This window comes from Caulobacter sp. 05T431 (assembly GCF_056665975.1).
This window is the reverse complement of sequence record NZ_JBFTKU010000031.1, coordinates 1-45,337: the sequence shown is the minus strand read 5'-3', so window position 1 is coordinate 45,337 and position 45,337 is coordinate 1. Positions and strand designations below refer to the sequence as shown.

The following is a 45,337-nucleotide window of genomic DNA, read 5'->3' as shown; positions in this document are numbered from 1 at the left end:
GTCGAGCACTGGAACGAGGAGCCCGGGGCTATCTGGATGAGCCGGGTCACCGATATCTACCAGAGCGCCGTCTGGCTGAACCCCACGCCCGAGCGGCACTGGGACTACACCCAGTCGATCGGCGTGATGAAGCAGCTGATGAACGACCGGATGTTCCCCCTGACGCTGGAGGGCCTGGACAAGGCCATGCGGGAGCTGGTGCGCGGCTAGATTGCCGCCGGCTTGACCCTTTCAGCGGACTGACGCGTTCTCCTGCCGCCGCAACCAGGATTCCGCCGTGTCCGACACCCCCGATCTGTCCGACCTCGAGGCGGCGATGGCGAAGGCCGTGGCGGCCGAGGATTTCGAGACCGCGGCCGCCTTGCGCGATCGCATCGCCGAGCTCAGAGGCGCAGGCCGAACGACAGCCGAGTCGTATCTCAGGCGCCAGGAGCCCGGGAAGATGGGCTTGGGCACGGATCAATCCAGCTATACGCCGCCCAAGGGTTGGGTTCCGCCGCCGAAGCCGAGTCCGATGACCAAGGGCCACTCGAAAGGCGGCCGTCGGACGAAGGGATAGTCGCCTAGTGCCCTGGACGCGGCTCGAACGAGCGCTTCTCGGGCACCTTCAGGCACTCAACGTCCGGCTTCTGGCCGTGCTGGGGCTTGGGTTCGGGATGCGGCAGGTGGCCGCCGCCCATCGGGGCTTGCTGCTGGAACGGTTTCATCATGGCTCTATCCTCCCGATTTTTCTTGTCATTTTTATCACGCCGCCGCTTCGAGGGCGTCCAGCGGACGCACCTCCACCCGGACGCTCAGATGGGCCTCGCCCGGCTCGCCGATGATCGTGCCCGACACCGGCCGCGCCTCGCCCGGCGTGCGGGTGGCCGCGACGCGGATCAGGTCCGGCGACTCAACGAGGCCGTTGGTGGGGTCGAACTCGGTCCAGCCCAGGTCGGGCAGGAACACCTCGCACCAGGCGTGTGTCGCCCCCGCCCCGCGTATGCCCCCGCCGGGACTGTGGACATAGCCGGTTGCGAACACCGCCGCATAGCCCAGCCGCCGCAGGGCCTCGACCATCAGCCAGGCGAAGTCGCGGCAGGTGCCGCTGCCGATGGCGACGGTCTCGGCGGGCGACTGCACTCCGGCCTCGTCGCGGGCCAGGTAGTCGAACTGGTCATGGATCGTGCGGTTCATCCGCAGCAGGAAGTCCAGCGCCGGCTCGTCCGGCCGCTCCATCTGGCCGCGCAGCCAGCGCAGCAGCGTGCGGTCCTGGTCCTCGGTGGCCGGGGTGATGAACGGGTTGAGCACCGCGCGGTCCTCGCGGGCGTAGACGATCGGCGAGACGGTGTGGGGATCGTCGATGCGCAGGCTGGTCAGGGGCGCGGGGAAGCGGTCGATGACCAGGCGGCTGGTGATGGTCAGGCTGTCGGCCTGCCCCTTCGGCGTGAACCAGCACACGCAGTTGCCCACGGCGTCGTAGGTCCAGCGCGTCTCACCCGGCAGCGAGGTCTGCAGCGAGGCGTCGCTGATGCGGATGGCGTGGCTGTCGCGCGGCCGGATCAGCAGCCGATGCGCCCCGAAGCCGACCGGCCGGGCGTAACTGTACCGGGTCTCGTGAAGGATGCTGAGCCGAGCCATAGGCTCAGCATAACCCCGCCCAACCTGCTTCGTTCCGTCACAGGCGGGTGATCGGCATGGACAGAACAAAATAGGAACAATAGGTTGGGCGGATGGCCGTCCTCGATCTGAAACGCAAGCTCGCCATCCTCTCCGACGCCGCCAAGTACGACGCCTCGTGCGCCTCCTCGGGCGCCGAGAAGCGCGTCTCCCTGGGCGGCAAGGGCGTCGGTTCGACCGAGGGCATGGGCATCTGCCACGCCTATGCGCCGGACGGCCGCTGCATCAGCCTGCTGAAGATCCTGCTGACCAACTTCTGCATCTACGACTGCGCCTATTGCGTGAACCGCGTGTCGTCCAACGTCCAGCGGGCCCGGTTCAGCGTGAAGGAGGTCGTCGACCTCACCCTGAACTTCTACAAGCGCAACTATATCGAGGGCCTGTTCCTGTCGTCGGGCGTGATCCGCACCGGCGACTACACGATGGAGGAGATGGTCCGGGTGGCCCGGAGCCTGCGGCTGGACCACGATTTCCGCGGATACATCCATCTGAAGCTGATCCCCGAAGCCTCGCCCGAACTGGCCGCCGAAGCCGGGCTCTATGCCGACCGGGTTTCGATCAATGTCGAGCTGCCGGCCGACGAGAGCCTGGCGGTGCTGGCCCCGGAAAAGGACGCGGCCGGGATCAAGAAGGCCATGGGCCGGATGCGCCTGCGGATCGAGGACCACGCCGAGCCCGCCCGCAAGGCCGGACGCCGCAAGTTCGCCACCGGCCAGTCGACCCAGCTGATCGTCGGGGCCGACGCGGCCCGGGACGGCGATATCCTGGCCCGCAGCGCCGCGTTGTACGGGTCCTACCATCTCAAGCGGGTCTACTACTCGGCCTTCAGCCCGATCCCCGACGGCAGCGCCCGCCTGCCCCTGAGCCGCCCGCCCCTGGTTCGCGAGCACCGCCTGTACCAGGCCGACTGGCTGATGCGGTTCTACGGTTTCGGCCAGGGCGAGATCGTCGCGCCCGGCGAGGACCTGGACCTGGCCGTCGATCCCAAGACCGCCTGGGCCCTTCGCCATCGCGGCGACTTCCCCGTCGACGTCAACACGGCCGATCGCGAGACCCTGCTGCGCACGCCGGGACTGGGCGCGCGGGGCGTCGACCGCATCCTGCGGGCCCGCTCCCAGACCCGCCTGACCCTGGACGACGTCAAGCGCGTCTGCGGCTCGGTCAAGCGCGCCAAGCCGTTCATCGTCACCGCCGACTGGAGGCCGGGCGCGGCCGTCGACGGCGACGACCTGCGCGCCTCGCTGGTCGCGCCGCAGCAGTTGAGCCTGTTCTGATGCGGGTGGCGCGGCTGGAGTCCGAGATCGACTTCGACGGCTGGCGCGTCGCCGCCCGGGCGCTGCGCGCGGAGGGCGTGCCGCCGGAGGCGGTGGTCTGGACGGTGGACCGGGAGCTGTTTTCGGAGCCCGTCCCTCCCCCTTGTGGGGAGGGAAAGACGTTTAGTGTCCCCAAGGCTTTCGTGGACCTCGCCGAGGCCGTGATCCTGCACCGCTCGCCCGAGCGCCTGGCCCTGCTCTACCGCATCCTCCATCGCCTCGAACGCCAGCCGCGCCTGCTCGACAACCCCGCCGACGCCGACATCGCCAAGGCCCGCGACATGGCCAAGGGCGTGGGCCGAGCGATCCACAAGATGCACGCCTTCGTGCGGTTCCGGCTGGTCGAGGACGCGGCGTCCGAGACCTATGCCGCGTGGTTCGAGCCGGCCCATCGGGTGACGGAGGCCGCGGCGCCGTTCTTCGCCCGCCGGTTCGCCAACATGACCTGGTCGATCCTGACGCCCGACGCCTGCGTCCATTGGGACCGCCGCACGCTGACGGTGTCGCCCGGCGCCGACCCCGCCGACGCGCCCTCGGAGGACGCCCAGGAGGAGATGTGGCGCACCTACTACGCCTCGATCTTCAACCCGGCCCGGCTGAACCCGGCGATGATGAAACAGGAGATGCCCAAGCGCTACTGGCGGAACCTGCCGGAGGCGGCGCTCATTCCGGAACTGATCGAGAAAGCCCGGAGCCGGACCGAGACCATGGTCGCCGCCCAGCCCACCAAGCCGTCGGAGCGCGTGCTCAAGGCCGCCCTGAAACACGCGCGGGACGGGTCGTTCGGCGAGAGCAACCTGGTCAATCTGGAAGAGGTGGCCGCCGGGGTGCTTGTCTGCCGCCGTTGCGACCTGTGGCGCGACGCCACCCAAGGCGTGCCGGGGCTGGGCCCCGACCGGGCGGCGCTGATGATCGTCGGCGAGCAGCCCGGCGACCAGGAAGACCTTCAGGGCGTCCCCTTCGTCGGCCCGGCCGGCCAGCTGCTGGACCGCGCGATGGCGCAGGCCGGCGTGCCGCGCGACCGTGTGTTCGTGACCAACGCGGTCAAGCACTTCAAGCACGAGCCGCGCGGCAAGCGGCGGATCCACAAGACGCCGGACCGCGGCGAGGTCCAGGCCTGTCGCTGGTGGCTGGACGCCGAGCGGCGGCTGGTGCGGCCCAAGGTCATTCTGGCCCTCGGCGCGACGGCGACGCAGGCGGTGTTCGGCAAGGCCCTGCCGATCGGCAAGACGCGGGGCCGGCGTCAGGCGCTGGACGGCGGCGAGACGGGGCTGGTCAGCTGGCACCCGTCGTTCATGCTGCGCATCCCCGACCCCGACGCCAAGGATCGCGCCTACGCGGAGCTGGTCGAGGATCTGAAGCAGGCGTGGAAGCTGGCGGGCTAGCGCCGGGGACACGCCGCAAGGGCATGCCCCCTGTCCATCAGGCCGAGAACCCCGCCTCGGCGAAGTTCAGCATCCGCCCCAGCAGCGCCTCGACGTCGGCCTCGCTGGTCGTGCCTTCCGACAGGACGTTCAGGCGGTCGAACTCGGCGAAGCGGTTGTTGTGCAGCATGCCCAGGGTGAAGTGCAGTCGCCAGTAGATCTCCTCGGCCGGCAGGTCAGGGCGCGCCTTGAGCAGGGCGTCGGAGAAGCGGCGCAGGTGGGTGACGTCGGTCTGCAGCACCTTGCGGATCTCGTCGGTGCCTTCGCTGCGGGCCCGGATCAGGAACTGCAGCGAGATGCGGCGCTCGTGGTCGGGGGCCAGCCACTTCAGCGGCGGGGTCAGCAGGGCGGCCAGGATCTCGCGCACGGGCGGGGCGCCTGCGTGGCGGTCGATCGCCTCGTGCAGCTTCTTGGCCCGCTCGCGGTTCAGCTCCACCGTGCGCCGACGGAAGATCTCGTACAGCAGGGCGTCCTTGGAGCCGAAGTGATAGTTCACCGAGGCCAGGTTGACGCCGGCCGCGGCGGTGATGTCGCGCACCGAGACGTTCTGGAATCCGTGCAGCGCGAACAGACGCTCGGCGGCGACGAACACCAGGTTCTTGGTGACGGCTTCGTTGTCGACGCCTTCGACGTCGGCTTCAGGCGCGGTGGTGACGGCAGCGCCGTCGCTCTTCGGACTCACTACGGTATCCCCTTTACCTGCGGGGAAGTCTTACGGCCGTTCGAAATTGGCGCAAGCGTCAAGATGGAACGCGGACGGAGGAATTCTGAAAGCGGCGCCAGCGAGGCGCCTTTCGCCGAGGTTTCGACGGCGGCGGCGTGTCACCACGTTTGGCGCTCCCCTCGATTCCACGTATCTAGCCTGGGTTCGAGGGGATGGGACACCCATCGGGGAGTAATCGAGTTTGGCGCCTGATCTGTCGACCGAGGCCGTTCCGCGGGGCCGGGGCGTTCGCCTTAGCCTTGTCATAGGCTTCCTGCTGCTGGTCTGCGCCGCGGTGGCGGCCATCGTCGTGGCCGTGACCAGCGCGGGCGCCGAGCGCTGGGCGGCGCACTCGGTGGAGGTCCGGCGCATCCAGGCGGTGATGTTCAGCGCGGTGCAGGACGCCGAAACCGCCCAGCGTGGCTACCTGCTGACCCAGGACCCGGTCTATCTGCAACCCTACAACGCGACCCACGATCGGTTGCCGGTGTTGAGGCGCGAACTGCACGCGGCGGTCGCCGACAACGCCGCCCAGCAACGGCGGCTGACGGCGCTGGACCAGGCGATCGACATCAAGCTGGCCGAGTTGGACCGCACAGTGGCCCAGGCCCGCGCCGGTCGCGCCGACCTGGYGATCGCCCGCCTGAAGACCAACCAGGGCAAGGCGATGATGGATCGCGTGCGCGCCCTTAGCCATGACTTCGAGACCGCCGAGGCGAACCTGCTGGCCCAGCGCCAGGTCGCCGTCGCCGACCAGCGGTCGCTGTTGATCGGGGTGATCGTCCTGGCCCTGGTCGGCGCCGGGGTCCTGGCCTATGCGGTCGCCCGCGAGACCCGGGACCACGCCCGCGAACTGACCGGCCACAACCTGGCCCTCAGGACCGAGATCGCCCAGCGCGAACGCGCCGAGGCCCAGCTCCGCCAGGCCCAGAAGATGGAAGCGCTGGGCCAGCTGACCGGCGGCGTCGCCCACGACTTCAACAACATGCTGGCGATCATCGTCGGCAATCTGGACATGCTGATCCGCCGGCTGTCGGGGCAGGAGAAGCTGCTCAGCCTGGCCGAGAACGCCCTGTCCGGCGCCAACCGCGCGGCGGCCCTGACCAAGGGCCTGCTGGCCTTCTCGCGCCAGCAGCCGCTGGACCCCAAGCCCACCGACGTCAACAAGTGCGTGGCCGACATGTCGGAGCTGCTGCGCCGGGCGCTGGGCGAGCACATCGCGGTCGAGACCGTGCTGGCCGGCGGCCTGTGGCGCGCCTTCGTCGATCCGCCGCAGCTGGAAAGCGCCATCCTGAACCTGGCGGTCAACGCCCGCGACGCCATGAGCGAGGCCAATCTGGGCGGCGGCCGCCTGACGATCGAGACCTCGAACGCCTTCCTCGACAAGGTCTATGCCGACGCCCATGACGAGGTCGAGGCTGGCCAGTTCGTGCTGGTGGCGATCACCGACACCGGCGGCGGCATGACGCCCGAGGTGATGGAGCGGGCCTTCGACCCGTTCTTCACCACCAAGCGGCTGGGCGAAGGCACGGGCCTGGGCCTCTCCCAGGTGCACGGCTTCCTCAAGCAGTCGCGCGGCCACATCAAGCTCTACAGCGAGTTGGGCGTGGGCACGACGGTCAAGCTGTACCTGCCGCGCGACACCCAGGGCCTGCCGTTCGAGGAGCCGCTGGCTCCCGCCCCGGTCGTGGCCCGCGGCGAGGCCTTCACCGTGCTGGTGGCCGAGGACGATCCGGGCGTGCGCAGCTTCACGGTCAGCGCCGCCCGCGAGCTGGGCTACAAGGTGATCGAGGCCGACGGCGCGGCGGTGGCCCTGGAGCGGTTGGCCCAGCGTCCGGAGATCAACCTCCTGCTGACCGACGTGGTCATGCCCGGGTCCAACGGCCGCCAGCTGGTKGACGCGGCCCTGGCCCTGCGACCGGACCTGAAGGTGGTCTACATGACCGGCTACACCCGCAACGCCATCGTCCACAACGGCACGCTGGACGCGGGCACCCGTCTGCTGACCAAGCCGTTCACCCTGGAACAGCTGGACCGCGAACTGCGCGACGCCCTGATCGAGCCATAGGCCTATTGCAGGCGGAAGCCGGCCTTGCCGGTCTCGCGGTTCTTGAAATAAGCGGCCTGGGGACCGTCCGCGCCGGGTTGTTCCAGCACGCGCTGGTCGCGGCGGATCTGGTCGATCTGGCCGCGCAGCAGGGTGGCGGTCTCGAAATCCTCGGAGGCGACGGCCTGGGCCATCTCCTCCTCCAGTTCCGACAGATGGGTCTCCTGGGTCATGGCGGGCTCCCGGCGTGTGCACGGAGGATAACGCGCGAAACGCCGGATCGGCCGGCCCACCCACTTTGGATCAGGCGACTTGAGATCGCGCCCCGGCAGGCGTAAGCCGCCCGTCGTGTCGACCGATCAGCTTTCCCCTTCGCCGGACAATTCGGTTCTCGGAACCCGGCTGATCTCGCTGGCCGTGGCCAGCGCCCTGCTGATGGAGTTCATCGACTCCACCGCCCTGTCGACCGCCCTGCCCACCCTGGCCCGGGCCTTCAGCGTCGATCCCATCCACCTGAAGCTGGCCCTGACCTCCTACATCCTGGCCCTGGCGGTGTTCACGCCGGCCAGCGGCTGGGCGGCCGAAAGGTTCGGCGCGCGGCGGGTGTTCATGACGGCCATGGTCGTGTTCCTGGCCGGCTCGGCCCTGTGCGGCCTGTCGCGGAACCTGGAGGCCCTGGTGGCCTCGCGCATCCTGCAGGGGATCGGCGGGGCGATGATGACGCCGGTGGCCCGGCTGATCGTCGTGGGCTCCACGCCCAAGGACAAGCTGATCCGGGCCATGGGCTGGTTCACCATGCCCGCCCTGGTCGGCCCACTGATCGGCCCTCCCCTCGCCGGCCTTGTGTTGGCCGTGGCCGACTGGCCGTGGATCTTCTACCTGAACCTGCCGATCGGCCTGCTGGGCATGACCGCGGTGATGCGCTTCGTGCCCAAGAGCCAGCCGAACAAGGAGATGGGCCGGTTCGACACCCCGGGCTTCCTGCTGTCGGCCCTGGCGATCAGCGGCCTGGTGGTGGTGGCAGAGACGGCGGGCCTGTCGCTGCTTCCGCCTTGGGGGCAGCTGGGCATCCTCGCCCTGGCCCTCTCGTCGGGCTGGCTCTACCTGCGCCTGGCCAAGGCCAAGCCCAAGCCGATCCTCGACCTCGACCTGCTGAAATACCGCACCTTCCGCGCCAGCCTGCTGGGCGGGACGCTGGTGCGGCTGGGCATCGGGGCCAGCCCGTTCCTGATGCCGCTGCTGCTGCAGGTGGCCCTGGGCTGGAGCCCGCTGAAGGCCAGCGCGGTGACCCTGGGCACGGGCGTGGGGGTGCTGATCGCCCGGCCGTTCGCCGCCGCCGGCCTCAAGCGCTTCGGCTTCCGCACCTCGCTGGCGGTGTTCGTCACGGCCACGGCGATCCTGACCGCCGCGCCCGGCTTCTTCACCCTGGCCACCCCGATGGCGGTGATGACGGGCGCGCTGTTCCTGGCCGGCTTCTGTCGCTCCAACCAGTTCATCGCCGCCAACACCATCGCCTATGCCGACGTGCCCCAGGCCAGGGTGGCCTCGGCCTCGACCCTGTCGGCCGTCGCCCAGCAGGTGGGCCTGGCCCTGGGCGTCAGCTTCGGCGGCCTGATGCTGCACCTGGYGCGCGGCCATGGCGCCCACCTGACGCCCGACCGGTTCACCTGGCCGTTCCTGGCCATCGGCTTGGTCACGCTGCTGGCTCTGCCGGTCTATCTGCGGCTGGATCGGGACGCCGGGGCGGAGATTTCGGGACGGGTGCGGGCGACTGAAACCCTCTCCCAGAGGGAGAGGGAGGGACCCGCCGCGTAGCGGTGGGAGGGTGAGGGGTTACACCTTCACCGATTTCGCACGAACGCCCTGCCGGCGCGCCGGCCGAGGCCGTAGTCCCTCACCCTGCCCTCTCCCTAGGGAGAGGGTTCTAGTTGCGCGCCGCCGCGATCCGCGCCCGCGCGATCTCGTCGGCCACCAGGTTGGCCGGGCGCTTGTCGACCAGCGAGTGGTCCAGCACCTCGCCCAGGGTCTGGGCCAGGCGGTCCAGCTTGGCGGCCACCCAGGCCGGGTCGAAGGCCGCGCCGGCCTCCAGGGCGCGGATCTCGCCGGCCACGTTGATGATGCCGCCGCCGTTGATCACGTAGTCGGGGGCGTAGAGGATGCCGCGATCGTACACCGCCTGGCCGATCGTCTTGTCGGCCAGCTGGTTGTTGGCCCCGCCGGCGATCACCTTGACCTTCAGGCGCGGCAGGGTCGTGGCCGAGATCGCGCCGCCCAGGGCGCAGGGGGCGAAGACGTCGGCCTCGACATCGAAGATGGCGTCGGTCGAGACGATCCGGGCGCCGGTCTTGGCCGCCACCTCGTCCAGGGCGTGCTGGTTGACGTCGGCGATGATCAGCTTGGCGCCGGCGGCGTGCAGCTTCTCGGCCAGATAGGCGCCGACGTGGCCGACGCCCTGGATGGCGACGGTGACGCCGTTCAGGTCGCGGTTCAGGGCCCGCTGGACGCACAGGCGCACGCCGCGGAACACGCCCTCGGCGGTGACCGGCGACGGGTCGCCCGAGGCGGCCGCGTGGCCTTCCAGGCCGGCGACGTACTGGGTGGTGCGGCGGGTGGCGACCAGGTCGGCCGGCGAGACGCCGACGTCCTCGGCCGTCCAGTACTTGCCTTCCAGGCTCTCGACGGCGCGGCCGAAGGCCTCGAACAGCTCCGGCGTCTTCTGGCTGCGGGCGTCGCCGATGATCACGGCCTTGCCGCCGCCGAACTCGAGGTCGGCCATGGCGTTCTTGTACGACATGCCCTTCGACAGCCGCAGGGCGTCGGTCACGGCGGCGTCGGCGCTGGAATAGTCCCACATCCGGCAGCCGCCGGCGGCGGGTCCCCGGGCGGTGGAGTGGACGGCGATGATCGACTTCAGGCCGGTTTTTTCGTCAAAGAACGCGTGTACGCCTTCGTGTCCCTCGAAATCCGGGGAATCGAACAAGGTCATGCCGTGAGTCCTGCCCTAAGTCAGAAAGTTTGCGCGCGGGTGTACGCTGGCCAGGTGGTGTGAACAAGCCCTTGCCCACATGGCTTATCGCCACATCCACCAACATCCGCTCATCCCGGCGAATGCCGGGACCCAGATGGAATGGCGGTGTGGCTGACGCCAAGAGCGCCGAGCCCTTACAATCAGCCACCCAACTTCAGGATCTGGGTCCCGGCATTCGCCGGGATGAGCGGAGTTTTATTGCTTGGACAACTGGCTGCGCACCACGTTCGGCGCGGTCGGCGCCCCCGGGATGGGCGGAGCGCCGGACGGCAGGTCGGCCAGCGGGTCCTTCAGGAACGCCGCCGCATCGGTCCACACCACCTGGGCCTGCTTGTCGACCAGCAGCAGGTGCCAGCCGTCGGCGTAGTAGGCCGAGCGGTCGTCGGGCTTGAGCCGCCGGGCCGCCTCCATGGTCGGCTCCTTGGGGATGATGTGGTCGTTGGCCCCGTAGAAATAGGCGACCGGCACCTGGACCTTGCCCAGCGACGCCCAGGCCTTCTCCATCAGCCCGACCAGGCCGTAGAGGGTGTCGGACCGCGCGCCCCAGATCATCAGCGGATCGCGACCCATGCGCCGCAGCTCGTCKATGTTGTCGGTGGGCTGGACGTTCTTGACCAACCACTCGGGCGGCTTGACCACCCAGCTGCGCGTGGTGTGGGCGGTGATCCACAGGCTGGTCTTGTAGGGCAGCGGCTGGTTCGACCAGCCCCAGACAGCCGGGGCGAACAGCAGCAGGCGATCGACGGCCGGCGCGCGGTCCGAAGCCATGGCGACGATGGCCAGGGCCCCGCCCATGCTCTCGCCGGCCAGGGCCACCTTGGCCTCGGGATGGGCCTCGCGGACCAGAGCGACGGCGGTGCGGACGTCCTCGACCACCAGGTCCGGCGGGGCCCAGACGCCGCGGTCGGGCGAACGGCCGAAGCCCCGGACGTCGAGGGCGTAGGTGGCGATCCCCTGCTGGGCCCAGAACGGTCCGGCCAGGTGGAAGGCGTTGGAATAGTCGTTCATGCCGTGCAGGGCGACGATCACCTGGGTGACGGGCGTCCCCTCGGGCGGCAGCCACTTCATCATGCCCAGCTTCTTGCCGTCGAAGCTGAACAGGCCGTCGTCGTCCAGGCGCGGACCGCGATAGCCCAGCTGCCCCGGTCCCGGACGCTGGGTCACCGGGGTGCAAGCGGCCAGGCCGGCTGCGCAGGCCGCGCCGAGAAGGAGAATCCGACGATTCATGACGCCAGGATGCCCGCCACTCGGCGGCGAAGATAGGGCGTGACCTCGGCGTCGAACCAAGGGTTGCGCTTGAGCCAGCCGGTGTTGCGCCAGGACGGGTGGGGCAGCGGCAGGACGCCCTGGTCGATATAGTCGCGCCAGGCGGCGACGGTGTCGGTCATGTTCGCCTTCATGCGGGACTCCAACGCCCAGGCTTGGGCATGGCTCCCGACCAGCAGGGTCAGCTCGACGTTCGGCAGGGCCGCCAGCAGCGGCTTGCGCCACAGCGCCGCGCAGCGGGGCGGCGGCGGATAGTCGCCGCCCTTCGGGTTGGTGCCCGGAAAGCAGAAGGCCATGGCCGCCACACCGATCTCCGGGCGACCGTAGAAGGTCTCGCGATCGACGCCCATCCACTCGCGCAGACGCTTTCCGGATGGGTCGTTGAACGGCAGGCCCGTCTCGTGGACCAGCCGCCCCGGCGCCTGGCCGCAGATCAGCAGCCGCGTCCCCACGTCCACCCTCACCACCGGCCGCGGCGTATGCGGCAGGTATGGCGCGCAAGCCCGGCAGGCGGCGATGTCGGCGATGGTGGCGTCCAGCGGCATGCCGCTGACTTAGGCTCCTCCCTCCGGATGGCAAGCGGGGCGCGGCGTCGCGGATCAGGAAATCGCAGGAGGCCGACTAGAGCCCTTCCCTGATTGTCCAGCCTCGGGCGGGCGCCCGATCAATGGCGTTCCACACGGAGGAAACCGTCATGCCGCAGACGCTCGCCGCCTGGATCGTCGTCGCCCTGGCCATCGCCGTCACCCTGGCCGCGCCCATCGCCCAGGCCTGCACCCGCGTGGTCTATCTGGGTCCGAACGACAACATCATCACCGCCCGGTCGATGGACTGGAAGGTGGACGTCCAGACCAACCTCTGGATCTTCCCTCGCGGCGTCGCCCGCGACGGCCAGGCTGGCCCCAACTCGATCAAGTGGACCTCGAAATACGGCAGCGTGATCGCCACCGGCTACGAGATTTCCACCACCGACGGCGTCAACGAGAAGGGCCTGATGGCCAATGTGCTGTGGCTGGTGGAGTCGCAGTACCCGCCGTTCGGCAAGGGCAGCAAGCCGGGCCTGACCATCGCCGCCTGGGCCCAGTACGTGCTGGACAACTACGCCACCGTGGCCGAGGCGGTGGCGGCCCTGGAGCAGGAGCCCTTCACCATCGTCACCGACGCCGTGCCCGGCGAGGCGCGCCTGGCCACCCTGCACCTGTCGATGTCGGACGCCACCGGCGACAGCGCCATCGTCGAATATATCGGCGGCAAGCAGGTGATCCACCACGGCCGCCAGTACCAGGTGATGACCAACTCGCCGACCTTCGACCAGCAGTTGGCCCTGGTCGCCTACTGGAAGCAGATCGGCGGCACGGTCATGCTGCCCGGCACGAACCGGGCCTCGGACCGCTTCGCCCGCGCGGCGTTCTACGTCAACGCCATCCCCAAGGACGAGGACCCCAACCGCGCCCTGGCCAGCGTGTTCAGCGTGATCCGCAACGCCTCGGTGCCCTACGGGATCACCACTCCGGACGAGCCGAACATCTCGTCCACCCGCTGGCGCACCGTGTTCGACCACAAGCGCAAGCTCTACTTCTTCGAGTCGGCCCTGACGCCGAACACCTTCTGGGTGGACCTCAAGAAGATCGACTTCTCGGAGAAGGCGCCGGTGAAGCGGCTGGACCTGGGCAAGGACCAGGACCACACCTATTCGGGCGACGCGACCGCCGACTTCAAGCCGGCGACGCCGTTCAAGTTCCTGGGCCTGTCCGGCCCCTAGGCGACCGCGCCCAGCAGGCGCTTTTCCTTGGCCACCCGCTCGGCGAACGAGGGCCGGGCCAGGATCGCCTCGACATAGGCCTTGGTCCGGGGCCAGGCCGACAGGTCGAAGCTCAGGTGATCGAGATTGGCGAACGGGCTGGCCACGGCCAGGTCGGCCAGGGTTATCCGGTCCTCCAGCAGGAAGCCGCCGGCGTCGGGCACGATGCGTTCCAGATAGTCCAGCAGCGGCGGGATCGTCTCGCGCTCGGCCTTGACGCAGGCCCCCTCGTCGCCGGTCACGCCCATGAACTTGGGCCCGACGATGCGGTTGAAGAACAGCGGCCCCGCCGCGGCGACCACGATGGTGTCGGCGAACTCCTCGAACCAGATCGCCCGGGCGCGGTTGCGCGGGTCCAGCGGGATCAGGTTCGGCTCGGGATGCAGGGCTTCCAGATAGGTGATGATCGCCGAGGAGTCGGAAATCTGGAAATCGCCGTCCTTGAAGCCCGGGATCTTCTTGAACGGGCTGCAGGCCAGGAAGTCGGCGTCCGGTTCGCCCGGACGCGGGACCTTGTTCTCCAGCGTCAGCCCCTTCTCGGCCCCGAAGGCCAGGGTCTTGCGCACATAGGGCGACAGAGACGAGCCGTAGACGATCATGGTGGACCCTCCCTTATGAGTTCAACTCATAGGTCCACCGATCGCGTTTTGAATCAAGACTTAGGTGCGATCAGTCCTCGCCGCCCTCGTCCGCCCCGCCCTCGTCGGCGACCTTCTCGAAGCTGGTCGGGTCGCCGTCCTGGCGCAGGCGCAGGCGGTAGACGCCGCKGAAGGTCTCGGGATCGGCCGGCTTGTTGTGGCGCAGGATGACGATCTGGCCCTGGCGCGCCAGCTCGATGGCGTCGGTGCGGATGTGGCCCAGCAGGCGCTGCCAGCGCTCGGGCTGGATCGCCTTGGCCACCGACATCGGGTCGATGGACTTGCCGGGCGCCACGGCGGCCAGTTGCGAGAGGATGGTGTCTTGGATCGGGGTGGTCATGGGCGGAGGGAATGACACGAATCCGTCAGCAGCGCGAGCGGGGCCGCTTGCCTCCGGCCATGGGTCGCCTTAGGTCCTCAAAGACAACGCAGAAGACTATCGTGGGGACGGCCATGGACGGCGGCAACGAGATCTGGGACGGGCCCAAGCTGGTGACGGACGGCGAATGGGCCGGCTGGCGCACCTGGGCCGGCATGGACGCCTTCGAGGACCAGACCGGACCGTTCTACTTCAAGGAGGAGGACGGCGTCGTCCGCAGCGCCTTCCGCGCCGAGGCCCGCCACATGAACGGCGGCGGCTTCATGCACGGCGGGTGCATGATGACCTTCGCCGACTATTCGCTGTTCTCGATCTCGTGGGCGCACCTGAAGGACGTCCGCGCCGTGACCGTCAGCCTGAACGGCGAGTTCCTGGGCCCGGCCAGGGCCGGCGACCTGGTGGAGTCGACCGGCGAGGTCACCAAGGCCGGCGGCTCGCTGCTGTTCGTGCGCGGCCTGATCTCGACCGGCGGCGCGCCTATGCTGAACTTCTCGGGCGTGATCAAGAAGATCAGGCTGCGGTAGATTGGGGACCGGCGCATGCGCCTGTCCCCGGCCGTGGAGCGCTAGACCCCCGCCTTCGCCGCCGGGCGGGCCATCATGCCGTCCAGCCAGCGCTTGACATTGGCCAGCTCCGGGTCGGGCCGGAACCGGGCCATGCGGGCGAAGTCGAGGCCGGTGGCGGCCAGGATGTCGGCCATGGTCACGCGCTCGCAGGCGATGAATTCGCTCTCGGCCAGGCGGCGGTCCAGCATCTTCAGCCCCCGCTCCGCGATCGAGCGGTTGCCGGCGGCGATCTCGGGCACCTGGGTCTCGATGGCGGCCAGGGCCGGATGGGTGTGCCGGACCAGCATCATCAGCGGCGTGGCCACCATCATCTCGGCCCGGCGCGACCACATCTCGATCACCGCCGCCTCGCAGGCGTCCTCGCCGAACAGGTTGGGCTCGGGATAGCGGCTTTCCAGGAAGCGGCAGATGGCCACCGACTCGGTGATCGTCTGACCGTTGTCCATCTCCAGCGCCGGCACGTTCGGCAGGCCGGCCTTGGCCAGGTATTCGGGGGTGCGGTGCTGGCCGCCGAAGATGTCGACGTCAACGATCTCGATGTCGTCGATCCCCTTCTCGGCCATGAACCACCGCACGCGGCGGGGATTGGGAGCGCGGCGGCTGTCGTAGAGCTTCAACGAAAAATCCTCCCGGCTTTTGACCGGGAGGATGCTTCGGTTCCGTCGGGGAAGGAAACCCCCTCCGTCCCTTCGGGACACCTCCCCCAGAGGGGGAGGAAGAGCCTAGAGCCCGAACCAGCCGCGCGGCATCAGGCCGATCAGCGAGCCCGTCAGGCAGGTGGCCAGGAAGCCGGCCATCATCGCCTTCCAGACCAGGCCCAGCACCTCCTGCCGGCGCGTGGGCACCAGCACCGAGAAGCCGGCGACGTTCATGCCCACCGAGCCGATGTTGGCGAAGCCGCACAGCGCATAGGTCATGATCATCCGGGTGCGCGGGTCCAGCAGCTCGGGGCCGACCTTGGCCAGCTGGATGAAGGCGGTGAACTCGGTCAGGATCAGCTTGACGCCCAGCAGGCCGCCGGCGCTGCCGGCCTCCTTCCACGGGATGCCCATGGACCAGGCCAGGGGCGCGAAGACCACGCCCAGGATGCGGGCGATGCTCAGATGCTCGCCACCCACCATCGGCAGGGCGAACAGGATCTTGTCGACCATGGTGGCCAGGGCGATGAAGACGATCAGGGTGGCGCCGACGTTCAGGGCGATCTGCAGGCCGTCGGTGGTGCCCTTCATGACCGCGTCGATCGAGCTGCCGTAGGTCTTGTCCTCCTCGGCCAGGTCCAGGTCGTCGGACTTCTCGCTGGGATCGCCGGGCACCATGATCCGGGCCAGCAGCACCCCGGCCGGGGCCGAGATCAGCGAGGCGGCCAGCACGTGGGCGGCGGCGTTGGGCAGCACGTCGTGCAGGATGGTGGCGTAGGCCACCATGGTCGAGCCGCTGACGCAGGCCATGCCGACCGCGATCAGCATGAACAGCTCAGAACGGGTCAGGCGCTCCAGATAGGCGCGGATGAAGATCGGCCCTTCGATCTGGCCCATGAAGATGGTGGCGGCGGTGGCGAGAGCCGGCGGGCCGCGCAGGCCCAGGGTCTTCTGGAACAGGAAGCCCAGCCCCTTGGCCAGCCACTTCAGGATGCCCCAGTGCCACAGCAGGGCCGACAGGGCGCAGACCACCAGGATCACCGGCATGACGCGGAAGGCGAACAGGAAGCCGGCCCCCGGATTGGTCTCGGTATAGGGCGGCGTGGTGCCCGACAGGTAGCCGAACACAAAGTTGGTCCCGGCTTGAGTCGACGAGGCCAGGCCCTCGACCGCGCCGTTCACGCCCTGCAGGGCGTCGCGCGTGGCCGGCAGGCGGAACAGCACGAAGACCAGGACCAGCTGGATGGCGATCGCGCAGACGGCCAGAACCAGCGGAAAGCGCTTGCGGTTCTCGGAGACGAGCCAGCAAAGGCCGAGGATCAGCGCCACGCCCGCCAGGGCCTGGACGTTCTCGGGAAGGAAGATCAAGACGAAGGATCCTAGATGAGCGACGCGCCCCCGCGACGCGGCCAAGGGCCCAAATGACTATGAATGGGGTGCGGCGTGCAAGCGCTATGCGCGCGAAACCGCGAGGGCCGGGCGATCTGCCCGACCCTCGCGCGTCCCGGGATCAGGCCGACTTCACGCCGCGACGTCGACCGAGGACGTGGTCGAGCCGGTGGACGTCGTGGCGTTGGTGAGGTTGGCGGTCAGCTGGGCCAGCAGCTTCTGCATCAGGTCTGAGGCGTCGCTGGAGACGTCCGAACCCAGCTGATCGACCGACGCGCTCAGGGTCTGGGCCAGTTCGGCGGCCGAGACCACGCCGTCGCCGTTCAGGTCGGCCGGATCGGTCGAGTCGGACGTCGACGAGCCGCTCTCGTCGGTCCCGCCGGAGGGCGGCGGTCCGGGCGGCGGGCCGCCGGCCCCGTGCGGTCCGCCGTGCTGCGGCTTCATCGCCTGGAACTCGCTGGCCGACAGCTTGCCGTCGCCGTCGGTGTCGCCGCTGGAGATCATGTTCGAGGCCATGTCGGTGGCGTTGGGCGCGTCCGACGGCAGGTCCGCCGGCGCGTGGGCCGCCATGGCCGTGGCCAGCTCGTCGCTGGTCACCGAACCGTCGCCGTCCGCGTCGGCGTCGGCGAACATCGCGGCGGCGCGGTCGCTCTGGTCGGTCTGCTGGGTCGACAGCAGCGAGGCCAATGTATCGGCCCCGAAACCTTGGCCCGACGAGGACCAGCCCTGCATCGGCGGCGGCGGACCGTTCTTGCCGCCGGTCTGCAGGTTTTGCCCGATCGACGACAGCGCGTCGGCGGACGTGGAATCGGTCTGGGTCGCGGTCGTCGCCCGGGTCTGCAGCAGCTGTTGCAGAAGCGATGAGGACCCGACGCTGGAGATGGTCATCTGTCTCTCCTCTCAAGGAAGGAGCGCCGGTCCCTGCGCCGGGCGCCCGCGCCGAAGGCTCGACGCGGTCAGCGAGGTGCGAAAAACGTGCCCCATTTCAAGTTGTTACGAGGGCGATACAATGACCCCGGCGTCGATACGCAGGGAACGGGCGGGCAAGCTTCACCGGGTGGCGAGGGCTGGCGCATGCGCCGCCAAAACGCGCAAGGCGCCGCTTCCGTGACCCGCCTGACACGCCTTAACCCGATTTAACTTGGCCGCTTGAAGTTCACCGGTCATTGCTGCAACCCTAGATGTGGGGAGCGTTTCAAGCATGTCGTTGGCCTTGGCCACACTGTTGTACGAGTGGCGTAGATACATGGCGGCGGTCGTCGCCCTGGCCTTCTCGGGCCTGCTGGTCCTGGCCCAGGTCGGCATCTTCGTCGGCATCGGCAAAGGCTTCACCGCTCAGATCGACCGCGCCCGCGCCGACATTATGATCCTGGGCCCCGGCGCCAAGGCGCTGTTCAACGGCGGCCCGTCCGGCCTGCCGCGCCGCATGATCCCCCTCGTCTACACCCACCCCGAGGTGGTGCAGGTGGCCCCGCTGGACGGGTCCGGCGGCCGCTTCCAGAACATCCTGTCGCCCGAGCAGCAGGCCAAGGCCGAGGCCCGCGCCAAGAAGGGCGGCAAGGGCGGCGGCGGGGGCGGCCGCAAGAGCGAGTTCGTCAACGTCACCGTCATCGACGCCATCCCCGGCTACGTCACCGTGCCCACCGACTACACGCCGGGCATGGTCGAGGCCCTGCGCCAGCCCTACGCCGTGGCGGTGGACCGCACCGCCCTGCCCCGCCTGGGCGTCAAGAAGGGCGACAAGGCGCTGTACAACGGCAAGACCATCACCATCGGCGTGGTCACCGACGGCTATCCGAACATCATCCAGCCCACCCTGGTGATGTCGCGCGACACCCTGCGGATGCTGGGCGAGGCCGACACCGGCCAGCGCGTCGGCCCGTTGATGGTGCAGATCCGCGACCCGGCCCGCGCCGAGATCGTCGCGGCCCAGCTGAACAAGAAGGGCGACGGCAAGTTCCGCGCCTGGACCCGTCAGGAGCTGGCCGACGCCAATTCCGGCGCGATGTTCGAGGACCAGATCATCGGCATCATCCTGGGCTTCTCGGCGTTCCTGGGACTGTTCATCGGGGTGGTGATCACCTGGCAGACCCTGCGCCAGGCGATCATGGCCAACATCAAGGAGTTCGCCAGCCTGCGCGCCCTGGGCGTGTCGATGGGCGACCTGCGCAACATCGTCATGGAGCTGAGCTTCTGGGTCGGCGTGGTCGGCGTCCTGGCCTCCGGCCTGCTGACCTGGCTGGTCTGGCTGATCGCCACGGCCAACGGCGTGCCGATGGCCTTCCCGCCGGCGCTGGTGGGGCTGGTCTCGGTCTTCCTGATCGTCATCGCCATGCTGTCCGGCTTCCTGTCGCTGGGCATCCTCAAGAACAGCCAGCCCGCGGACCTTTTGCGATGAACGGCGACCACAGCCACAAGCGCGGCGAGAGCGCCCTGATGGCCAAGGGCCTGGTCAAGCGCTTCAAGACCGGCCGCACCTTCATCGAGGTGCTCAAGGGCGTGGACTTCGACGCCAAGCACGGCGACGTGACCATGGTCATGGGCCCGTCGGGCTCGGGCAAGTCGACCCTGGTGGCGGCCCTGTCGGGCCTGCTGCGTCCCGAGGAGGGCAAGGTCCAGGCGATGGACACGCCCGACCTGTGGAAGCTGTCKGCCGGCAAKATCGACAAGTTCCGCCTCGACCACTGCGGCTTCATCTTCCAGGGCTTCAACCTGTTCCCGGCCCTGACCGCCAAGCAGCAGGTGATGACGGCGCTGAAGTACCAGGGCGTCGGCCCGGGCGAGGCCGGCCGGCGCGCCCAGGCGGTGCTGGAGTCGGTGGGCCTGGGCCCCCGCGTCAACCAGCGTCCGTCCGAGCTGTCGGGCGGCGAGAAGCAGCGCGTGGCTATCGCCCGCGCCCTGGCCAAGAACCCGAACCTGATCTTCGCCGACGAGCCCACCTCGGCCCTGGACGGCAAGAGCGGCGAGGTGGTCATCCGCCTGCTGCGCCAGGCCGCCACCGAGCGTGGCGCGGCGGTGATCTGCGTGACCCACGACCCGCGGCTGGAAGCCTATGCCGACCGCGTCATCCACATCGAAGACGGCCGCATCCTGGACGACGTGCGTAGAACGCCCGACGCCAATCCGCCGCCGCTCAGCCACTGATTTCTGGGGAATCTCTCAAATGCCCGCGTTCCTGCGCCGTCCCGCCTTCTGGATCGTCATCGCCCTCATCGCGCTGGGCGGCGGCGGGTTCTTCTTCATGAAGGGCCAGGCGGCCGAGAAGAAGAAGAAGCTCGAGGCCGCCGCCGTGGCGGAGGAGCCCTCCCCCTACGCGGCCATCGCCAACGGCAAGGCGGACGTCGAGGGCGGCATCATCCAGGTGGCCGCGCGCCGCCAGGGCATCGTGCGCGAGGTCTATGTCCAGGAAGGCCAGGACGTGGTCGCCGGCCAGCCCCTGGCCAAGCAGGAGGACGACGACGCCCGCCTGGCCGCCGACACCGCTTCGGCCAGCCTGGCCTCGGCCCGCGCCCAGGTGGCGGTCTACCAGGTGCAGCTGCGCACCGGCCAGCGCGAGTACAAGCGCCTGCAGAACCTGTCGGCCTCCAACTTCGTGGCCGGCCAGCGCCTGGACGCAGCGCAGGACCAGATCGCCTCGGCCCAGGCCAGCATCCAGGCCCAGCAGGCCGCGATCCAGGTGGCGACCGCCCAACTGGCCCAGGCCCGCTACAACCAGGAACTGACGGTGATCCGCGCCCCAGCCAACGGCCGCATCGCCCGCCGCTACGCCAATCCGGGCTCAGGCGCCTCGACCCTGAACGTCACCCCGATGTTCGACCTCGAGCCCCAGACCGCCCGCATCGTGCGCGCCGAGATCGTCGAGGCCGACATCCCCAACGTCACGATCGGCCAGGAGGTCGAGATCCAGCCGGAAGCCGACCCGACCAAGACCTACGTCGGCAAGGTGTTGCGCCGCGCCGCCGTGTTCGGGGCCCGCAAACTGGCTTCGGACGATCCCAGCCAACGCAGCGACGAGCGCGTGGTCGAGGTGGTGGTCAGCGCCGACGGCGCCCCGGTCCTGGTGGGCCAGCGCGTGCTGGTCAAGTTCATGAAGCCCGGCCAGAAGGCGGGCGTGAAGCGCGACCAGCCCAAGCCGCCGGTGGCCGGGGGCGAGAAGAAGAAGGCTTAGTCCGCGTCCTCTTCCCCCTCTGGGGGAGGAGCGCCGCAGGCGCGGAGGGGGCAAGTGTTCGCCCGCTCCGCACCTAGCCCTTGCCCCCTCCGGTTGCTGCGCGACCTCCTCCCCCGGAGGGGGAAGAGGCTCCATCTTGACGCCCCCTCTCCCGCGCCGCACAAACGCGCCAAACCAAACACGCGTTTGAGGGAGATACGAGCATGGCGGACGATATCCGGTTCGACGGTCAGGTGGCGATCGTCACGGGGGCCGGCGGCGGCCTGGGCCGGCAGCATGCGCTGGAGCTGGCGCGGCGCGGGGCCAAGGTGGTGGTCAACGACCTGGGCGGCAGCGTCGACGGCTCGGGCGGCTCGTCCGAAGCGGCCAAGGCGGTCGTGGCCGAGATCGAAGCCCTGGGCGGCGAAGCCATCGCCCACGGCGCCTCGGTGACCGACGACGCCGGCGTCGCCGACCTGGTCAAGACCACGATGGACAAGTGGGGCCGGATCGACATCCTGATCGCCAACGCCGGCATCCTGCGCGACAAGACCCTGACCAAGATGGAGCTGGCCGACTTCGAGCTGGTCATGCAGGTCCACGTCTTCGGCACGTTCAAGCCGATCAAGGCGGTCTGGGACATCATGAAGGCCCAGAACTACGGCCGCATCGTCGTCACCACCTCGTCCTCGGGCATGTACGGCAACTTCGGCCAGTCCAACTACGGCGCGGCCAAGATGGCGGTGCTGGGCCTGATGAACACGCTGAAGCTCGAAGGCGCCAAGAACAACGTCAAGATCAACGCCATCAGCCCGGTGGCCGCCACCCGCATGACCGAAGGCCTGATGCCGCCGGAAGTGCTGGAGAAGCTGAAGCCGGAATACGTCACCCCCGGCGTGGTCTACCTCGTCTCGGAAGACGCCCCGACCGGCGCGATCCTGACCGCCGGCGCGGGCGCCTTCGCCCTGTCGCGCATCTATGAGACGGAAGGCGTCTATCTGGGCGAAGGCGGCCTGTCGGCCGAGGAAGTCCGCGACAACTGGGACAAGATCACCGCCGAGCCCGACCAGAAGGCCTATTTCAACGGCGGCGAACAGGGCGCCAAGTTCTTCCGAAAATTGGCGGGCGGCTAGGCCTCACGCTTTGCGATACTGATTGCGGCGCGAACAGAGCTGACCTAGACTTCCCTTACGTCAGCTTGTTCGCCTCGCTTTTAGGCAACTTCAAGCATTACTGACAGAACATCGAAATATAGAACTACCTCAACGCTTGATGTTCTTTGACGCGTTGTACAAAATTCACCGTTCTGCGAATAAAAAGCAACGTTTTTTGACTTAATGCGTTAGAGCGACGGCAACCGGCGCCATCAAAGGCGCCGGAGCTTCCTCCCCAGAAGGTCGTCTCTCATGTCTATTTCGCGTACCTCCCTCGCCGCCGGCGTGGCGCTCGCCGCCCTGGTGGCCGCTTCGCAGGCCTCGGCCGCGGCGTTCTATCTGCAAGAACAATCCGTCCGCGGCGCCGGCCGCGCCTATTCGGGCGAAGTGGCCGACCGCGGCGCCGCCAGCCTGTGGTGGAACCCCGCCTCGATCGCCGGCCTCGACAAGAACGAAATCTACGGCGGCGTGCACCTGGTGCAGGTCGACTCCCAGGTCAACGACCGCGGCTCGACCCTGACCCGTCCGATTCCCCCGGCCGGCCTGACCACCCCGGTCGGCGGCGACCGCATCGCCGGCGGCCCGATCAACAACGGCGTCGTGCCCAACTTCGCCGGCGCCTTCCGCGTCAACGACAAGCTGGCCCTGGGCCTCTCGGTCGCCGCGCCCTACAACTTCACCACCGACTACAACAGCAACAGCTGGACCCGGTACGACGCCCTGAAGTCGAACCTGACGACCATCGACGTCAACGGCGTGGTGGCCTACCGCGTCAACGACATGCTCGACCTGGGCGTGGGCGTTTCGGCCCAGTACACCGACGCCGAACTCAGCTCGGCCCTGCCGAACCTGTCGCCCCTGCTGCCCGACGGCTCGTCCTCGCTGAAGGGCGAAGGCAACTGGGACTACGGCTGGAACGTCGGCGCCCAGTTCCACGCCACGCCGACCCTGACGATCGGCGCGTCGTACCGCTCGAAGATCAAGCATGACCTGGACGGCAAGGTCGTCGTCTCGGGCCTGCTCGGCCCGCTGGCCCCCAACAACGTCAGCACCGACGGCGTGGCCAACATCACCACCCCGTGGATGGCCAACCTGGGCGCCCGCTGGCAGGTCAACGACAAGACCACGCTGAACGCCTCGGTCTCGCGCATCGGCTGGGGCGAGTTCGACCAGATCGTCATCCAGTACGCCGGTCGCACCCAGATCAGCGAGCAGAACTACAAGGACACCACGACCTACGCCGTCGGCGTGGACTACGTGGTCAACGACAAGCTGACCCTGCGCGGCGGCGTGCAGTTCGACCCGACCCCGACCCCGGACGTCGGCCGCACCGCCCGCGTGCCGGATGGCGACCGCATGCTGTACGCCTTCGGCAGCACCTGGAAGGCCACCGACAGCATCTCGTGGGACGCGGCCGTGTCGTACATCAACTTCGACGACACCACGATCAACCGCACCGAGACGATCTACGCCGGCACCGCGGCGGCGACGGCCCTGAACCTCAAGGGCGACGTCGGCGGCTCGGCCGTGGTCCTGTCGACGGGCCTGCGCTGGAGCTTCTAGGCTTCGACGTGAGCTGAAGAAAACGAGGCCGTCCGGGGTGACCCGGGCGGCCTTTTTCTTTCCAGATCAGACTCCGCTCATCCCGGCGAATGCCGGGACCCAGATCCCATAGCGGTGTAGTGGGTTGGAAAAGCTCAGCGCCTTTGGCGTCAGCCTCAAAGCCATTCCATCTGGGTCCCGGCATTCGCCGGGATGAGCGGACTTATTTGATATTGGTCCAAAGGGTCTTAGCCGCTTCGCCAAACGCCTTCGCCGCCGCACTATCCGGCGCGCGCAGCACCACGGGCGTCCCGGCGTCGCCCGCCTCGCGGACGGCGATCTCGATCGGCACCTGGGCCAGGACCGGCACGCCCAGGGTCTTGGCCTCCGCCACCCCTCCGCCGGCCCCGAAGATCGGGATCGGGGCGCCGGTGGCCGGGTCGGCGAAGAAGGCCATGTTCTCAATCAGACCCAGGATCGGGGTGGCGGTCTTGCCGAACATCGCCGCCGCGCGCCGGGCGTCGATCAGGGCGATCTCCTGCGGCGTGGTGACCAGCACCGCCCCGTCGATCCGCAGCTTCTGCACCAGGGTCAGCTGGATGTCGCCGGTGCCCGGCGGCAGGTCGACGACCAGCACGTCCAGCGGCGCGGCCTCCGAGCCCCAGGCCACGTCGTGGATCATCTGGCGCACGGCAGACGAGGCCATCGGGCCGCGCCAGATCATCGCCTTGCCCTCGTCGACCAGGAAGCCGATCGACATCAGCTTGATGCCGTGGGCCTCCAGCGGCTGCAGCTTGCCGTCCTCGAAGCTGGGCTCGCCGTCGACGCCCATCATGCGCGGCGCCGAGGGGCCGTAGACATCGGCGTCCAGCAGGCCCACCCGCAGGCCCTGGGCGGCGAAGGCGCAGGCCAGGTTGGTGGCGACGGTGGACTTGCCCACCCCGCCCTTGCCCGAGGCCACGGCGATCACGTGCTTCACATGGGCCGGCTTCTCGGCCTCCGGCGGCGGGACCAGCTTGGCCTGGCCGTCTTCCGAGACCTTGGCGCCCTTGCGCACGCGGGTCGCGCCCTCGGCCGCCTGGGCGGTCAGGACCACCTGGGCGACGTCGATCCCCGACAGGCCGGCCAGCACCTTCTCGGCCGTCTCGCGGACCGGGGCGTAGGTCGCCGCCTGCGACGCCGGGACCTCCAGCATGAAGCCGGCGCGTCCGCCGCGCACGACCAGGCCCTGCACCAAGCCGGCCGCGACCAGGCCTTCGCCGGAGACCGGATCGACGACCAGGTCCAGCGCCGCGCGGGCGTCGTCGAGGGTGGCGGGGGAAGCTGCGGTCACGGGATTGTCTTGCCTTGTTCTGCGGGGGCTTTCATATCCGCGTGCGGGGGTGGTTTTACAACCCCGCCAATCGCTGCGACGGGAAGACCTGACCGCCCATGCCCTGGAACGACAACGCCGGCCCCGGACCCTGGGGTTCTCCGCCGCCGAACGACGGCAAGAAGGACTCGGACAGGAACAGAGGCGAGGAACCGCGCTCCAGCGGCCCCAGGGGCCCCGGCGAGCCGCCGCCGCCCGTCGACTTCAACGCCCTGATCGAGCGCCTGTCCGACCGGATGCGCCAGACCTTCGGCGGTCCCAGCCGCGGCCGGGCCATCCTCGCCTCGGCCGCCGGACTGGCGGTGCTGTGGGGGATTTCGGGCTGCTACGTGGTCCAGCCCAAGGAGCAGGCGGTGGTCAGCACCTTCGGCGCCTACAGCCGCACCGCCCAGCCGGGCCTGCGTTACCACCTGCCCTGGCCGATCGAGCACGCCGAGCTGGTGCCCTTCACCTCGATCCAGACCCTGGACATCGGCGGCACGGTCAGCCAGCCGGTGTCGGACGAGCGCCTGATGCTGACCGGCGACGAGAACATCGTCGACCTGAGCTTCACGGTGCAATGGAAGGTCTCGGACGCGCCCAAATACGTCTTCAACGTCCGAGAGCCCGACACCGTGATCAAGGACGTGGCCGAGAGCGCCATGCGCGAGGTGATCGGCCGCACCGCCCTCACCCCGATCCTGACCACCGGCCGCGGCCAGGTGCAGGACCAGACCGAGGCGCTGATGCAACGCATCCTCGACCGCTACGACGTCGGGGTGTCGATCCAGAGCGTCAACATCCAGGCCGCCACCACGCCGGGTCCGGTGCTGGAGGCCTATCGCGACGTGCAGCGCGCCGCCCAGAACGCCGAATCCGCCGCCAACAACGCCCGAGGCGAAGCCGCCCAGATCAAGCAGGCGGCCCTGGGCTATCGCGAACAGGTCGTGCGCGAGGCCGCCGGCGACGCCGACCGCTTCAACCAGGTCTACGCCCAGTACAAGCTGGCCCCCGCCGTCACCCGCGAGCGGCTCTACATCGAGACCATGCAGCGGGTGCTGGAGCGGTCCAACAAGGTGATCATCGACAACAAGGGCGCCACCGCCCCGGTGATCCTGCCGCCCGACGCGTTCCGCCCCAAGGTTCCGACCGCGTCCGCCAGCGAAGGAGCGGCCCGATGAACCGCCTCAACGGTCCCGTCGTCGCCACCGGCGTCGGCGCCCTGTTCCTGCTGATCCTGGCCAACTTCACCCTGTTCAAGGTGGACCAGCGCCAGCAGGCCCTGATCGTCCGCCTGGGCGACCCGGTGCGCACGGTGCGCGAGCCCGGCCTGCACGTGAAGAGCCCGTTCGACACCGTCATCCGGTTCGACAAGCGCAACATCGAGATGAAGAACGCCCAGCCGGAGGAGGTCACCGCCGCCGACCAGGAGCGCCTGGTGGTCGACGCCTTCGTCCGCTACCGCATCACCGATCCGCGCCAGTTCTACCGCGCCCTGGGCCAGGAGACCGTCGCCGCCGACCGTCTGGACCGCATCGTCAACGCCGCCCTGCGCGAGGAGATCGGCCGCTCGACCTCGGAAGAAGTGATCGCCGGCAAGCGCGCCCAGGTGATGGCCGCGATCCGCGCCCGCGTCGCCCGCCAGGTGGCCGCCTCGAACCTGGGCGTCCAGATCATCGACGTGCGCATCAAGCGCGCCGACCTGCCGCCCACCAACGAGCAGGCGGTGTTCGAGCGCATGCAGACGGCCCGCAAGCAGGAGGCCGCCGAGCTTCGGGCCATCGGCGAGCAGAAGCGCCGCGAGATCGTCGCCACCGCCTATGAGGAAGCCGAGAAGATCCGCGGCGACGCCGACGCCCAGCGCGCCCAGCTGTTCGCCGAAAGCTTCGGCCGCGACCCGGGCTTCGCCGCCTTCTACCGCTMGATGTCGGCCTACGAAAAGGCGCTGGGCCAGGGCGACACCACCCTGGTGCTGTCGCCCGACAGCGCGTTCTTCAAGTACTTCGAGAAGGGCCCGGCGGGGTAAGTCAGCGCCGTTCGATCACCTGGCGGTTCATCGGGGCCAGCTTGGCCAGCAGCTTGTTCTGGGCTGCGAAGGGCACGCCTTCCTTGTCCATCGCCTTCTGCAGGTTCTCGACCAGGACGTTGAAGTCGCGCGGCGTGATCCCCTGGTCCTTGTGGGTGGCGCTCATGTCCTTGCCGCTATAGTCGCAGCCGCCGTCGGAAGCGGGGCCGGCCAGGATGTAGCAGAACTGCTCCGACAGCGTCCGCTTCAGCCGGACGACGTCGGCGGTCGCGAAGATGTCCTTGATGCGCGGGTCGGCGATGTTGCGGTCGACCAGGTCGCTGGTGATCCGCGCGATCCCCGCCTTGCCGTGGAAGGCCTCCAGCACGGCCTTGTCCTTCATCGGCGTCGCGCCGGCGTTGGCGTTGGACTGGACGTAGGGATCGACCGGCTGCTCGCCGGGCGGGACCGGCTGCTGGGCGAAGGCGGCGCCCGCGAAGGTCAGGGAAAGGGCCGTGACGGCCAGGACGAGGCGCATGGTCGTGTCTTTCCCTAGAAGCCGGCCTGCAGCGAGACATAGAGGCCCCGCTGGTTCCTGAAGGTGGCGATGTCGCCGAGGTCCGCATAGGCCGCCGTCACCGACAGGGTCTTGTTGAACGCGTAGGCCACGAAGACGTCGGCCCAGTCGTCCTCCTTGGCGAAGCCCAGGTTGTCGGGCTTGGTCCGGTACTCGGCCCCGACCAGCAGGCGCTTGGAGACCAGCCAGCCGGCCGAGCCCTCGAACTGCGCGCCGTAGCCGTCGTGCTTGTCGCCGCCGAAGCCCAGCAGGCCGGTCTGGTTGGCCTTGGTCAGCCGCACCGCGCCGCTGACGACCAGGCTCCTGTCCAGCAGCACCTTGGTCGCCGCCGCGTAGTAGTCGATCCCGGTGTCGTCCTGGGCGCCGACGGCGCGGACGATGGCCGGCTGATTGTTCTGCTTGAACTGGGCGCCCACCGCCACCTGGGGCAGCCAGCTGTCCTGATCGTAGACCGCATCGCCCAGCAGCCGGACCTTCACGCCCGCGACGGTCTGCTTGAAGGTGAACCCCTCGCCCAGCCCCAGCTTGGCGCCGGTGGCCCCGGTGTCGAAGTCCTGGCGGGCCAGGGACAGCTCGACCCGATCGAACAGGCCCACCGTCACCCCCGCCGAGCGCAATTCGTAGTCGGGCACGTTGACGTAGGTGGCGTGGACCGAGCCGCCCACGCCGCGCGAGGTCTCGTTGCCGCCGATCAGGGCCCAGGTCGCCACGCCGCCGCCCCCGCCGCCTTCAAGGGCGCTGACCCCGCCGGTCAGCAACAGCTTGCCGCCCGGCTCGGCCTCGGCCGCACAAGCAGCGCCGCCCCCGAACACCAGCACCACCGCGATCGCTGTCGTCGTAATAAGTCTCGATCGCATGAGGTCCCCAATCGATTGTCCGCAACACCATGCCGGGTAAGACCTTACCGATCCTTGAGCAGGCCAATTTGTCGCAGGTCTTGCTCGAAGAACGCCGCTCGACACCCGTTAACTGGGACTTCACGGCGCCAAGGCTAAGCAGGCGTCATGAAGATCGCCTCGATACTTTTCGCGACGGCAATGTTGGCGGGTTCGGCGCAGGCCGCGGACCTGGCGGTTTCCGTGCGCGGAGCCGACGGCAAGCCCGTCCCGGACGCGGTGGTCACCGTCTATCCGAACGGCCAGCCGACCAAGGGACCGATCAAGTTCGACTGGCCCTATCGCGTCGCCCAGCAGAACATCCAGTTCACGCCGTTCGTGCTGATCGTGCCGGCGGGGGCCGAGGTGTCGTTCCCCAATCTCGATAAGGTCCGCCACCACGTCTATTCGTTCTCGGCCGGCAACAAGTTCGAGCTGAAGCTTTACGGCCACGAGGAGAGCCGCACGGTCCGGCTGCCCGCGGTCGGGGTGGCGGCGATCGGCTGCAACATCCACGACCAGATGGTCGGCTTCATCAAGGTGGTCGACACCGCCTATGCGGCCAAGAGCGACGCCAACGGCGTGGCGGTGATCCACGGCCTGCCGGACGGCCCGGTGGTCGCCAAGGTCTGGCATCCCTATCTGCGCGCGCCCAAGAACGAGAAGACCCTGGCCCTCACCGCCGTCCACGGCGCGGCGCGCGAGACCGCGACGATCGAACTGCGCCCAGGCGGTCGCTGACCCCATGTTCAGGCGCCTCCAGACCAAGCTGACCGTCCTCTACGCCGGACTGTTCGCCCTGGCCCTGAGCCTGGTCGCCGTGAGCGTCTACCTGACCATCGCCAACAACGCCCAGCAGCAGGTCCGGCGCGAGCTGACCGCGACCGGCACGGTGTTCGACAGCGTCTGGGCCCTGCGCACCCAGCGGCTGCGCGACGGCGCCGACCTCTTGGCGCGCGACTTCGGCTTCCGGGCCGCGGTGGCCACCCGCGACGCGCCGACCGTTGAATCGGCGGTGACCAACCTGCGCCAGCGCATGGGCCTGGACCTGGCCTTCCTGGTCGGTGTCGACGGCGACGTKGTCGGCGTCGATCCGGCCAAGGTCGACATCGACAAGCTGTGGAGCGCCCTCGACCACGAGGAGCGGGCCCAGGGCGTGTTCATCGTCGACGGCGCGCCCTACCAGCTGATCTCCGCGCCCGTGATGTCGCCGAACCTGACGGGCTGGATCGTGTTCGGCGCGCGGCTCGACGATCGCGAGATGACCGCCCTGGAACGGCTGTCGGCCATCCGCCTGGACGCCCAGGTGTTCGACCGCCGCGGCGAGACCTGGGTGACCACCGACAAGACCGCCGACACCGGCGCCCTAGGCGCCGTCGTGGCCACGGCCATGCGCCAGGCCACCGCCGAGCCCGCCCGCCTGCGCACCACCACGGGCGACGACCTGGTGCTGGTCAAGCGGCTGATGACGCTGGACGGCCAGACCCCGGCCGCCCTGGTCCTGCGCTATCCCATGGCCCTGGCCATGGCCCCCTATCGACCGCTGATGGCCGCGGTGATCATCGCCGGCCTGATCGGCGCGGCCCTGGTCGTGGCCGCCAGCTGGGCCCTGTCGCGCGACATCGCCCGGCCGATCACCGCCCTCGAGGCCGCCGCCCGCCGGTTGCGGCATGGCGAGGCCGTCCACGTGGACGTCCGCTCCAGCGACGAGATCGGCCGCCTGTCCGACAGCTTCAACCTGATGGCCGCCGAGATCCGCGAGCGCGAGGTCCGGATCACCGAACTGGCCTTGCGCGACGCCGAGACCGGCCTGCCCAACCACTTGGCCATGGAGCGCGAGATCGAGGCCCGCATGGCCCGTCTGGCGCCCGGCCAGCAGGTGGTGGTCGCCGCCCTGGGCCTGGACCGCTTCACCGTCCTGCGCAGCGCCATCGGCTACGCCCTGTTCACCCAGCTGATCCGCGAGATCGGGGCCCGCGTCCAGGTGATCGACCCCGAGGCCGTGGTCGGCCGCCTGACCACCTCGACCCTCTGCGTGATCTCCCGCCTGACAGCGCTGACCGACGAGATCGTTCCGGTCGTCGAGCGGGCGCTGATCGACCTGGCCGCGCCCGTCCGCCTGGGGACTGAACTGGTCGACGTCCACATGACCAACGGCCTGGCCGCGGCCGAGGCCGGGAGCCTGGACGCGCCGCGCCTGATCGAGCAGGCGATGATCGCCCTGGACCAGGCCCGGGCCTGCGGCCGAAAGGTCGCGATCTTCGACCCGGTGGCCTATGGCGACCCGGCCGGCAACCTGTCGCTGATGAGCGAGATGCTGCAGGGCGTCGCGACCGGCGCCCTGTTCCTGCACCACCAGCCCAAGCTGGACCTGCGCAGCGGCGCGATCACTGGCGTCGAGGCCCTGGTGCGCTGGGACCACCCGACCCGCGGGCTGCTGCGGCCCGACCTGTTCGTCGGCATGGCCGAGGAGACCGGCCACATCCGCGCCCTGACCGATTGCGTGATCGACCGGGCCATCGTCGACCAGCGCGCCCTGCGCGACCTGGGCCACGACCTGACGATCTCGATCAATATCTCGGGCCGCCTGATCGACGACGCCGAGTTCGCCGACCGCGCCATCGAGAAGATCACCGCTTCAGGCGCACGGTTCTGCTTCGAGATCACCGAGACCGCCGTGATCGGCAATCCCGACGTCGCCCTGGGCGTGCTGGCCAGGCTGACCGCCGCCGGGATCCCGGTGTCGATCGACGACTACGGTTCGGGCCTGTCGTCCCTGGCCTATCTGAAGCAGATCAACGCCGACGAGCTGAAAATCGACAAGGCCTTCGTGCTGTCGCTGGAGAACGACGCCAAGKACGCCCTGCTGGTCAAATCCACGATCGATCTCGCCCACAGCCTGGGCCTGAAGGTCACCGCCGAGGGCGTGGAGAGCCGCGAGGCCCTGGCCATGCTGCAGATGATGGGCTGCGACCTGGCCCAGGGCTTCCACATCGCCAAGCCGATGGCGCTGGACAGCCTGGTGGCGTTCCTGGGCGAACAGGCCGGCGCGACCGCCCTTCCCGCGACCGAGCCGAAGGCCCGACGCAGGGCCCGCTAGGCCGCGGCCTTCAGCAGGTCCATCACCACGTGCAGGTTGTCGGCCACGTGGACGCACTTCTCGTGCATCTCCTCGTTGGGATCGAGGATGTCGGGCACCATCACCGTCATCATGCCCGCCGCGTGGGCCGCGCGGACGCCGGGATGGGAGTCCTCCAGCGCCAGGCACAGGGTCGGATGGACGTTCAGGCGACGGGCCGCTTCCAGATACGGGTCCGGATGGGGCTTGTGCCGCGTGACGTCGGCGTGGGCCACCACCGCGTGGAAGCGCTTGAACAGGTCGAACCGGCCCAGATAGCGCTCGGCCGCCTGGCGGCTGTTGGAGGTGGCGATGGCGCGCGGCAGACCCAGGGCGTCCAGGTAGTCGAGGATTTCCATCACCCCGGTCTTCAGCCGCACCTCGGCCTCGAGGATCATCTCGACGTCGGCCCAGGTGCGCTTGAAGTAGTCCTCGACCGGAAAGGCCTGGCCGTAGAGGTCGCGCAGCATCCCGGCGCATTCGGGGTTGGTCTTACCCACCATCGAGCGGTAGGTCGCGGCCGTGAAGTCGACGCCGAACGCCCGGCCCGCCTCGATCATCGCCGCCTCATAGACGGTCTCGGTGTCCAGCAGCAGCCCGTCCATGTCGAAGACGACGGCCTGGACGGTGCGCGGGAAGCTCACGAGACGAACTCCGCCTGGGTGTAGCCCTGGAAGTAGAGCAGGGCCGTCAGGTCGGCGTGGTCGACCTTCGCATGCGCCTGGGCGGCGACGATCGGCTTGGCGCGGTAGGCCACGCCCAGGCCCGCAACCTCGATCATGGCCAGGTCGTTGGCGCCGTCGCCGACCGCCAGGGCGTCGGCCGGGGTCAGGCCCAGGGCGGCCGTCTCTTCCTGCAGGGCGGCCAGCTTGGCTTCCTTGCCCAGGATCGGGTCGCCCACCGTTCCGGTCAGCTTGCCGTCGGCCTCGATCAGGGTGTTGGCGCGGTTCAGATGGAAGCCCGCGGCTTCCGCGACCCGCGAGGTGAAGAAGGTGAAGCCGCCCGAGACCAGGGCGCAGCGGGCGCCGTGCTCGGCCATGGTCCGCACCAGGGTCCGCGCGCCGGGGTTCAGCTTCACCCGGTCGTCGTAGCAGGCCTGCAGGGCGCCGACCGACAGGCCGGTCAGCATGCCCACCCGCTCGCGCAGGGCGCCCTCGAAGGCCAGCTCGCCGCGCATGGCGCGCTCGGTGATCTCCGAGACCTTGTCCTTGACCCCGGCGAAGTCGGCCAGCTCGTCCAGGCACTCGACGTTGATGATGGTCGAGTCCATGTCGGCGATCAGCAGGCGCTTGCGGCGATTGGCGACCGGCTGGACCGCGAAGTCGACCGGCAGGTCGCCGACCGCGGCCTTCACCGCCTGGTGCGTCTCGACCGGCGGCCCGTCGGCCAGCAGGTCCAGCGCGCCGTCGCCCAGCACGGCTTCGGACGAGGTGACCAGCGCGGCGCGCACGGCGGCGGCGGCCTCCGCCAGGGCGGCAGGGTCGGGCGAGACGAGGGTGATCGCGAGCATGAGGGGGCGGCTATTGGAGGAAGCCGCCCGCGTCAACCCGGCAGAGCATGATTGGGTCCCGGGCGGGGCCCTATTCGTTCATCAGCGACAGGCAGTTGGTGAACAGCAACATGCCGCGCTCCTCGTTGGCGTCGTCGCCCTTCTTGGTCACCGGCGCGTCGATCATCATGCTGGCCATGCTGGCCACGCCGCGGCGATAGACGTCCGCCGGCTTCTCGCCGCGGGTCGCGCCGTCGGCGATCGCGGTGTTGAGGATGGCCTCGCCGCTGACGCCCATCATCTTGAGCAGCGGCCCGACGGCCTTGCCGCCCTCGCCTTCCGACAGCTTGGCCAGGATGGCCGGATTGCTGCGGATGACCTCGTCCGCGCCGACGAACAGCACGGCGCAGCCGAACTTCTGGTCGGCCTTGGTCTGGGCTGTGATCGGCGACGGCGCGACGGGTTTGGTGGCGGTCGGCGTCGTGGACGACGCCAAGGCGGCGGCGAAGATCAAGTCAAGCATGGTATGGATCGCATCCCCCGGATATGCAGGCGGTCATCGCCGAGACGTTGGACTCAGGATTTGGCCGCCGACAGCATCATCCTTATCGGAGGCCCCACGGCCAGCGGCAAGTCGGCTTTCGCGCTGGACCTGGCGCGCGAGCGCGGCGGCGAGATCGTCAACGCCGACTCCATGCAGATCTACGCCGGCCTGCGGGTGCTGACGGCCGCCCCGTCGCCTGACGAGCTGGCCCAGGCGCCGCATCACCTTTTCGGCGTGGCCGACGCGGCCGACGGCTGGTCGGTGGGGCGCTGGCTGACGGCGGCGACGCAGGTCCTGGCCGACATCGCCGCGCGCGGCCGTCCCGCCGTCGTGGTGGGCGGCACCGGCCTCTATTTCCGGGCCCTCACCCACGGCCTGGCCGACGTGCCGCCGGTGCCCGAGACCCAGCGCGAGATCTCGGCCCTGCTCTACGCCGCCCAGGGCGAACCGGAGTTCCGCGACATCCTGGCCGAGCTGGACCCCGAGGCCGAGAAGCGCATCGAGATCGGGGACCGCCAGCGCCTGGTCCGCGCTCACGCCGTGGCCGTGGCCACCGGCAAGTCGCTCACCGCCTGGCAGACCGACACCAAGCCGGCCCTGGCCGAAGGGACCTGGCGCGGCGTCGTGCTGGACCCKCCCCGCGCCGAGCTCTACGACCGCTGCGACGCGCGCCTGGGCCTGATGGTCGAGAACGGCGCCCTGGACGAGGTGCGGGCCATGGAAGCCCGGGGCCTGGACCCGTCCCTCCCCGCCCTCAAGGCCGTCGGCTATCGCGAACTGGCGGCTCACCTGCGCGGCGAGACTACTTTGGACGAGGCGCTGGACGCGGCGCGGCAGGAAACCCGCCGCTACGCCAAGCGGCAGATGACCTGGTTCCGGAACCAGACCCCGGATTGGGAACGGGTCGTTCCCTGGACGACGAAAGCATAGCCATGACCGAACTTTCCCGCCTCGCCGCCGCCGTCGGCGCCCGCCTGGTCGAACGGGGCGAGACCGTCGCCGTGGCCGAGTCCTCGACCGGCGGCCTGATCTCCGCCGCCCTGCTGGCCGTGCCGGGGGCGTCGAAGTTCTATGTGGGCGGCGCGGTGGTCTACACGGCGCGGGCGCGCCTGACCCTGCTGGACATCCCGCAGAAGGCCATGGACGGCCTGCGCTCGGCCAGCGAGCCCTACGCCGTGCTGCTGGCCCGGGTGGCCGGCAAAAACCTGAAGGCGACCTGGGGCCTGTCGGAAACCGGGGCCGCCGGGCCGGACGGCAACCGCTACGGCGACGCCGCCGGCCACAGCTGCACGGCCGTGGTCGGGCCGGAGACCGAGGTCAGTCTTACCATCGAGACGGGCCTGGACGACCGCGAGACCAACATGCGGCGGTTCGCCGAGCATGCTCTTGCCCTGCTGCTGAAGTCCTTGGGCTGAATCTCGCCTGAAAGAACGGCGTTGCACGGGCGCAACGGGTCGTTTCTTGCGTCAAACCGCGCCTTGACGCCCCTCGGGGAGCATGGCATTCCCCGATCATCCATTTGGAGCAACACTCGTGCGCAACACCATGATCGTACTTATGGAGCGGCCGTTCACGGCGTGACCTCGAAGTCACGCTGATAGATCGGTCGCGCGCACAAAAGGTCCTTCGGGGCCTTTTTTCTTTTCCGCCCTGCCCCAACCCAAGCTTACCAACCCCGGATCAGTCCCATGACCGCCCATCAAACCATCGAGAGCCAGGCTCCCGCCCAGACCGCCAGCGATCGCGCCATGACCGGCGCCGAGATCGTGGTCCGCGGCCTCGTGGACCAGGGCGTCGAGGTGCTGTTCGGCTATCCGGGCGGCGCGGTCCTGCCGATCTACGACGCGCTGTTCCACGAGCCGCGCCTGCAACACATCCTGGTCCGCCACGAGCAGGGCGCGACCCACGCCGCCGAGGGCTATGCGCGCAGCTCGGGCAAGCCGGGCGTGGTCCTGGTCACCTCGGGCCCGGGCGCGACCAACGCCATCACCGGCATCATGGACGCCCTGATGGACTCGATCCCGATGGTCGTCATCACCGGCCAGGTCCCGACCCACCTGATCGGCACCGACGCCTTCCAGGAAGCCGACACGGTCGGCATGACCCGCTCGTGCACCAAGCACAACTACCTGGTCAAAGACGTCCGCGACCTGCCGCAGATCATCCACGAGGCCTTCAAGATCGCCACCACCGGCCGTCCGGGCCCGGTGCTGATCGACATCCCCAAGGACGTCCAGTTCGCCAAGGGCGAATATTACGGCCCGACCGAGGTCGCCTCGACCCACGCCTACAACCCGCGCGTCAAGGGCGACCAGACCCGCATCGCCGAGGCGGCGAGGATGATCGCCCAGGCCCGCCGGCCGATCTTCTACACCGGCGGCGGCGTCATCAACGCCGGCCCCAAGGCCAGCGCCGCCCTGCGCGAGTTCGCGGCCATGACCGGCGCGCCGGTCACCTCGACCCTGATGGGCCTGGGCGCCTTCCCGGCCGCCGATCCGGCGTGGCTGGGCATGCTGGGCATGCACGGCACATTCGAGGCCAACAACGCCATGCACGACTGCGACGTGATGGTCTGCGTCGGCGCGCGCTTCGACGATCGGGTCACCGGCCGCCTGGACGCCTTCTCGCCGGGCAGCAAGAAGATCCACATCGACATCGACGCCTCGTCGATCAACAAGAACGTCCGCGTCGACCTGCCGATCGTCGGCGACGCGGGCAGCATCCTCGAGGACCTGATCGCCGCCTGGAAGGCCGGCGGCCACCAGCCCAACAAGGCCGCCCTGACCGAGTGGTGGGCCCAGATCGACCAGTGGCGCGCCCGCCAGTGCCTGGCCTATCGCCGCTCGGAAACCACCATCAAGCCGCAGTACGCCATCGAGCGCCTGTACGAGCTGACCAAGGGCCGCGACACCTACATCACGACGGAAGTCGGCCAGCACCAGATGTGGGCCGCGCAGTTCTTCCGCTTCGAGGAGCCCAACCGCTGGATGACCTCCGGCGGCCTGGGCACCATGGGCTACGGCCTGCCCGCCGCCCTGGGCGTGCAGCTGGCCCATCCGGGCAGCCTGGTCGTCGACATCGCCGGCGAGGCCTCGATCCAGATGTGCATCCAGGAACTGTCGACGGCGATCCAGTTCGACCTGCCGGTCAAGATCTTCATCCTGAACAACGAATGGATGGGCATGGTCCGCCAGTGGCAGCAGCTGCTGCACGGCGAGCGCTACAGCCACTCCTATTCCGACAGCCTGCCCGACTTCGTGAAGCTGGCCGAGGCCTACGGCGCCGTCGGCATCCGCTGCGACGACCCGGCCGAGCTGGACGGCAAGATCCTGGAGATGATCAACAGCGACAAGGTCGTGGTCTTCGACTGCCGCGTCGAGAAGCACGAGAACTGCCTGCCGATGATCCCCTCGGGCAAGGCCCACAACGAGATGATCATGGGCGACGTCGAGGACATCGGGAATGTCATCGGCGCGGCGGGCGGCGGGCTGGTCTGATCCGGCGCGTCGAGACCTTGAAATCAACCTGCCCGGATGGGGCGATAGCATGATCCGATATCGCATCAGACCGGATCGCCCCATGTTCGGAAACCTGTTCCTCGCCGTCGCCCTCGCCGCCGCCCTGGGCTCGACGACGACGGCGCTTGCCGCCAAGCCTCGGGTCGAGGCGCCGATCGGCCAATCCAGGCTCGCCGACGGCACGCCGCGCTATTGGGTGGAGCTGTCCATCGCGGACGGCGCGCCCATGCGAGCCCTCCTCGACACCGGCTCGACGGGCCTGCGCGTGCTGGCGGCCGCCGCGCCCGCCGGCGTCACGCCCACGGGGGCGAATAAGACCTACAGCTACACCTCAGGCGCCGAGTTCAGCGGTCCGGTCGTCCGAGGCCGCGTCGCGCTGGGCCAAGCCCGAACGGACGGCGACTTCCCCTTCCAGCTGGTCGACACCGTGAGGTGCGGCAAGGCCAAGCCCGACTGCCCCGTCGGCGACGTTTCGCCCAAGGACTACCGGATCGGCGGTCGCGGCGCGCTGGGCTATGTCGCCATCATCGGGACGAACATGGGCCAGGCCGACGCGCCCAACCTCCTTGAAACCCTCGCCGACAGCTGGATCATCGAACTGCCGCTTCCCGGCTCGACGAAGCCTGGGCGATTGATCCTCAACCCCGACGACGGCGACCGCGCGGGCTTCACCTCGGTGCGGCTGGACCCGGTGTTCGCCGACCTGCACGGCGGCTTCCACGACGCGGTGCCGGGCTGCCTGACCAGCGCGGACGGCGCCCGGTCGCTTTGCGGCCCAGTCCTGCTGGACAGCGGCGCGCCGGTGGTCGAGGTCGCCCTGGGCGCGGGCGTCGAGCCCCGCGCCTGGCCGGCCGGTTCGACCGCCATCCTGGCCATCGCGCCGATCCAGGGCCCGCCCCTGGCGGCGACCTTCCAGGCCGGCCGCGACCAGGCCTCGACCCTGCGGATCCATCCAGGCCAGGGCCAGCCGCGCAACCGCATATCGGCCGGAGCCTTGCCCTTCTACGCCTTCAGCGTGCTCTATGAGCCGCACGCGCGAATCCTGGGCTTCAAGCCCAGACAACCCGACACCGCCGCGACGGAAACACCATGACCACCGACCTCCACCCCGCCTCCGCCTACGACATGGCCCCGAACGAACAGGTCGAGCAGACGGCGACCTTCGCCCTGCTGGTCGACAACGAGCCGGGCGTGCTGCATCGGGTGGTCGGGCTGTTCGCCGCGCGCGGCTACAACATCGAGAGCCTCACGGTGGCCGAGACCGACCGCAAGGCCCACACCAGCCGGATCACCGTGGTCACCCGCGGCACCCGCCAGGTGCTGGACCAGATCGAGGCCCAGCTGAACAAGGTGGTCAATGTCCGCCGCGTGCACGACGTGACGCGCGATCCGAACGGCGTCGAGCGCGAGCTGGCCCTGGTCAAGGTGCGCGGGTCGGGCGCCGACCGCGTCGAGGCCCTGCGCATCGCCGAGATCTTCCGCGCCAAGCCGGTGGACACCACCCTGGAGAGCTTCGTGTTCGAGATTTCGGGCGTCTCATCGAAGATCGACAAGTTCCTGGACCTGATGCGGCCGCTGGGCTTGGTGGAACTGTCGCGCACCGGCGTGCTTTCCATCGAGCGGGGTGTTGAAGGGATGTAGCCATGACGGGCGCGATGCTTTTGGCCGGCCTCCTGACGGGGTTCGCCCTCGCCGGCCAGCAATCCGCGCCCCAGGCTCCCCCGGCCCCGCCGCCCGATCCCGCCGTTTGGTGGGCCCCGGAAATCCCCAAGCCGCCGCCCGAGCAGGACCCCTTCCAGGGCCGCCGCCTGCGCAAGGGCGAGCAGCTGGTCCCGATCGACAACGGCGTCGATCCCCTGCTCTACCGCCTCTGGGGCCTGCAGCCCCTGCAGAGCCAGCTGATCAAGCCCGGCGAACTGGTGCTGGAGGTCTGGGCCCGTCCGGCCACCGGCGTGCGCCAGGCGGTGGTCCGGGTGACCGTGCGCCGCGACGGCCGCGCCTTCGTCCAGGCCCGCGCCGGCCTGGGCTGCTGCACCCCGGAGATCGGCCGCCGGGTCGACATCGACGCCGAACTGGCCACCCAGCAGATCCCGCCCCTGAAGGCCCTGCTCGGCGCGCCGATGTGGGCCCAGCCCCGTTCGGTGATCGTCGACTACGGCGGCGGCGCGGTGGATCCGGTATGCCTGGAGGGCGTCTCGTGGGACGTCACCCTGCTGGTCCCCGGCCAGGCCCGCCACCTGCGCCGCGCCTGCGACGACGCCGAGGTGGGCTCGATCGCCCCGGCCCTGGCCGCGGCGCTGTCGGCCGCCTCGGGCCGCGACGCCCGGTTCGACGCGATGTTCGCCCGCGGCGGCGACTTCTCGCGCCAGCAACAGGCCTACGACTCGCTGATCGCCTTGGGCGGCCGGCTCAAGCCGGGAACCGGCAGCCGTCCCCAACCGGCCGCCGTGCCGGTGACGACGGACGACACGCCGGAGACACCGCCCCCAACCTCGGCGCCGGCCTCGCCCCCAAACTCGCCCTAGCGAGCACGACGCGACGCCACGCCCAAAAATTGCAATTTCCGAATAACGCCGTTATCAAACTTGGCCATAACTCCGGAAGGGAATCCATGGCCAAGACCGTCGTCCTGAAATCCATGCTGGCCGCTCTGGGCGCCGCCGCCGCGCTGGGCGCGACGGCCGCCCAGGCCCAGGCCGTGCCGAACACGCCCCAGATCCAATTCGTGCCCTCCGCCGAGGTCCCGTCGATTCCCGTGGGGCTGCAGACCGCCTGCATCAATGCGCCGGTCGACGGCGCGCCCACCAGCAAGACCTGCCCCGTCATCTACTACGGGCCGACCAAGACCTGGATCTTCAGCTACGCAGACAACCGCGTCTCGTTCGCCGTGGTCACCTTCGACGGGACCGGCAAGGTCCTGCGGAACGTCGAGGTCCCCGGCGGCCGCTACATCTTCGACGTGTTCAGCGACGACCACGGCCAGAAACTGACCCTGGTCGGTCAGTCCAAGAACTCTGTCGTGATCAACTGGTCCGACCTGCCGCACTAGAGCGACTGGGCGCGCCTCAGCCGACCTTCAGCAGGTTGAAGCGGTAGAGCAGCGCGCCCAGCACCGCCCCGATCGCCGGGGCCACGAAGAACAGCCAGAGCTGCGCCAGGGCCTGGCCGCCGACGAAGACGGCGGGTCCCAGGCTGCGGGCCGGATTGACCGAGACGCCGGTCACCTGGATGCCGACGATGTGGATCACCGCCAGGGCGATGCCGATGCCCAGGCCCGCGAATCCGGGGGCGGAATCGGCCCCCGTCGCGCCCAGGATGACGATCACGAACAGGGCGGTCATCACCACCTCGAAGGCGAAGGCCGCCTCGACGCCGAACCCTCCGCCATAGCCGGGGCCCCAGCCGTTCTGGCCCAGGCCGTGGGCCGTCCCCCCGGCGATGAACAGCAGCACCGCCGCGCCGACCACGGCGCCGACGAACTGGGCGGCCCAGTAGAGCAGCATCTCCTTGACGCCCATCCGTCCGGCCACGAAGGCCGCCAGGCTGACCGCCGGGTTGACGTGGCAGCCCGACACCGGGCCGATCCCGTAGGCCATGGCCACGATCGCGAAGCCGAAGGCCAGGGCGATCCCCAGCTGCCCGACATGATCGCCGCCCAGGACCGCCGCGCCGCAGCCGAACAGCACCAGCGCGAACGTGCCGATGAACTCGGCCACGAACTTGGACATCTGACCCTCTCCTCTCCCAGCCCGCTTCGAAGGCGGGCGGGGCGAGCTTGTCCCTCTTCGGCCGGGCCAGAAATGGGGGAAAACCTCCAGGAGGGTCGACGTCGCGCCCTAGGTGTCGAGCAGGATTTCGGGCCGGGCGCGCAGGCGGGCCACGTCGCGCAGGGGCGGCGCGCCGAACAGGCGGGCGTATTCGCGGCTGAACTGCGAGGGGCTGTCATAGCCCACCGCGTGGCCGGCCGAGCCGGCGTCCATCCGCTGGGCCAGGATCAGCTTGCGGGCTTCCTGCAGGCGGATCTGTTTCTGGTACTGCAGCGGGCTAAGGGCGGTCACGGCCTTGAAATGGCGGTGCAGGGCCGAGGGACTCATGCGCGCCTCGGCCGCCAACTCTTCGATGCTGAAGGGCTGGTTGAAGTGCTGGGTGATCCAGCCGATCGCCCGCTTGACCTGGCGCATGCGGCCGTCGGCCCGGGCGATCTGGGCCAGGCGCGGTCCCTGGTCGCCCAGCAGCATGCGGTAGAGGATCTCGCGCTCGAGCAGCGGGGCCAGGACGGCGGCGTCGCGCGGGTTCTCGGCCAGGCGGACCATCCGCATCACCGCGTCCAGCAGCGGCGGATTGACCCGGCTGACGGCCATGGCCTGGATCAGCGGCCCGGCGTCCTGGGCCAGGGCCGGTTCGCCGCCCACCTGCAGCAGCATGTCGCCGATGACCGCCGGGTCCAGGGTCATGCGGAACGATAGGTAGGGCTCGTCGGGCGATGCCTCGATCACCTGGCCGATCACCGGCAGGTCCACCGAGGCGACCAGGTAGTTGAGCGGGTCGTAGACCAGCACCGACCCGCCGCTCAGAACCTGCTTGCGGCCCTGGGCCACCACGCAGACCGCGGCGCCGAACACGCCGTGCTTGGGCTCGGTGGGCTGGCTGGAGCGGTGCAGCGAGGCTTTCTCGCAGACGGTGTGGTCACCGTCGTGAGGCGCGTATCGTTCAATCAGCGCGGCGAGTTCGCCTTGCTCGACCATCGACATTTCCTTTTGCTGATGGACGTTGTCCTACGCTCGGGGAACTGCCCCGTCACGCCTGCCAAAGGTGATGTGCAGGATCGTGCAATCAAGGGGCAGCATCGGTCTATCGCGAACGGCGATCCCTGAGTCATGGTGGGGACGTCCCGCATCGCCGCCGTCGCCGCCCTCTCCCGAGGCCCCTTCTCCAAGGGTTTCGGGACCGAGCGACGCAGCGGCCGTCCGCCCCCGAGGATATCATGACACGCTACTCGCCCCGCCGGCCCCAGGCCGCGCCACGGTGGTTCGTCGCCGCCTGGCTGACCGCCACCGCCCTCATCACCGCCGCTTCCGCGATCGGAGCCTCCCATTGATCGGCCGCCGCATCTCGKGCGTCTGGGCCAGCGCCAACCAGGCGGTCGCCCTGGAACTGCGCCTCGACGGCCGGTTCGAGGAGCGCCATGACGGCGAGCTGGTGTTCGAAGGCCATTACGAGCTGGTCGGCGACGACGTGCGCCTGTTCGAGGACGGCGGCGGCCAGCTGACCGGTCGCCTGACCGAGGGCCGCCTGAGCCTGACCCCGCCGCCCCCGGCCCAGCGCCGCCGCCACCCCCGTTACGGCCAAAAGTACGGGCGGCCTTCCATCCATGCCCCCCAGCCTCTATATTGAGTCCGTCCGGGTTCGCCCGGACTATGGGGATAAACGCGCACGTAATAAGCGGACTGGACCCGGGTGCGATTCCCGGCGGCTCCACCAAAACCTCCCGAGTTATCACGGGAATGCATGGGGCCGATCAGCATCGACAGACGTGTAAAGGTGTATGCTTTCTCTCGGCGTGGCTCACCGTATCGGGCCGCTAAACTAACTGCGAACGATAACTTCGCTGAAGAGTTCGCCATCGCCGCGTAATGCGGTGCGGGTGATCTCGCCTCTTAAGTCCTAGGGGTTCAGATCCTTAGGCGGGGCCCGGAGGGAGCCTGCCAACAGAATCCCTCCACTTTCCACGACATCGCCGAGGCTCCCTCCTCTTCCTTGCGAAGGGATGCGGGAGCCTGCCAACAGAATCCCTCCACTTTCCACGACATCGCCGAGGCTCCCTCCTCTTCCTTGCGAAGGGATGCGGGAGCCTGCCAACAGAATCCCTCCACTTCCTCCCTCGCGAAGCGGGGGAGGTGGCGCGGCGCGAAGCGCCGTGACGGAGGGGGCCAGCGCGGGCCCCTCTTTCTTCCACTTTCCTCCATGCACCCACCTTCTCGCCGCCCCCGCGACAGGCTAATCTGCGCGCTTCGTTCCAGTTCTCGCTTTACGATGGACCGCATGGCCCAGACCAATCCGCCTGAAGACCTGATGCAGTACGAGGCGATGGCCCAGGACGCCCTGCGCGGCGTCGTGAAGGCCGCGTTGAAGAAGGCCGCCGCGCCCGGCGGCCTGCCCGAACCGCACCACCTCTACATCACCTTCAAGACCCAGGCGGCGGGCGTCTCCGGTCCCCAGGACCTGCTGGGCAAGTATCCCGACGAGATGACCATCATCCTGCAGCACCAGTACTGGGACCTGGCGCCGGGCGAGACCTTCTTCTCGGTCACCCTGAAGTTCGGCGGCCAGCCCAAGCGGCTGTCGATCCCCTATGCGGCGGTGACCCGGTTCTACGACCCGTCGGTGCAGTTCGCCCTGCAGTTCGAGGCCCCGGAGATCGTGCCGCAGGAGCCCGAGCCGGACCCGGAGCCCGAAGTGGTCGCGACCACCGAGGGCGGCGAGGAAGCGCCGAAGATCATCTCCCTCGACCAGTTCCGCAAGAAATAGCCGCGTGAGCGACATAGCCTCGGAGACGCCGCAGACGCTCACCGACGAGGCGATCCTCGCGCGCTTCCACGCGTCCAAGAACCCGCCGGGCAGCGCCCGCACCCTGGGCTTCCGCATGCTGTCGGTCAGCCAGGCCGAACGCCGGGTCGAGATCGCCTTCGCGCCGTCGGTCGAGGCGGTCGGCAACCCGATGGGCCAGGTCCAGGGCGGCTTCGTCTGCGCCATGCTGGACGAGTGCATGTCGGTGGCCGGGATGATCACCTCGGGCATGACCTGCGTGGTCCCCACGCTGGAGATGAAGACCAGCTTCCTGCGTCCCGCCCTGCCCGGCCCGCTCAAGGGGATCGGCTGGGTGGTCAAGTGGGGCAAGACGGTGTGCTTCCTCGAGGGCGAGCTCTACGACCCCGAGGGCCGGCTGCTGGCCAAGGCCAGCGCGACGGCGATCCCGACGCCGTTCGCGAAGTTCAAGAAGTAGCGCGGCCATGCGGCGGTTCGCGAGCCTGGTCCTGGCTTTGCTGCTCCCGTTCTTCGCGCTTTCGGCGTCCGCCCAGGCGCGGACCGCCCCGCCGTTCTCCGATTGGGCCGCGGTGGTCGTGGCCGGCGATTGGCACGCTCATTCCGGCGCCCCCACCGAGGCCTTCGACAACGCCCGTCGCGACGTCGGCGCCACCCTGGCCGGCCTGGGCTTCTCGCCCGACGCCATTCGTCAGTACTCGGTGCGCCCCCAGCGCTATCCGGCCATGAAGCCGGGCAGGACCGACCTGCGCGCCATCCATGCCGACCTGAGCGCCCTGGCCGCGAAGAACACCGGCGGCTGCCTGTTCTACCTCACCAGCCACGGCGCGCCCGAGGGCGCGGTGCTGGACGAGGACATCCTGCCGCCCACCCTGCTGGCCGCGGTGATCAACGACGCCTGCCCGGCGCGCCCCTCGATCGTGGTGGTCTCGGCCTGCTTCTCGGGCGTCTTCGTCAAGCCGCTGCAGCGCGACGACCGGATGATCCTGACGGCGGCGCGGTCGGACCGCACCTCGTTCGGCTGCAGCGAGGACGACGAGTACCCCTATTTCGACGACTGCTTCCTGTCGTCCGCCCCGACCGCCCGCGACTTCGCGGCCCTGGGCCGGGCGGTGCAGGCCTGCGTGGCCCGGCGCGAGCGCGACACCGGGGCCAAGCCGGCCTCCGAGCCCCAGCTGTGGATCGGCGCCGGCCTGCGGCCGCTGCTGCCCCTGTTCGCCTTCCCGGCGTCGCGAAGCCCCGCCGCCGTCGTGAAGCGCCGCTGAGCGATCAAGCGTCCACGGGAAAGACGGGCGAGCCGGGCCACAGGCCCTTTGATCCCCGGCCGGAACACCCTAGAAGTCTGCTCACCCTTATTTTCCATGAGCCGACGAGGTCTTGTTCGTGACGCTGCGTCTTTCGTTCAGGGCCGTTCTTTCGGCGGCGATCATCGGCTGCGGTCTGTTCGGCGCGACGATGGCTGAGACCCAGGACGCCGCCCCCGCCGCGCCGCCCTCGACGGCGGCCGCCACCCTGCCTTCGGCCCCGGTCCCCTACACGGCCACCGTCCGCCGTCGCGCGCCCCGCCCGCGTCCCGCAGCCCCGGCCGCGGCGACGCCCGCCGCGACGCCCGCGTCCCCGACC

Annotated in this window: 48 protein-coding genes, 1 other RNA gene and 2 pseudogenes; 31 read left to right on the top strand and 20 right to left on the bottom strand. The window is 69.3% G+C overall.

What is annotated here, in order from left to right:
• Together AC1U89_RS22760 and AC1U89_RS22755 are read left to right on the top strand one after the other, a co-directional pair.
• Nucleotides 1–210, top strand: a pseudogene (locus AC1U89_RS22760) (VWA domain-containing protein); the annotation flags it as partial.
• A gap of 67 nt (nucleotides 211–277) precedes the next feature.
• Entirely contained in the window at nucleotides 278–559 is a 282-nt protein-coding gene (locus tag AC1U89_RS22755; RefSeq protein WP_479901909.1) for a UvrB/UvrC motif-containing protein, read from the top strand.
• A 4-nt stretch (nucleotides 560–563) separates the two neighbouring features.
• Here the strand turns inward: AC1U89_RS22755 and AC1U89_RS22750 are convergent, their stop codons facing one another.
• A complete protein-coding gene (locus tag AC1U89_RS22750; protein WP_479901908.1) occupies nucleotides 564–710 on the bottom strand; it encodes a hypothetical protein in 147 nt (48 codons plus the stop codon).
• Between the two features lie 34 nt (nucleotides 711–744).
• Nucleotides 745–1,620 (bottom strand): transglutaminase family protein, encoded by an 876-nt coding sequence (locus AC1U89_RS22745; RefSeq protein WP_479901907.1) that lies wholly within the window; start codon nucleotides 1,618–1,620, stop codon nucleotides 745–747.
• A gap of 92 nt (nucleotides 1,621–1,712) precedes the next feature.
• Here AC1U89_RS22745 and AC1U89_RS22740 point away from each other — a divergent pair, with 92 nt between their 5' ends.
• On the top strand, nucleotides 1,713–2,933 hold the full coding sequence (locus AC1U89_RS22740; protein ID WP_479901906.1) for a putative DNA modification/repair radical SAM protein: 1,221 nt from the start codon (nucleotides 1,713–1,715) through the stop codon (nucleotides 2,931–2,933).
• Nucleotides 2,933–4,357, top strand: a complete 1,425-nt coding sequence (locus tag AC1U89_RS22735; RefSeq protein ID WP_479901905.1) for a UdgX family uracil-DNA binding protein — start codon at nucleotides 2,933–2,935, stop codon at nucleotides 4,355–4,357. The genes AC1U89_RS22740 and AC1U89_RS22735 overlap by 1 nt, the downstream gene beginning before the upstream one ends.
• 37 nt (nucleotides 4,358–4,394) lie before the next feature.
• Here AC1U89_RS22735 and AC1U89_RS22730 read toward each other — a convergent pair whose 3' ends face one another.
• Nucleotides 4,395–5,078, bottom strand: a complete 684-nt coding sequence (locus AC1U89_RS22730) for a TetR/AcrR family transcriptional regulator (protein WP_479901904.1) — start codon at nucleotides 5,076–5,078, stop codon at nucleotides 4,395–4,397.
• Nucleotides 5,079–5,301: 223 nt separating this feature from the next.
• Between AC1U89_RS22730 and AC1U89_RS22725 the strand changes: the two genes are divergently transcribed.
• The gene (locus tag AC1U89_RS22725) at nucleotides 5,302–7,167 is read left to right on the top strand and encodes a CHASE3 domain-containing protein (protein WP_479901903.1); all 1,866 of its coding nucleotides are present in this window, start codon (nucleotides 5,302–5,304) and stop codon (nucleotides 7,165–7,167) included.
• Nucleotides 7,168–7,169: 2 nt separating this feature from the next.
• Here AC1U89_RS22725 and AC1U89_RS22720 read toward each other — a convergent pair whose 3' ends face one another.
• Nucleotides 7,170–7,379 carry a UvrB/UvrC motif-containing protein gene (locus AC1U89_RS22720; RefSeq protein WP_479901902.1) on the bottom strand — a complete coding sequence of 70 codons (210 nt, stop codon included), beginning with the start codon at nucleotides 7,377–7,379 and terminating at the stop codon, nucleotides 7,170–7,172.
• 115 nt (nucleotides 7,380–7,494) lie between these two features.
• On the opposite strand from AC1U89_RS22720, the gene AC1U89_RS22715 reads away from it, so the two are divergent.
• Complete coding sequence (locus AC1U89_RS22715) at nucleotides 7,495–8,961, top strand: MFS transporter (protein WP_479901901.1); 1,467 nt, start codon at nucleotides 7,495–7,497, stop codon at nucleotides 8,959–8,961.
• Nucleotides 8,962–9,070: 109 nt separating this feature from the next.
• Here the strand turns inward: AC1U89_RS22715 and AC1U89_RS22710 are convergent, their stop codons facing one another.
• The 3 genes from AC1U89_RS22710 to AC1U89_RS22700 all read right to left on the bottom strand — a co-directional run bounded on the left by AC1U89_RS22710 (nucleotide 9,071) and on the right by AC1U89_RS22700 (nucleotide 11,985).
• Nucleotides 9,071–10,132, bottom strand: a complete 1,062-nt coding sequence (locus AC1U89_RS22710) for a Leu/Phe/Val dehydrogenase (protein WP_479901900.1) — start codon at nucleotides 10,130–10,132, stop codon at nucleotides 9,071–9,073.
• A 237-nt stretch (nucleotides 10,133–10,369) separates the two neighbouring features.
• A complete protein-coding gene (locus AC1U89_RS22705) occupies nucleotides 10,370–11,401 on the bottom strand; it encodes an alpha/beta hydrolase (protein ID WP_479901899.1) in 1,032 nt (343 codons plus the stop codon).
• Complete coding sequence (locus tag AC1U89_RS22700) at nucleotides 11,398–11,985, bottom strand: uracil-DNA glycosylase family protein (protein WP_479901898.1); 588 nt, start codon at nucleotides 11,983–11,985, stop codon at nucleotides 11,398–11,400. Before AC1U89_RS22700 ends, AC1U89_RS22705 begins: the two co-directional genes overlap by 4 nt.
• A 149-nt stretch (nucleotides 11,986–12,134) precedes the next feature.
• Here AC1U89_RS22700 and AC1U89_RS22695 point away from each other — a divergent pair, with 149 nt between their 5' ends.
• Nucleotides 12,135–13,202: a linear amide C-N hydrolase gene (locus AC1U89_RS22695; RefSeq protein WP_479901897.1), complete on the top strand. Its 1,068-nt coding sequence runs from the start codon at nucleotides 12,135–12,137 to the stop codon at nucleotides 13,200–13,202.
• Here the strand turns inward: AC1U89_RS22695 and AC1U89_RS22690 are convergent.
• On the bottom strand, nucleotides 13,199–13,840 hold the full coding sequence (locus AC1U89_RS22690; RefSeq protein WP_479901896.1) for a glutathione S-transferase family protein: 642 nt from the start codon (nucleotides 13,838–13,840) through the stop codon (nucleotides 13,199–13,201). The genes AC1U89_RS22695 and AC1U89_RS22690 overlap by 4 nt on opposite strands.
• Before the next feature lie 70 nt (nucleotides 13,841–13,910).
• Nucleotides 13,911–14,219 (bottom strand): DUF3253 domain-containing protein, encoded by a 309-nt coding sequence (locus AC1U89_RS22685; protein ID WP_479901895.1) that lies wholly within the window; start codon nucleotides 14,217–14,219, stop codon nucleotides 13,911–13,913.
• A 113-nt stretch (nucleotides 14,220–14,332) separates the two neighbouring features.
• Between AC1U89_RS22685 and AC1U89_RS22680 the strand changes: the two genes are divergently transcribed.
• Nucleotides 14,333–14,782, top strand: a complete 450-nt coding sequence (locus AC1U89_RS22680; RefSeq protein WP_479901911.1) for a PaaI family thioesterase — start codon at nucleotides 14,333–14,335, stop codon at nucleotides 14,780–14,782.
• Between the two features lie 41 nt (nucleotides 14,783–14,823).
• Here the strand turns inward: AC1U89_RS22680 and AC1U89_RS22675 are convergent, their stop codons facing one another.
• The 3 genes from AC1U89_RS22675 to AC1U89_RS22665 form a co-directional block, all read right to left on the bottom strand.
• Nucleotides 14,824–15,441 carry a glutathione S-transferase family protein gene (locus tag AC1U89_RS22675; RefSeq protein ID WP_479901894.1) on the bottom strand — a complete coding sequence of 206 codons (618 nt, stop codon included), beginning with the start codon at nucleotides 15,439–15,441 and terminating at the stop codon, nucleotides 14,824–14,826.
• Between the two features lie 105 nt (nucleotides 15,442–15,546).
• On the bottom strand, nucleotides 15,547–16,827 hold the full coding sequence (locus AC1U89_RS22670) for a NupC/NupG family nucleoside CNT transporter (protein WP_479901910.1): 1,281 nt from the start codon (nucleotides 16,825–16,827) through the stop codon (nucleotides 15,547–15,549).
• Nucleotides 16,828–16,983: 156 nt separating this feature from the next.
• Nucleotides 16,984–17,739, bottom strand: coding sequence for an EF-hand domain-containing protein (locus tag AC1U89_RS22665; protein WP_479901893.1), 756 nt, complete (start codon nucleotides 17,737–17,739; stop codon nucleotides 16,984–16,986).
• A gap of 313 nt (nucleotides 17,740–18,052) precedes the next feature.
• Here AC1U89_RS22665 and AC1U89_RS22660 point away from each other — a divergent pair, with 313 nt between their 5' ends.
• The 5 genes from AC1U89_RS22660 to AC1U89_RS22640 all read left to right on the top strand — a co-directional run bounded on the left by AC1U89_RS22660 (nucleotide 18,053) and on the right by AC1U89_RS22640 (nucleotide 23,715).
• Entirely contained in the window at nucleotides 18,053–19,249 is a 1,197-nt protein-coding gene (locus tag AC1U89_RS22660) for an ABC transporter permease (protein ID WP_479901892.1), read from the top strand.
• A complete protein-coding gene (locus AC1U89_RS22655; protein ID WP_479901891.1) occupies nucleotides 19,246–19,995 on the top strand; it encodes an ABC transporter ATP-binding protein in 750 nt (249 codons plus the stop codon). The genes AC1U89_RS22660 and AC1U89_RS22655 overlap by 4 nt, the downstream gene beginning before the upstream one ends.
• 19 nt (nucleotides 19,996–20,014) lie before the next feature.
• Nucleotides 20,015–21,019 (top strand): HlyD family secretion protein, encoded by a 1,005-nt coding sequence (locus AC1U89_RS22650; protein WP_479901890.1) that lies wholly within the window; start codon nucleotides 20,015–20,017, stop codon nucleotides 21,017–21,019.
• A 203-nt stretch (nucleotides 21,020–21,222) separates the two neighbouring features.
• Nucleotides 21,223–22,131, top strand: coding sequence for an SDR family NAD(P)-dependent oxidoreductase (locus tag AC1U89_RS22645; RefSeq protein WP_479901889.1), 909 nt, complete (start codon nucleotides 21,223–21,225; stop codon nucleotides 22,129–22,131).
• Between the two features lie 273 nt (nucleotides 22,132–22,404).
• Entirely contained in the window at nucleotides 22,405–23,715 is a 1,311-nt protein-coding gene (locus tag AC1U89_RS22640) for an outer membrane protein transport protein (RefSeq protein ID WP_479901888.1), read from the top strand.
• Between the two features lie 202 nt (nucleotides 23,716–23,917).
• On the opposite strand, the gene AC1U89_RS22635 is transcribed toward AC1U89_RS22640, so the two are convergent.
• On the bottom strand, nucleotides 23,918–25,027 hold the full coding sequence (locus AC1U89_RS22635; protein ID WP_479901887.1) for an Mrp/NBP35 family ATP-binding protein: 1,110 nt from the start codon (nucleotides 25,025–25,027) through the stop codon (nucleotides 23,918–23,920).
• Nucleotides 25,028–25,125: 98 nt separating this feature from the next.
• Here AC1U89_RS22635 and hflK point away from each other — a divergent pair, with 98 nt between their 5' ends.
• Together hflK and hflC are read left to right on the top strand one after the other, a co-directional pair.
• Nucleotides 25,126–26,226: an FtsH protease activity modulator HflK gene (gene hflK, locus AC1U89_RS22630; protein WP_479901886.1), complete on the top strand. Its 1,101-nt coding sequence runs from the start codon at nucleotides 25,126–25,128 to the stop codon at nucleotides 26,224–26,226.
• A complete protein-coding gene (gene hflC / locus AC1U89_RS22625) occupies nucleotides 26,223–27,071 on the top strand; it encodes a protease modulator HflC (RefSeq protein ID WP_479901885.1) in 849 nt (282 codons plus the stop codon). The genes hflK and hflC overlap by 4 nt, the downstream gene beginning before the upstream one ends.
• A gap of 1 nt (nucleotide 27,072) precedes the next feature.
• On the opposite strand, the gene AC1U89_RS22620 is transcribed toward hflC, so the two are convergent.
• Together AC1U89_RS22620 and AC1U89_RS22615 are read right to left on the bottom strand one after the other, a co-directional pair.
• Nucleotides 27,073–27,588 (bottom strand): group I truncated hemoglobin, encoded by a 516-nt coding sequence (locus AC1U89_RS22620; protein WP_479901884.1) that lies wholly within the window; start codon nucleotides 27,586–27,588, stop codon nucleotides 27,073–27,075.
• A 14-nt stretch (nucleotides 27,589–27,602) separates the two neighbouring features.
• Complete coding sequence (locus tag AC1U89_RS22615; RefSeq protein WP_479901883.1) at nucleotides 27,603–28,484, bottom strand: DUF3034 family protein; 882 nt, start codon at nucleotides 28,482–28,484, stop codon at nucleotides 27,603–27,605.
• A gap of 222 nt (nucleotides 28,485–28,706) precedes the next feature.
• Here AC1U89_RS22615 and AC1U89_RS22610 point away from each other — a divergent pair, with 222 nt between their 5' ends.
• Nucleotides 28,707–29,243 carry a cupredoxin domain-containing protein gene (locus AC1U89_RS22610; RefSeq protein ID WP_479901882.1) on the top strand — a complete coding sequence of 179 codons (537 nt, stop codon included), beginning with the start codon at nucleotides 28,707–28,709 and terminating at the stop codon, nucleotides 29,241–29,243.
• A 4-nt stretch (nucleotides 29,244–29,247) separates the two neighbouring features.
• Nucleotides 29,248–31,602, top strand: a complete 2,355-nt coding sequence (locus tag AC1U89_RS22605) for a putative bifunctional diguanylate cyclase/phosphodiesterase (RefSeq protein WP_479901881.1) — start codon at nucleotides 29,248–29,250, stop codon at nucleotides 31,600–31,602.
• Here the strand turns inward: AC1U89_RS22605 and AC1U89_RS22600 are convergent.
• The 3 genes from AC1U89_RS22600 to AC1U89_RS22590 form a co-directional block, all read right to left on the bottom strand.
• Nucleotides 31,599–32,264 (bottom strand): HAD family hydrolase, encoded by a 666-nt coding sequence (locus tag AC1U89_RS22600; protein ID WP_479901880.1) that lies wholly within the window; start codon nucleotides 32,262–32,264, stop codon nucleotides 31,599–31,601. The genes AC1U89_RS22605 and AC1U89_RS22600 overlap by 4 nt on opposite strands.
• On the bottom strand, nucleotides 32,261–33,130 hold the full coding sequence (gene serB, locus AC1U89_RS22595) for a phosphoserine phosphatase SerB (RefSeq protein WP_479901879.1): 870 nt from the start codon (nucleotides 33,128–33,130) through the stop codon (nucleotides 32,261–32,263). The genes AC1U89_RS22600 and serB overlap by 4 nt, the downstream gene beginning before the upstream one ends.
• A 70-nt stretch (nucleotides 33,131–33,200) precedes the next feature.
• Nucleotides 33,201–33,632 carry a hypothetical protein gene (locus tag AC1U89_RS22590; RefSeq protein ID WP_479901878.1) on the bottom strand — a complete coding sequence of 144 codons (432 nt, stop codon included), beginning with the start codon at nucleotides 33,630–33,632 and terminating at the stop codon, nucleotides 33,201–33,203.
• A gap of 60 nt (nucleotides 33,633–33,692) precedes the next feature.
• Between AC1U89_RS22590 and miaA the strand changes: the two genes are divergently transcribed.
• The 8 genes from miaA (at nucleotide 33,693) to AC1U89_RS22550 (ending at nucleotide 40,220) form a co-directional block, all read left to right on the top strand.
• Nucleotides 33,693–34,583 carry a tRNA (adenosine(37)-N6)-dimethylallyltransferase MiaA gene (gene miaA / locus AC1U89_RS22585; protein ID WP_479901877.1) on the top strand — a complete coding sequence of 297 codons (891 nt, stop codon included), beginning with the start codon at nucleotides 33,693–33,695 and terminating at the stop codon, nucleotides 34,581–34,583.
• 2 nt (nucleotides 34,584–34,585) lie between these two features.
• Complete coding sequence (locus AC1U89_RS22580; protein WP_479901876.1) at nucleotides 34,586–35,068, top strand: CinA family protein; 483 nt, start codon at nucleotides 34,586–34,588, stop codon at nucleotides 35,066–35,068.
• 118 nt (nucleotides 35,069–35,186) lie between these two features.
• Nucleotides 35,187–35,234 carry a hypothetical protein gene (locus AC1U89_RS22575; RefSeq protein ID WP_369744215.1) on the top strand — a complete coding sequence of 16 codons (48 nt, stop codon included), beginning with the start codon at nucleotides 35,187–35,189 and terminating at the stop codon, nucleotides 35,232–35,234.
• Nucleotides 35,235–35,341: 107 nt separating this feature from the next.
• Entirely contained in the window at nucleotides 35,342–37,150 is a 1,809-nt protein-coding gene (locus tag AC1U89_RS22570) for an acetolactate synthase 3 large subunit (RefSeq protein ID WP_479901875.1), read from the top strand.
• An 82-nt stretch (nucleotides 37,151–37,232) separates the two neighbouring features.
• Nucleotides 37,233–38,264 carry a hypothetical protein gene (locus AC1U89_RS22565; protein ID WP_479901874.1) on the top strand — a complete coding sequence of 344 codons (1,032 nt, stop codon included), beginning with the start codon at nucleotides 37,233–37,235 and terminating at the stop codon, nucleotides 38,262–38,264.
• The gene (gene ilvN / locus AC1U89_RS22560) at nucleotides 38,261–38,812 is read left to right on the top strand and encodes an acetolactate synthase small subunit (protein WP_479901873.1); all 552 of its coding nucleotides are present in this window, start codon (nucleotides 38,261–38,263) and stop codon (nucleotides 38,810–38,812) included. The genes AC1U89_RS22565 and ilvN overlap by 4 nt, the downstream gene beginning before the upstream one ends.
• 2 nt (nucleotides 38,813–38,814) lie before the next feature.
• Nucleotides 38,815–39,696 carry a hypothetical protein gene (locus AC1U89_RS22555; RefSeq protein ID WP_479901872.1) on the top strand — a complete coding sequence of 294 codons (882 nt, stop codon included), beginning with the start codon at nucleotides 38,815–38,817 and terminating at the stop codon, nucleotides 39,694–39,696.
• An 86-nt stretch (nucleotides 39,697–39,782) separates the two neighbouring features.
• Nucleotides 39,783–40,220: a hypothetical protein gene (locus AC1U89_RS22550; RefSeq protein WP_479901871.1), complete on the top strand. Its 438-nt coding sequence runs from the start codon at nucleotides 39,783–39,785 to the stop codon at nucleotides 40,218–40,220.
• A gap of 16 nt (nucleotides 40,221–40,236) precedes the next feature.
• Here AC1U89_RS22550 and AC1U89_RS22545 read toward each other — a convergent pair whose 3' ends face one another.
• Both AC1U89_RS22545 and AC1U89_RS22540 read right to left on the bottom strand, forming a co-directional pair.
• A complete protein-coding gene (locus AC1U89_RS22545; protein WP_479901870.1) occupies nucleotides 40,237–40,899 on the bottom strand; it encodes an aquaporin in 663 nt (220 codons plus the stop codon).
• Nucleotides 40,900–41,007: 108 nt separating this feature from the next.
• Nucleotides 41,008–41,916 carry an AraC family transcriptional regulator gene (locus tag AC1U89_RS22540; protein WP_479901869.1) on the bottom strand — a complete coding sequence of 303 codons (909 nt, stop codon included), beginning with the start codon at nucleotides 41,914–41,916 and terminating at the stop codon, nucleotides 41,008–41,010.
• A gap of 349 nt (nucleotides 41,917–42,265) precedes the next feature.
• Here AC1U89_RS22540 and AC1U89_RS22535 point away from each other — a divergent pair, with 349 nt between their 5' ends.
• The 6 genes and pseudogenes from AC1U89_RS22535 to AC1U89_RS22510 all read left to right on the top strand — a co-directional run.
• Nucleotides 42,266–42,565, top strand: a complete 300-nt coding sequence (locus AC1U89_RS22535; RefSeq protein ID WP_479901868.1) for an Atu4866 domain-containing protein — start codon at nucleotides 42,266–42,268, stop codon at nucleotides 42,563–42,565.
• Nucleotides 42,531–42,895, top strand: a transfer-messenger RNA (tmRNA) gene (gene ssrA, locus AC1U89_RS22530). Before AC1U89_RS22535 ends, ssrA begins: the two co-directional genes overlap by 35 nt.
• A 318-nt stretch (nucleotides 42,896–43,213) precedes the next feature.
• The gene (locus AC1U89_RS22525) at nucleotides 43,214–43,699 is read left to right on the top strand and encodes an SspB family protein (protein ID WP_029915666.1); all 486 of its coding nucleotides are present in this window, start codon (nucleotides 43,214–43,216) and stop codon (nucleotides 43,697–43,699) included.
• A 4-nt stretch (nucleotides 43,700–43,703) separates the two neighbouring features.
• Nucleotides 43,704–44,174 (top strand): PaaI family thioesterase, encoded by a 471-nt coding sequence (locus AC1U89_RS22520; protein WP_479901867.1) that lies wholly within the window; start codon nucleotides 43,704–43,706, stop codon nucleotides 44,172–44,174.
• A gap of 7 nt (nucleotides 44,175–44,181) precedes the next feature.
• Nucleotides 44,182–44,979 (top strand): C13 family peptidase, encoded by a 798-nt coding sequence (locus AC1U89_RS22515; protein WP_479901866.1) that lies wholly within the window; start codon nucleotides 44,182–44,184, stop codon nucleotides 44,977–44,979.
• Nucleotides 44,980–45,097: 118 nt separating this feature from the next.
• Nucleotides 45,098–45,337: pseudogene (locus AC1U89_RS22510) on the top strand (serine hydrolase domain-containing protein); the annotation flags it as partial.

Coding starts and splice junctions, on each gene's coding strand:
- AC1U89_RS22750 (WP_479901908.1), bottom strand. CDS start 710: ATGATGAAACCGTTCCAGCAGCAAGCCCCGATGGGCGGCGGCCACCTG.
- AC1U89_RS22745 (WP_479901907.1), bottom strand. CDS start 1,620: ATGGCTCGGCTCAGCATCCTTCACGAGACCCGGTACAGTTACGCCCGG.
- AC1U89_RS22740 (WP_479901906.1), top strand. CDS start 1,713: ATGGCCGTCCTCGATCTGAAACGCAAGCTCGCCATCCTCTCCGACGCC.
- AC1U89_RS22735 (WP_479901905.1), top strand. CDS start 2,933: ATGCGGGTGGCGCGGCTGGAGTCCGAGATCGACTTCGACGGCTGGCGC.
- AC1U89_RS22720 (WP_479901902.1), bottom strand. CDS start 7,379: ATGACCCAGGAGACCCATCTGTCGGAACTGGAGGAGGAGATGGCCCAG.
- AC1U89_RS22710 (WP_479901900.1), bottom strand. CDS start 10,132: ATGACCTTGTTCGATTCCCCGGATTTCGAGGGACACGAAGGCGTACAC.
- AC1U89_RS22700 (WP_479901898.1), bottom strand. CDS start 11,985: ATGCCGCTGGACGCCACCATCGCCGACATCGCCGCCTGCCGGGCTTGC.
- AC1U89_RS22695 (WP_479901897.1), top strand. CDS start 12,135: ATGCCGCAGACGCTCGCCGCCTGGATCGTCGTCGCCCTGGCCATCGCC.
- AC1U89_RS22690 (WP_479901896.1), bottom strand. CDS start 13,840: ATGATCGTCTACGGCTCGTCTCTGTCGCCCTATGTGCGCAAGACCCTG.
- AC1U89_RS22680 (WP_479901911.1), top strand. CDS start 14,333: ATGGACGGCGGCAACGAGATCTGGGACGGGCCCAAGCTGGTGACGGAC.
- AC1U89_RS22665 (WP_479901893.1), bottom strand. CDS start 17,739: ATGACCATCTCCAGCGTCGGGTCCTCATCGCTTCTGCAACAGCTGCTG.
- AC1U89_RS22660 (WP_479901892.1), top strand. CDS start 18,053: ATGTCGTTGGCCTTGGCCACACTGTTGTACGAGTGGCGTAGATACATG.
- AC1U89_RS22650 (WP_479901890.1), top strand. CDS start 20,015: ATGCCCGCGTTCCTGCGCCGTCCCGCCTTCTGGATCGTCATCGCCCTC.
- AC1U89_RS22645 (WP_479901889.1), top strand. CDS start 21,223: ATGGCGGACGATATCCGGTTCGACGGTCAGGTGGCGATCGTCACGGGG.
- AC1U89_RS22640 (WP_479901888.1), top strand. CDS start 22,405: ATGTCTATTTCGCGTACCTCCCTCGCCGCCGGCGTGGCGCTCGCCGCC.
- hflK (WP_479901886.1), top strand. CDS start 25,126: ATGCCCTGGAACGACAACGCCGGCCCCGGACCCTGGGGTTCTCCGCCG.
- AC1U89_RS22620 (WP_479901884.1), bottom strand. CDS start 27,588: ATGCGCCTCGTCCTGGCCGTCACGGCCCTTTCCCTGACCTTCGCGGGC.
- AC1U89_RS22615 (WP_479901883.1), bottom strand. CDS start 28,484: ATGCGATCGAGACTTATTACGACGACAGCGATCGCGGTGGTGCTGGTG.
- serB (WP_479901879.1), bottom strand. CDS start 33,130: ATGCTCGCGATCACCCTCGTCTCGCCCGACCCTGCCGCCCTGGCGGAG.
- AC1U89_RS22590 (WP_479901878.1), bottom strand. CDS start 33,632: ATGCTTGACTTGATCTTCGCCGCCGCCTTGGCGTCGTCCACGACGCCG.
- AC1U89_RS22580 (WP_479901876.1), top strand. CDS start 34,586: ATGACCGAACTTTCCCGCCTCGCCGCCGCCGTCGGCGCCCGCCTGGTC.
- AC1U89_RS22570 (WP_479901875.1), top strand. CDS start 35,342: ATGACCGCCCATCAAACCATCGAGAGCCAGGCTCCCGCCCAGACCGCC.
- AC1U89_RS22565 (WP_479901874.1), top strand. CDS start 37,233: ATGTTCGGAAACCTGTTCCTCGCCGTCGCCCTCGCCGCCGCCCTGGGC.
- ilvN (WP_479901873.1), top strand. CDS start 38,261: ATGACCACCGACCTCCACCCCGCCTCCGCCTACGACATGGCCCCGAAC.
- AC1U89_RS22555 (WP_479901872.1), top strand. CDS start 38,815: ATGACGGGCGCGATGCTTTTGGCCGGCCTCCTGACGGGGTTCGCCCTC.
- AC1U89_RS22550 (WP_479901871.1), top strand. CDS start 39,783: ATGGCCAAGACCGTCGTCCTGAAATCCATGCTGGCCGCTCTGGGCGCC.
- AC1U89_RS22545 (WP_479901870.1), bottom strand. CDS start 40,899: ATGTCCAAGTTCGTGGCCGAGTTCATCGGCACGTTCGCGCTGGTGCTG.
- AC1U89_RS22540 (WP_479901869.1), bottom strand. CDS start 41,916: ATGGTCGAGCAAGGCGAACTCGCCGCGCTGATTGAACGATACGCGCCT.
- AC1U89_RS22525 (WP_029915666.1), top strand. CDS start 43,214: ATGGCCCAGACCAATCCGCCTGAAGACCTGATGCAGTACGAGGCGATG.
- AC1U89_RS22515 (WP_479901866.1), top strand. CDS start 44,182: ATGCGGCGGTTCGCGAGCCTGGTCCTGGCTTTGCTGCTCCCGTTCTTC.